The organism is Christiangramia sp. (assembly GCF_029937855.1).
GTDB lineage: Bacteria > Bacteroidota > Bacteroidia > Flavobacteriales > Flavobacteriaceae > Christiangramia.
On the sequence record NZ_JAPYPC010000033.1, the window covers coordinates 1 to 41,935 of the forward strand.

General features: G+C 39.3%; 63 protein-coding genes. All 63 read left to right on the top strand.

Annotation, left to right across the window (positions count from 1 at the left end):
- On the top strand, positions 1 to 529 hold a 529-nt coding region (locus Q1K34_RS14955), incomplete at its 5' end, for a hypothetical protein (RefSeq protein ID WP_300440591.1).
- 28 nt (positions 530 to 557) lie between these two features.
- Complete coding sequence (locus tag Q1K34_RS14960) at positions 558 to 944, top strand: hypothetical protein (RefSeq protein ID WP_300440594.1); 387 nt, start codon at positions 558 to 560, stop codon at positions 942 to 944.
- Positions 945 to 947: 3 nt separating this feature from the next.
- Positions 948 to 1,253, top strand: a complete 306-nt coding sequence (locus tag Q1K34_RS14965) for a hypothetical protein (protein ID WP_300440597.1) — start codon at positions 948 to 950, stop codon at positions 1,251 to 1,253.
- Entirely contained in the window at positions 1,232 to 1,477 is a 246-nt protein-coding gene (locus Q1K34_RS14970; RefSeq protein ID WP_300440601.1) for a hypothetical protein, read from the top strand. Before Q1K34_RS14965 ends, Q1K34_RS14970 begins: the two co-directional genes overlap by 22 nt.
- Entirely contained in the window at positions 1,474 to 1,746 is a 273-nt protein-coding gene (locus Q1K34_RS14975) for a hypothetical protein (RefSeq protein ID WP_300440604.1), read from the top strand. The genes Q1K34_RS14970 and Q1K34_RS14975 overlap by 4 nt, the downstream gene beginning before the upstream one ends.
- A gap of 3 nt (positions 1,747 to 1,749) precedes the next feature.
- Complete coding sequence (locus Q1K34_RS14980) at positions 1,750 to 2,016, top strand: hypothetical protein (RefSeq protein ID WP_300440607.1); 267 nt, start codon at positions 1,750 to 1,752, stop codon at positions 2,014 to 2,016.
- A gap of 73 nt (positions 2,017 to 2,089) precedes the next feature.
- A complete protein-coding gene (locus Q1K34_RS14985; RefSeq protein WP_300440610.1) occupies positions 2,090 to 2,560 on the top strand; it encodes a hypothetical protein in 471 nt (156 codons plus the stop codon).
- Positions 2,561 to 2,563: 3 nt separating this feature from the next.
- A complete protein-coding gene (locus Q1K34_RS14990) occupies positions 2,564 to 2,893 on the top strand; it encodes a hypothetical protein (RefSeq protein WP_300440613.1) in 330 nt (109 codons plus the stop codon).
- A gap of 23 nt (positions 2,894 to 2,916) precedes the next feature.
- Positions 2,917 to 3,183, top strand: coding sequence for a hypothetical protein (locus Q1K34_RS14995; protein WP_300440615.1), 267 nt, complete (start codon positions 2,917 to 2,919; stop codon positions 3,181 to 3,183).
- A 1-nt stretch (position 3,184) separates the two neighbouring features.
- Positions 3,185 to 3,325 (top strand): hypothetical protein, encoded by a 141-nt coding sequence (locus Q1K34_RS15000; RefSeq protein ID WP_300440618.1) that lies wholly within the window; start codon positions 3,185 to 3,187, stop codon positions 3,323 to 3,325.
- Positions 3,326 to 3,381: 56 nt separating this feature from the next.
- Positions 3,382 to 3,579 carry a hypothetical protein gene (locus tag Q1K34_RS15005; RefSeq protein WP_300440621.1) on the top strand — a complete coding sequence of 66 codons (198 nt, stop codon included), beginning with the start codon at positions 3,382 to 3,384 and terminating at the stop codon, positions 3,577 to 3,579.
- 3 nt (positions 3,580 to 3,582) lie between these two features.
- Positions 3,583 to 3,870: a hypothetical protein gene (locus Q1K34_RS15010; RefSeq protein WP_300440624.1), complete on the top strand. Its 288-nt coding sequence runs from the start codon at positions 3,583 to 3,585 to the stop codon at positions 3,868 to 3,870.
- Positions 3,870 to 4,250 carry a YopX family protein gene (locus Q1K34_RS15015; RefSeq protein ID WP_300440627.1) on the top strand — a complete coding sequence of 127 codons (381 nt, stop codon included), beginning with the start codon at positions 3,870 to 3,872 and terminating at the stop codon, positions 4,248 to 4,250. The genes Q1K34_RS15010 and Q1K34_RS15015 overlap by 1 nt, the downstream gene beginning before the upstream one ends.
- Complete coding sequence (locus Q1K34_RS15020) at positions 4,247 to 4,744, top strand: YfbR-like 5'-deoxynucleotidase (RefSeq protein ID WP_300440629.1); 498 nt, start codon at positions 4,247 to 4,249, stop codon at positions 4,742 to 4,744. The genes Q1K34_RS15015 and Q1K34_RS15020 overlap by 4 nt, the downstream gene beginning before the upstream one ends.
- Before the next feature lie 3 nt (positions 4,745 to 4,747).
- Complete coding sequence (locus Q1K34_RS15025) at positions 4,748 to 5,086, top strand: hypothetical protein (RefSeq protein ID WP_300440632.1); 339 nt, start codon at positions 4,748 to 4,750, stop codon at positions 5,084 to 5,086.
- Between the two features lie 3 nt (positions 5,087 to 5,089).
- On the top strand, positions 5,090 to 7,828 hold the full coding sequence (locus Q1K34_RS15030) for a DNA methyltransferase (RefSeq protein WP_300440634.1): 2,739 nt from the start codon (positions 5,090 to 5,092) through the stop codon (positions 7,826 to 7,828).
- A 12-nt stretch (positions 7,829 to 7,840) separates the two neighbouring features.
- Entirely contained in the window at positions 7,841 to 8,014 is a 174-nt protein-coding gene (locus Q1K34_RS15035; RefSeq protein ID WP_300440636.1) for a hypothetical protein, read from the top strand.
- A gap of 2 nt (positions 8,015 to 8,016) precedes the next feature.
- Positions 8,017 to 8,274 (top strand): hypothetical protein, encoded by a 258-nt coding sequence (locus Q1K34_RS15040; RefSeq protein WP_300440638.1) that lies wholly within the window; start codon positions 8,017 to 8,019, stop codon positions 8,272 to 8,274.
- Complete coding sequence (locus Q1K34_RS15045; RefSeq protein ID WP_300440640.1) at positions 8,271 to 8,462, top strand: hypothetical protein; 192 nt, start codon at positions 8,271 to 8,273, stop codon at positions 8,460 to 8,462. Before Q1K34_RS15040 ends, Q1K34_RS15045 begins: the two co-directional genes overlap by 4 nt.
- Positions 8,459 to 8,659, top strand: coding sequence for a hypothetical protein (locus Q1K34_RS15050; RefSeq protein WP_300440642.1), 201 nt, complete (start codon positions 8,459 to 8,461; stop codon positions 8,657 to 8,659). Before Q1K34_RS15045 ends, Q1K34_RS15050 begins: the two co-directional genes overlap by 4 nt.
- Complete coding sequence (locus Q1K34_RS15055) at positions 8,652 to 9,128, top strand: DUF1643 domain-containing protein (protein WP_300440645.1); 477 nt, start codon at positions 8,652 to 8,654, stop codon at positions 9,126 to 9,128. The genes Q1K34_RS15050 and Q1K34_RS15055 overlap by 8 nt, the downstream gene beginning before the upstream one ends.
- Positions 9,129 to 9,141: 13 nt before the next feature.
- Positions 9,142 to 10,200 (top strand): nucleoid-associated protein, encoded by a 1,059-nt coding sequence (locus Q1K34_RS15060; protein ID WP_300440647.1) that lies wholly within the window; start codon positions 9,142 to 9,144, stop codon positions 10,198 to 10,200.
- A 103-nt stretch (positions 10,201 to 10,303) separates the two neighbouring features.
- Entirely contained in the window at positions 10,304 to 10,864 is a 561-nt protein-coding gene (locus Q1K34_RS15065; RefSeq protein WP_300440650.1) for a hypothetical protein, read from the top strand.
- Positions 10,857 to 11,660, top strand: coding sequence for a DUF1376 domain-containing protein (locus Q1K34_RS15070; RefSeq protein ID WP_300440653.1), 804 nt, complete (start codon positions 10,857 to 10,859; stop codon positions 11,658 to 11,660). Before Q1K34_RS15065 ends, Q1K34_RS15070 begins: the two co-directional genes overlap by 8 nt.
- A complete protein-coding gene (locus Q1K34_RS15075; protein ID WP_300440656.1) occupies positions 11,657 to 12,460 on the top strand; it encodes a hypothetical protein in 804 nt (267 codons plus the stop codon). The genes Q1K34_RS15070 and Q1K34_RS15075 overlap by 4 nt, the downstream gene beginning before the upstream one ends.
- 29 nt (positions 12,461 to 12,489) lie before the next feature.
- Positions 12,490 to 12,768: a hypothetical protein gene (locus tag Q1K34_RS15080; protein WP_300440659.1), complete on the top strand. Its 279-nt coding sequence runs from the start codon at positions 12,490 to 12,492 to the stop codon at positions 12,766 to 12,768.
- Between the two features lie 279 nt (positions 12,769 to 13,047).
- Positions 13,048 to 13,572: a hypothetical protein gene (locus tag Q1K34_RS15085; RefSeq protein WP_300440662.1), complete on the top strand. Its 525-nt coding sequence runs from the start codon at positions 13,048 to 13,050 to the stop codon at positions 13,570 to 13,572.
- Between the two features lie 4 nt (positions 13,573 to 13,576).
- Entirely contained in the window at positions 13,577 to 13,708 is a 132-nt protein-coding gene (locus Q1K34_RS15090) for a hypothetical protein (protein WP_300440665.1), read from the top strand.
- Positions 13,709 to 13,722: 14 nt separating this feature from the next.
- A complete protein-coding gene (locus tag Q1K34_RS15095) occupies positions 13,723 to 13,875 on the top strand; it encodes a hypothetical protein (protein ID WP_300440670.1) in 153 nt (50 codons plus the stop codon).
- Positions 13,872 to 14,381 (top strand): hypothetical protein, encoded by a 510-nt coding sequence (locus Q1K34_RS15100; RefSeq protein WP_300440672.1) that lies wholly within the window; start codon positions 13,872 to 13,874, stop codon positions 14,379 to 14,381. Before Q1K34_RS15095 ends, Q1K34_RS15100 begins: the two co-directional genes overlap by 4 nt.
- Positions 14,382 to 14,384: 3 nt before the next feature.
- Positions 14,385 to 16,427 carry a terminase gpA endonuclease subunit gene (locus Q1K34_RS15105; RefSeq protein WP_300440674.1) on the top strand — a complete coding sequence of 681 codons (2,043 nt, stop codon included), beginning with the start codon at positions 14,385 to 14,387 and terminating at the stop codon, positions 16,425 to 16,427.
- Positions 16,428 to 16,547: 120 nt separating this feature from the next.
- On the top strand, positions 16,548 to 17,786 hold the full coding sequence (locus tag Q1K34_RS15110; protein WP_300440677.1) for a hypothetical protein: 1,239 nt from the start codon (positions 16,548 to 16,550) through the stop codon (positions 17,784 to 17,786).
- 2 nt (positions 17,787 to 17,788) lie between these two features.
- Entirely contained in the window at positions 17,789 to 18,244 is a 456-nt protein-coding gene (locus tag Q1K34_RS15115) for a hypothetical protein (protein ID WP_300440679.1), read from the top strand.
- 1 nt (position 18,245) lies between these two features.
- Positions 18,246 to 19,322: a major capsid protein gene (locus Q1K34_RS15120; RefSeq protein ID WP_300440682.1), complete on the top strand. Its 1,077-nt coding sequence runs from the start codon at positions 18,246 to 18,248 to the stop codon at positions 19,320 to 19,322.
- A 16-nt stretch (positions 19,323 to 19,338) separates the two neighbouring features.
- The gene (locus Q1K34_RS15125) at positions 19,339 to 19,695 is read left to right on the top strand and encodes a hypothetical protein (RefSeq protein ID WP_300440685.1); all 357 of its coding nucleotides are present in this window, start codon (positions 19,339 to 19,341) and stop codon (positions 19,693 to 19,695) included.
- A gap of 3 nt (positions 19,696 to 19,698) precedes the next feature.
- Complete coding sequence (locus Q1K34_RS15130; RefSeq protein WP_300440687.1) at positions 19,699 to 20,085, top strand: hypothetical protein; 387 nt, start codon at positions 19,699 to 19,701, stop codon at positions 20,083 to 20,085.
- On the top strand, positions 20,070 to 20,672 hold the full coding sequence (locus Q1K34_RS15135; RefSeq protein WP_300440690.1) for a hypothetical protein: 603 nt from the start codon (positions 20,070 to 20,072) through the stop codon (positions 20,670 to 20,672). Before Q1K34_RS15130 ends, Q1K34_RS15135 begins: the two co-directional genes overlap by 16 nt.
- Positions 20,669 to 22,195: a hypothetical protein gene (locus Q1K34_RS15140; protein ID WP_300440693.1), complete on the top strand. Its 1,527-nt coding sequence runs from the start codon at positions 20,669 to 20,671 to the stop codon at positions 22,193 to 22,195. Before Q1K34_RS15135 ends, Q1K34_RS15140 begins: the two co-directional genes overlap by 4 nt.
- Positions 22,196 to 22,214: 19 nt before the next feature.
- Positions 22,215 to 22,619 (top strand): hypothetical protein, encoded by a 405-nt coding sequence (locus Q1K34_RS15145; RefSeq protein WP_300440696.1) that lies wholly within the window; start codon positions 22,215 to 22,217, stop codon positions 22,617 to 22,619.
- A 71-nt stretch (positions 22,620 to 22,690) separates the two neighbouring features.
- On the top strand, positions 22,691 to 23,152 hold the full coding sequence (locus Q1K34_RS15150; protein ID WP_300440698.1) for a hypothetical protein: 462 nt from the start codon (positions 22,691 to 22,693) through the stop codon (positions 23,150 to 23,152).
- A complete protein-coding gene (locus tag Q1K34_RS15155) occupies positions 23,137 to 23,328 on the top strand; it encodes a hypothetical protein (protein ID WP_300440701.1) in 192 nt (63 codons plus the stop codon). Before Q1K34_RS15150 ends, Q1K34_RS15155 begins: the two co-directional genes overlap by 16 nt.
- Positions 23,329 to 23,337: 9 nt before the next feature.
- Entirely contained in the window at positions 23,338 to 25,290 is a 1,953-nt protein-coding gene (locus Q1K34_RS15160) for a phage tail tape measure protein (protein ID WP_300440704.1), read from the top strand.
- Positions 25,290 to 25,766, top strand: a complete 477-nt coding sequence (locus Q1K34_RS15165; protein WP_300440707.1) for a hypothetical protein — start codon at positions 25,290 to 25,292, stop codon at positions 25,764 to 25,766. Before Q1K34_RS15160 ends, Q1K34_RS15165 begins: the two co-directional genes overlap by 1 nt.
- Positions 25,763 to 26,938, top strand: a complete 1,176-nt coding sequence (locus Q1K34_RS15170) for a baseplate J/gp47 family protein (protein ID WP_300440710.1) — start codon at positions 25,763 to 25,765, stop codon at positions 26,936 to 26,938. The genes Q1K34_RS15165 and Q1K34_RS15170 overlap by 4 nt, the downstream gene beginning before the upstream one ends.
- Entirely contained in the window at positions 26,938 to 27,729 is a 792-nt protein-coding gene (locus Q1K34_RS15175; RefSeq protein WP_300440712.1) for a hypothetical protein, read from the top strand. The genes Q1K34_RS15170 and Q1K34_RS15175 overlap by 1 nt, the downstream gene beginning before the upstream one ends.
- Position 27,730: 1 nt before the next feature.
- On the top strand, positions 27,731 to 28,786 hold the full coding sequence (locus Q1K34_RS15180) for a hypothetical protein (protein ID WP_300440714.1): 1,056 nt from the start codon (positions 27,731 to 27,733) through the stop codon (positions 28,784 to 28,786).
- Positions 28,783 to 29,952 (top strand): hypothetical protein, encoded by a 1,170-nt coding sequence (locus Q1K34_RS15185; RefSeq protein WP_300440717.1) that lies wholly within the window; start codon positions 28,783 to 28,785, stop codon positions 29,950 to 29,952. The genes Q1K34_RS15180 and Q1K34_RS15185 overlap by 4 nt, the downstream gene beginning before the upstream one ends.
- A gap of 27 nt (positions 29,953 to 29,979) precedes the next feature.
- Positions 29,980 to 30,210 carry a hypothetical protein gene (locus Q1K34_RS15190; RefSeq protein WP_300440720.1) on the top strand — a complete coding sequence of 77 codons (231 nt, stop codon included), beginning with the start codon at positions 29,980 to 29,982 and terminating at the stop codon, positions 30,208 to 30,210.
- Positions 30,211 to 30,371: 161 nt separating this feature from the next.
- Positions 30,372 to 31,115 carry a hypothetical protein gene (locus Q1K34_RS15195; protein WP_300440722.1) on the top strand — a complete coding sequence of 248 codons (744 nt, stop codon included), beginning with the start codon at positions 30,372 to 30,374 and terminating at the stop codon, positions 31,113 to 31,115.
- Positions 31,112 to 32,323: a hypothetical protein gene (locus Q1K34_RS15200; protein ID WP_300440724.1), complete on the top strand. Its 1,212-nt coding sequence runs from the start codon at positions 31,112 to 31,114 to the stop codon at positions 32,321 to 32,323. The genes Q1K34_RS15195 and Q1K34_RS15200 overlap by 4 nt, the downstream gene beginning before the upstream one ends.
- A gap of 3 nt (positions 32,324 to 32,326) precedes the next feature.
- Positions 32,327 to 33,343: a hypothetical protein gene (locus Q1K34_RS15205; RefSeq protein ID WP_300440727.1), complete on the top strand. Its 1,017-nt coding sequence runs from the start codon at positions 32,327 to 32,329 to the stop codon at positions 33,341 to 33,343.
- Complete coding sequence (locus tag Q1K34_RS15210) at positions 33,340 to 33,828, top strand: hypothetical protein (RefSeq protein WP_300440730.1); 489 nt, start codon at positions 33,340 to 33,342, stop codon at positions 33,826 to 33,828. Before Q1K34_RS15205 ends, Q1K34_RS15210 begins: the two co-directional genes overlap by 4 nt.
- An 84-nt stretch (positions 33,829 to 33,912) precedes the next feature.
- The gene (locus Q1K34_RS15215) at positions 33,913 to 34,212 is read left to right on the top strand and encodes a hypothetical protein (RefSeq protein ID WP_300440733.1); all 300 of its coding nucleotides are present in this window, start codon (positions 33,913 to 33,915) and stop codon (positions 34,210 to 34,212) included.
- Between the two features lie 2 nt (positions 34,213 to 34,214).
- Entirely contained in the window at positions 34,215 to 35,816 is a 1,602-nt protein-coding gene (locus tag Q1K34_RS15220; RefSeq protein WP_300440736.1) for a phage portal protein, read from the top strand.
- Entirely contained in the window at positions 35,785 to 36,900 is a 1,116-nt protein-coding gene (locus tag Q1K34_RS15225; protein WP_300440739.1) for a hypothetical protein, read from the top strand. Before Q1K34_RS15220 ends, Q1K34_RS15225 begins: the two co-directional genes overlap by 32 nt.
- Complete coding sequence (locus tag Q1K34_RS15230; RefSeq protein WP_300440742.1) at positions 36,900 to 38,297, top strand: hypothetical protein; 1,398 nt, start codon at positions 36,900 to 36,902, stop codon at positions 38,295 to 38,297. The genes Q1K34_RS15225 and Q1K34_RS15230 overlap by 1 nt, the downstream gene beginning before the upstream one ends.
- The gene (locus Q1K34_RS15235; protein WP_300440745.1) at positions 38,297 to 38,500 is read left to right on the top strand and encodes a hypothetical protein; all 204 of its coding nucleotides are present in this window, start codon (positions 38,297 to 38,299) and stop codon (positions 38,498 to 38,500) included. Before Q1K34_RS15230 ends, Q1K34_RS15235 begins: the two co-directional genes overlap by 1 nt.
- 10 nt (positions 38,501 to 38,510) lie before the next feature.
- Positions 38,511 to 39,950, top strand: a complete 1,440-nt coding sequence (locus Q1K34_RS15240; protein ID WP_300440749.1) for a right-handed parallel beta-helix repeat-containing protein — start codon at positions 38,511 to 38,513, stop codon at positions 39,948 to 39,950.
- The gene (locus Q1K34_RS15245; RefSeq protein ID WP_300440752.1) at positions 39,947 to 40,105 is read left to right on the top strand and encodes a hypothetical protein; all 159 of its coding nucleotides are present in this window, start codon (positions 39,947 to 39,949) and stop codon (positions 40,103 to 40,105) included. The genes Q1K34_RS15240 and Q1K34_RS15245 overlap by 4 nt, the downstream gene beginning before the upstream one ends.
- 34 nt (positions 40,106 to 40,139) lie before the next feature.
- Positions 40,140 to 40,511, top strand: a complete 372-nt coding sequence (locus Q1K34_RS15250; RefSeq protein ID WP_300440755.1) for a hypothetical protein — start codon at positions 40,140 to 40,142, stop codon at positions 40,509 to 40,511.
- A gap of 11 nt (positions 40,512 to 40,522) precedes the next feature.
- Positions 40,523 to 41,062 (top strand): hypothetical protein, encoded by a 540-nt coding sequence (locus tag Q1K34_RS15255; RefSeq protein ID WP_300440757.1) that lies wholly within the window; start codon positions 40,523 to 40,525, stop codon positions 41,060 to 41,062.
- Between the two features lie 10 nt (positions 41,063 to 41,072).
- Positions 41,073 to 41,408 carry a hypothetical protein gene (locus Q1K34_RS15260; RefSeq protein WP_300440760.1) on the top strand — a complete coding sequence of 112 codons (336 nt, stop codon included), beginning with the start codon at positions 41,073 to 41,075 and terminating at the stop codon, positions 41,406 to 41,408.
- A complete protein-coding gene (locus Q1K34_RS15265) occupies positions 41,405 to 41,893 on the top strand; it encodes a hypothetical protein (protein WP_300440762.1) in 489 nt (162 codons plus the stop codon). The genes Q1K34_RS15260 and Q1K34_RS15265 overlap by 4 nt, the downstream gene beginning before the upstream one ends.
- The last annotated feature ends 42 nt before the right edge of the window (positions 41,894 to 41,935 follow it).

Here is a 41,935-nt window from a genome sequence, read left to right on the forward strand (position 1 = left end):
AGTAACTCATATTGGAGACTGGGCGTTTGACGGAAACCAATTGACTAGTGTAGAATTGAAGGGGAAGGTTTATGAAGCAAGAATAGTGGACGGTTCATTATTCGTAGTTGGATCTAAAAGAGCTTCCAAAGGAATTCAAATTTATTGTGGTTTCAATTTCCATGGCTTTGATGATCGCTTCAGGTTCAAGAAATCGGAATGTTTTGTCGCTGAAAAAGATGGATTCTTTGCTCATGGTGGATCGGTCAAGAAAGCTATTTCAGATGTTCAATTCAAAATAGTAGCTGAGAAACTTCAGAATGAACCTATATATGAAGATACTGAGCTAACGGTGAAATACTATAGAACGGTAACCGGTGCCTGTGATTTTGGATGCAGGGAGTTTATGGATAAACACAATATCGCTTACACTGTACAAGACGGTGAAACAGTGGAAGAAAATCCTATCAAAGCTAAAGACCTACTTCCTATTCTCGAAAAAAGCCATGCTTACGGGGTGGAACGTTTCAAAGACCTTATTCAATTTTAAATAATTATCAAACCTGAAATAAAATAAAATGGGAAACATCAGCATCAAACTGAATTTAAAACAACTGAAGCACGTAGAGCGTGAAATGACCAAAAAGAACGGTAAAAAAACACGCTGTATCGTAATACCGGTAGATGAAAATAACCTGTATGAAGGTGACAAGGGAACGTACCTGGATATCACCGCTATCGAGCTTAAGAATAAAACCGGGGACAGTAAAGATACCCACCTGTTAAAGCAGAACATCCCAAAGGAACTTTATGAAATCATGAGTGAGGAAGAGCGAAAGTCTATGCCAATTTTGGGAAATGCTATCCAGTGGGGCCGCAGGGAACCAGATACTAACACTTCAGATCAGTTTTCAGATTCTGCAGTAGATAACTATGAAGAAGATCAGGACGATCTGCCATTTTAAGTTATGGGAGTTTACAGGTGTTCAGACGGATCCAAAGTTACCCAGTCTCAAATTGACCGAAGGGTAAGACAGGCAAAAGCAAAAAAGCTTCAGCATTGTTTGGATAAATACGGCTATATATTCTGCCAGGACTGTAAAAGAAATGATTGCAAACCGGTGGATTGTTCTCATGATGTTTCAGTTAAGGAATGTAAAGAATCAGGTAAAACTGAATTAGCCTGGGATGTTGATAATATCACCCTTAGAGGGCGTTCATGCCACGCCCGTAAAGATAAAAACGATGTACAATGGAACAGCAACTTGAATTAGAAGTAAAGACAGCTACCGTTAGAAAAGCGGCACTGGAAGCTTTCAGGCAAATGCCGGTAAAGTTCAATTCCCTCACTTACTGTTTAACGGTGCGAAACATCTTGAATAAAATGACCATGGACGGCACCATTTTAAGAAGGCTCAGGGAACAGCTAGAAGATGAGGTTATCAATTATCGAACAATCAACAGCAATAAAGGAATTTACGAAAAACTAAAAACATGAAAAACATATTTGATACAGGTTCTAAAGCATGCCAATTGCTTTTATGGCCTACCAACCCAAAAGAGCGTAAGGGTGAATTTGAAATAGCTCTGTACCTGGATAAAAACAAACCTCTTAATGTAGGGGACGAGATCAAGGGCGGTGGTAATAAAGATGAGGTTTCGGTATATACCATTAAAACTATCACAGAGAACCGCCCAGGTACTGTTAAGAACATGAACTACATCAGGGGAACTGCAACCTGGAAAATGCGGCCCATAGGACATTAGGTTTTGGCATCCTTCAAATCTAAATATAAAAGACTGGTAAGACAGCGGGATTTGTATATGGGATTTATGCAGGATATACCTTCTAAAAATACAAATTTTGATGGCCCGCCAACCATGGGAAATCTTTTAAAACTTGTAAATGAAATTCACCGGCTTAATATGGCTATAAAAGCGATAGAAAATATGAATATGAAAGAGATTCAGCAGGATGCAGGTGATTATGAGATTAAGAAAGGAAGTATGTTCAATATAAAATTAGAAATAGGGTGAATGCCCCGGTGGTTAGGTTGTTTAGAATGGTTAAAACTCAATTGGTAACCGGGGCTTCTTTAAAAAATTACAAATGAAATATTTATTAATACTCTTACTAAGCTTTTCAGGATACGGACAGATAAATGATGATTTCATCTTTGTTCGTGCGGAGGTGGATCCTAAAAACGCAGTATTTGGAAGTGATGTTAATGATCCTGCACTGGATTTCACACTGACCATAGGCAGAAGATCTGCAGGTTTTAATTTAAGCTTCACCTATGAACAGTTTAAGGCTATCCAGTACCAAAGCAGCTATTTTGAAGCCGGGAAGTTCTGGAATACTGAAAAGCATTTCCAATTTGGAATACTGGCAGGTGCCGGTCTGGTATGGCGGCGTAACGACTGGGCCAAGTTCTTAACTCCTACTGTAAACCTTAGCGGTGTGGTGGAATATCATTTAAACAATCTGTTGTTTGCATCTGCCAGGCTGGAACCTCGCTACAGGGGTGATTTAAAAAAGGTGATTGCTTCCGGGTATATAGGAATAGGAATAAAATTATAAAAAATGAAAGGTAAATATTTAATAACTACAGATAGTTGGTTTACGGCTCCAGATGGAAAAGACTATAGAGCAATATGGGGAGATGTTGAAATTGTTAGTGATGAAATTTTAGGAGTAAAGACCAATGCCAGATCAGCCAATTGGTATGCTAAGGTAGGTTCAGAAGATACTCATGTGATCATTGCGGGTTGCCAGATACATTATGCTATTAAATCGGAAAAAAGACCAAATACAGATGGAGTAACGGCTGTTGATTATGAAAATCAAAAGTTTGCCGATCATTTAGCTCCTAATAAAATTTATATAGCGGAAGCCGAAAAGCTCACAGAGTAGGCGATATATTAATACATACAGATATGTTTATTTTAAGAAGAATTACAAGTAGAGGTCAGGAATCAAATGAGGTTTTAGGTAAAAGTTATGATAAGATTTTCAGTTGGCAAACTGAGGAAGAAAACGCCAAAGAATTTAAGGCTTTATTGGAGCCTATGGCTCATCCTGATGATATTTATGGATTTGTAATCTTTGAAAAAGGTTCAAATTACAGGCCATTATATAAGAAATCAGATTATTTCATCATGTGTAGCGATGGTAAAACATTCGAAAGAATAAATTTCAAATAATATGAGTTTATATTTTGAAGAAATGGAAATGCCAACTCCCTGCAAAAATTGTGGGGAGTGGTTTGACCTTAACGATGGAGGGCCAAGCAAAGATGGTAAATATCAAATATGTAAAGAGTGTTCCGATACTGAAAACCGTTGAGGATTCCCATAATAATTAAGAGTCCATTAAAAATATATTTAAACAAAATTATAATCATGAAACTAACTAAAGTAAAAGTATCATTTATAAAAGAAGGTCATAATGGAGGTGAATTTGCAAAGTTTAAAATGCTTGCAATAGAATTACCACCAGAAGGAAGAACTATAAAAATAAATGATGTTTCTGGTGATGTAATTCATGTAGAACATGATTTAAGTAATAACAAAGCTGAGGTTTGGATTTCAGAAGAATAAATTATGATCCATCAAAACGTACAATTTGGAGATATAAAAACCAACGTCATAGACTTTGGAAATATCAAGCTGGAGATGTTGGTTGCTGAATGTGAAGATTACAAAAGCCTCATGTTAAAGAAGGTTCCAAAGAATAAAACCGGTGAGGTTGAATATAAGACTTCAGATGATTTCAATCCTGAACTTGTTATGGTATTCAGGAACCGGAAATCGATTGAAAATTTAATAGAAACCCTGTACGAATGCAGGAACTTATTTGAACTACCAAAAGGAAAAATAACGATAAAATAATGAATACAATAACATTTCGAGTTTTTGATCATAAGAATAAAAAGTACACTAAAGATTTCTTTGAATCTGATATAGATGAAGAAATAGTTTCAAGTACAGAAACTTATTCCTTGGTAAATACAATATGGGTTAATGGTGAAAAAGGTTTACAGTTCTCCTTTGAATTATTCGCTTGGGAATATGACAGTGATGGAGTTGCAATATTTGCAGGGGACATCATAAAATGCCCTAAAGGCCGTAACGATGTGATAGAATTCAAAAACGGAGGTTTCTGGTTAAAACATCGTAGCTGCACCTTCCATCACTTTGTATATGTGCTGAAAAATCCCATAGAAGTAATTGGAAACATCCACATGAACCCAGAATTAGCTGAGATATGACAGACAACAACATTTACACCGAAAACTCCATACGCACCTTTACCGGGAAAGTATTTGATTTGAAGATACTGGACCCTGAATCTATCTGTATAGAAGATATCGCTCATTCGCTTTCACTTACCCCAAGGTTCGGCGGTCATTTGGAAAAGATGTACAGTGTGGCCCAGCATTCTGTTATGGTGTCTATAAACTGTATAGAAAATCAACTTGCAGGTTTACTTCATGATGCTTCTGAAGCCTATATAGGCGATATGCCGTCTCCCTTTAAGAGAATGATGCCGGAATACAAGATCATTGAAAACCGGTTAATGGAAGTGATTGCTAAAAAGTATGGCTTTTCAATCCCCTTACCAGCTGAGGTGAAAGCAGCAGACAGGATGTTGCTGGATATGGAATGGGAAGCTTTTGTTAATAAAGGTTTTAATATGGAATACTGGACACCTGAAGAAGCTGAAAATGAATTTTTAAGAATGTTTCATTCACTTACAGATTAAGTTATGCCAGATATTATAACACAAGGTAAGCGTAAAGCCAGAAAAGAACATATTTGTGATTGGTGCAATTCAAAGATTCTTATAGGTGAATTATATAATCATGCAGTATTAAAGTATGATGATATATACACTTGGAAAAATCATATTGAATGTATGAAAATAGCTCAAGAATTGGATATGTTTTCTGAGACTGGTTCTGAAGGTCTTGATGCTGATTCTTTTAATGATTTTGTTAATTATGAATTTAGCAATCATATAGATTCAATACCAGATGCAGTAGATAGAAAATATTCTTTAAAGGAAAAAGTAGATTTTTTACTTGACAACATTTTAAGTTATTAACTTATGGATTACACCGAATTTCTAAAGAATAAAGTGATCATTTCCGAAAAGTACGGATTTGAACCTGCAGCTCCTATTGGTAATTTGTTACCGCATGCCGAGTCTATCACCCAATGGGCGTTAAAAGGAGGTAGAAGGGCTATATTTGCCAGTTTCGGACTTACCAAAACAGCCATGCAGTTAGAACTGGCTTACCAGGTAATTGAAAAGACCGGAAAACCTTTCCTTATCTGTATGCCACTTAATGTGATGCGGGAATTCAAAAAGGACAATAAAGAGTTCTTCCAGGATAAATATGAAACACTGTATATTACCGATACAGACGATATGCCGGTGCAAATCGCAGAATCCAATGCGGTAGATCGTTTATCTAAAGGGAATCCTGAAGCATACGAAAAAGCTATTGAAAAGTATCACACCGAACTTGACAAACAGGAACCCCGGAATTTTGATTATAAGCCTAAAGTCTATTTGACCAATTACGAAAGGGTTCGGAAAGGTGATATAGATCCGCTGAAGTTTGGAGGTGTTTCCATGGATGAGGCTTCCATATTACGAAACCTAAAGACCGAAACCACCAATTATGTACTAACCCACTTTAAAAAGGTACCGTACCGCTTTGTGGCGACTGCAACCCCCTCACCTAACGAATGGATTGAGATATTGAACTATGCGGAATACCTTGGAATAGCAGACCGCGGACATATACTAACCAGGTTCTTTAAAAGAAACCCCACAAAGGCTGGTGACCTTACACTATTGGAAAATAAGAAAAAGGAATTCTGGCAATGGGTATCTACCTGGGCGGTTTTTATTACCAAACCTTCAGATTTAGGATTTTCAGATGAAGGCTATGACCTTCCGGAACTTAAAATAGTGGAACACCGCATAGAGAATATTTCAGATGAGGTTATAGTCAATAAACGTGGTGAGATCGTACTGGTAAAAGAGCAGAAAGGCGATCTTCAGGAATCTGCCAAAGAAAAACGCGAAACCATAGACCTACGGGTGCAAAAAGCGGTAGAATTAATCAAATCTGAAGAAAACCGGTATTCTACATGGATATTATGGCACCACCTGGAACCGGAACGTGTGGCCATAGAAAAATCTTTTGAAAATGATGAGTTTATCGATATAAGATCGGTATTTGGAAGTCAGAGCAATAAGGAAAAAGAAAGGCTGCTTTCCGATTTTTCAGATGGTTGTTACCAGATCCTATCCACAAAACCATGTATAGCCGGTTCAGGAAGTAACTTTCAGCACGTATGTCATAAAATGGCCTATGTAGGAATAGATGATAAGTTCAATGACTTTATACAGTCGGTACACCGTGTTTTCCGCTTCAGGCAGAAACATCAGTGTGAGCTTCACATCTTCTATACCAGCAATGAAGATAAGCGTTTCCAGAACCTGATGCGTAAATGGGAACAGCATAAGGAACTGCAGCGCGAAATGATCAAGCTGGTTAAAAAATACGGACTAAACGATGATTTAATAAGGGACCAAATGGAAAGACAATTATTTAAAAACGGTGATAAGACGTATATAGGGGAAGCTACCCTGTACAATAACGATAATGTGATCGCTATGGATGATATAGCGAAAGATTCGGTAGATCTTATTGTGACCTCTATCCCGTTCGGTGATCATTATGAGTATAGCAGCAACTATAATGATTTTGGCCATAATAACGGCAATGCTGAATTCTTTAAGCAAATGGAGTATCTAACTCCAAAGTTGTTAAGATCGTTAAAACCGGGACACGTGGCAGCTATACATGTAAAAGACAGGATCCGTTACTCTTACCAGAACGGTACCAGCTTTACTACCATAGAAGATTTTAGCGGGGAAACCGTACAGCATTTTGTAAAGCATGGCTTTTACCTTATGGGAAAGATAACCGTTACCACCGATGTTGTTGCCGAAAATAACCAAACCTATCGCTTAGGACATTCACAGCAATGCCGCGATGCTAATAAAATGGGTGTTGGATTGCCTGAATATGTGTTGTTGTTCAGAAAAGCCCCTACGCATAGCAATAACAGCTATAGTGATGAACCGGTAAAGAAAGCCCGCAACCATGCCGATATGTGGTGCAATGACTGTAAAGATGTGGTATTTGTGGAAGAAGGAGCCTGCGCCACCTGTAACGGGGTGAATTTAGAACCACATGAGATCTATCCTGTTGATCTTTGGCAGTTAGATGCTCATGCGTATTGGAGAAGTTCCGGAAACAGGATTATCCCTGCTGAGGTCGCCAAAAAAAGAATGAAAGAAGTAGTACGGCAATGGAACAAATACCAGAAAGACGGTCTATATGATTTTGAAACCCATAAAGATCTAAGCAGTGAACTGGATAAGGCCGGGAAACTAAGCCGAAAGTTTATGACGATCCCGCCCCGCTCCAATAATGAATTTGTTTGGGATGATATTTCCCGTACCAAAACACTCAATGCCAAGCAGGTTTCCAGCAAAAAAGAGAAACATATCTGTCCGTTACAATTAGATATTATCGACAGGCTTATAAACAGGTTCACCAATACCGGTGATATGGTACTGGATCCTTTTGGCGGTTTGATGAGTGTTCCCTACCAGGCATTAAGAATGGGAAGAAAAGCCATAGGGATAGAGCTGAACAGCGAATATTACAAAGACGGCTTGTTCTATGTAACATTGATTAATGAGAAAATAAACGCTCCTACATTGTTTGATATGTTTGAGCCTGAACAAAAAGTAAGTTAATAACTTAAAATTATGATAACAATACAAGCTAAGCTAATAAAGGAATACGCATCATCCTATTATTTGGATTGTGAAGGGGATAAAGTATGGTTTCCCAGATCACAGGTTGAATTTAATAAGGAAAAGGAAGAATTAACCGCTCCTGAGTGGTTGTTGAGACAGAAATTCCCTAACGAAAACTTTTAATCATGGAAATAGGACACGATTTCAATTTTGTAAACGGAGCCTTTGATACTAAACAAGGTGAATTGGTTGCCGTTCAAAAGAACAAGTATAAAGAAGTTCATTTATGCTTTAAAGCTAATATGAATATCCCTTTTGCTAAAATAAAACTTCATTCTGCAGATAGGTTTGAAAGTGCAGATAAAGTAATGAATGATGCTTATCAATTAGCTACTGAAATAGCAAGAAGATTTAACGAATTCCCAAAAGAGAAAAAACTATGATAGTTAGAAAACTAATAGAGAAGCTTCAAGAATATCCAAGCCACATGGAAGTATTCCTGGCAGAACGTAAAAGTGATTTTGCTTATGGATTGTTGAACTCAGTACATAGCCGTGAAATACCTTTTATGGAAGATCCAGACGGACCGGAATTAAACAGAGATACAGTAATCATTTTAGATGAAGAATGAGCCTATCAGATCAAGAACAAACCGATATCAAAGCCATGCTTTTATTTCTAATAGAAAAGAAAGCTGAGGTTTCAGGAGGTCACTGCGGCTTTCATTTAAACGAACTCAATCCGTTCTTACAGGAACTGGAAGAAGAAGGGAAAATCAAATCCCGAGATACCATACATGCTAAACGATATTTTTTAAAAAATGGATAAATCAGCAATAATTTCAGAATGTAGAAAATACAGGTATTTACTCAGAAGAATATGGGACGATAAAAAGCCTATGGTATGTTTTATCATGTTAAATCCATCTACAGCTGATAGTTTCGAAGATGATCCAACCATTAGGAGATGTATTGGATTTGCGAAATCTTGGGAATATGGAGGTATTTATGTGGTTAATTTGTTTGCTTACCGAGCTACAAACCCTAAAGATCTATTGAATGCTCCGGACCCAATCGGTCAAAATAATTGGAGATACATACAGCAATACACTTCTGTATCTGAAAAAATTATTTGCGCCTGGGGAAATCACTCTATTGTAAAGAAAATTTCCAAGAAGTTCCCTAATTACAACCCACCTGTATCAAAAACTCTTTTTTGTTTAGGAAAGAATTCCAAAGGTGATCCTAAACATCCACTTTATTTAAAGAAAAATCTAAAACCAATTTTATTTAATTAAATATTCATTCATTATGCTAAACCTATTTGGTACCACAATCGAAAACCTATTCATTCACAGGGTAGGAAACGCCTCCAGGGGAGAAGGTAAATTCCTGGCAAAAGAAGAAACTATTTTAGACGATGAGGTGCAGCCGCTCATCAAAGAATATTTCCTAAAGCCTTTCAGGCAAAAAGAAGCCAGTTTCTTAAGATTTCACCATGAAGTCGACCTGGAATATAATTACCTATACAATTTATCACGAAAATTTTTAGGACGCCCGGAAGATGTTTTTAATCAGTTTTCAGAATTAATTGCAACTCATCTTTATTCGCAATCCTCACATCCACATATCAAAGCCGGTGAGGTGTATATCTGTTATCTCAAGGATCTTGTTATAGATAACGAGCGTGTGGACGGCATTGGCATCTTCAAATCTGAGATCAAACAGGATTTCCTTCAGTTCGTAAAAGAAGATCGTAAGCTAGCTCCAAAATTAGAACAGGGTGTTAACCTTGGGAAACTGGATAAGGGAGCGATCATCTTTAACACCGCCGCCAGTGAAGGTTATAAGATCCTGTCTATAGACAATAACCGCTATGATACTAAATACTGGCTGGATAACTTCCTGGGTGTGGTGGAATTCGAAGATGAGACTTACTTCACTAAGAAGTACCTGAAATTTACACAGGCATTCGCTAAGGATGTTGTAGAACCTGCAGAAGATAAGAAAGAATCTATCCTGTTTGCCAACCGGGCCATAAACTACTTCGGAAAGAATGATGAGTTCCAGGAAAACAATTTCTTAGATGAGGTTATAAGGAATCCAGATCTTAAACCGGAATTCCAGAACTATAAGCAAACCAACGGACCAAAATACGGTGTAGAAGATCTATCTACTTTCGGTATAAACAATACTGCAGTAAAAGACAGCCAGAAGAAATTTAAGAGCCTTATAGAGCTTGATACGAATATCACTATCAAAATGGACTTTATCAACCCTGAAAGTGCCGACAGGTTTATAGAAAAAGGCTGGGATGAAGATAAACAGATGTACTACTACCTGTGTTATTTTAATTCGGAAAAGAAGTAAAAAAGCAGCTGTTATTTGGGTACGGATTACGCATCTTACCCCGGTGAATTAGTACCCAAATATCTGCTTCCAAAATAAGTTATAAACTTAAAAACTAAACCACATGAGTAAAGAAAAGTTTAATTTCAAAACAAATCTGCACATGATTGCCGGAACAAATGATTTAAGACCAATCATGCATTATATATATTTTAAAGATGGTTATGCATGGGTAACAGATGCACATGTTCTTATAAAGCAGCATTTAGATCATCATAAGGTATTGAATCCCGAAAACTTAAACGGGAAAGCCATTCATAGGAGAGTATTTCAAATGGTAAAACAAAAATTTGAGGTCGTCACTGCTACAGAGGAAGGTTTAAGATGTGCTGATTCTTTTGGGAATAAAGTATTATTTAATTATGCCAATACTGAATCTGGAGATGCTGATTTTAATTTTGTCCATAATATGGAAACTATATTTCCTAAAACAGAACCTGCTGAGGTTTCCCAAATTGGTATGAATTTGAATATACTTAATCGACTTAGAAAGGGAATGGTATTATCTGATATCGGCTGCAAATTTCAATTTTATGGTAAGAATAGAGCTATTCTAATAACCTCAATGGGAATAGACAAGCAAACTGGAATTATAATGCCTGTAATGATATCTGGTGATGAGTAAAGACCCCGCAGCATTAGTTTATATGGATAAATGGATAGCAGCTACCAATGGAATGAAGTCTGCTTTCCGTGCCTGGTATTTCGATTTGATACTGTATCAATTCGATAATGGGCCGATTCCAAATGATATTGATACCATGGCAGGAATTTGCCGAGTATTACCATCTGAATATGATTTGTTTAACCAAATGGTTAAACAAGTGGTAAAGCAAAAGTTTAACCAAAAGGAAGACGGTAGTTGGTATAATGAGTTTGCAGAACAGGTTATCAGCAAGCGAAAGTCCTTTAAAGAAAAACGCACAAAAAGCAGTAATATCGGAGTAGTTGTCAAAATGGCGAAAAAGCTTCCAGCCTGCACAGATAAAGTGATTGAGCTTTTAAAATCCAAACTTTATAATCTATCTATTGAAGAAATTGAAAAATTTAAAAATAACCATGTGTTAAACCAAACGGTTAACCAAATGGTTAACCTATATATAGATGAAGATGTAAATGTAAATAAAGATATATATAGTGAAGAAGGGGGTGTGGGGGAAGAAACAATTTCAGATAAAGCTTACAATGTTTTAAAAAAACAATCTCCTGCCTGGATCGAATCTTTTGAAATGCGGGTGAAAAAGCAAATTCAGGATTACGAGGTATTTAAAACAAATTTCGAATATGCCGTGGCGAAAGAAGATATAACGCACGATAATTTAAAATTGCTCAAGATGAGGTTGGAAAAGCTATATACCAACTGGGATAAGACCAAAAAAATAAACGGAAAACCTAAAAAACAATTATCTAATCAGCGATGAGAGAACGAAAAACAGTACAGGCGGGTGAAATCACTCAAAAGGAATACGGCTGGTTGCTAAAGCAGCCTTACATGACCACAGATCAGGAAAAAGTGATGAAAAACTTTGAAAAAGAGAATCCTGCTGAGGTAATAGATGAAAAACCGGTATTGATAACTAAACCGCTGGTTTGGAGGTATTTTAAACTGGCTTACAAGATCGAAACAGGAGAGGAATTTAAAGAAACAGATGATTCCCTTGCGAATATTGGAGTAATTATTAATTACTTTGTAAAAAATCCTGATTTCTTCAAAAGTTCTAATTTAGTCAATCAGGTAGGCAGGAGCAGGCTAAAGCCTTCTTTCAGCAAAGGTCTTTTGGTTATTGGCACGTATGGCAATGGTAAGACAACGATTATGAGAGCTTTGAGCCGGTTATTTAATCACTTTGAGCTTCCAATGCGGTATAAGAGCGTAAATGCGCATGATGTGGTGACTGAGTATGAAACCCTTGAAACACCAGGTGATAAATTCCTGTTCTATGAGCGGTATAAGTGCAAAGGGCTGTATATCGATGATGTTAAGAAAGAAGCCACCGCTTCCAATTACGGCAAGAAAGAGATATTACGGGCCATACTGGAAAAGCGATATGATAATGGGCTAAAAACCTATATCACCTGTAATTTCAGGGAAGGGGATGCGAGTGAGGACGTACCAGATGCAATGTCTGAGTTTGGTGAGCGGTATGGTGAGCATATCTATGACAGGTTATTCAAGATGTTTAATATAATTCAGTTCAAAGGCGGTTCATTCCGTAATTAACAATTAAGTTATTAACTTAAAAATCCAATATGCCACTAATCATATTAAATATTACAAATTGCATTGTGATAGGCGATGCCAGAAGATTGAAGGCCGGTAAGCAGCCAGTACGAAACATCAGGGGACTGAGCAGAGAGTTGGAATGTATCAATGAAAAAAAATATGATGCCGATAGGATATGCCACTTTCTATACCGAACCAGAAGCAACAAGCCTGGAATGATTGAGATAGATGAGACCCTGCTGAAAGACCTGCAGTCAATACTCATGGTCAAGGAAGAAGAGCTTGTGAGATACCAAGGATATTAAGGTACTGTAAGACCTAAAACACTGTAATGCAATACGTTGCGCACCCCGTTTTTTTTACGCTTAACACTGATTTAAAAACTGCAACACAAACTGCAACACAGTGCAACAGAATTTTGCAACAATTGATTAAAAAATGTTGATTCACAGCCGATTATTGAGACACGAATGAGTTTTTATTCCCCAAAAGATTTTGCAACAAATTTCAATCTGAAGTATTCGACAGTTCGAAGTCATATTTCCAGGAAGAAACTGATAAAAAACAAAGAGGGGTATATTGACATGTCTCACCCAACTAACCAGATGTACGTGACGGAAAACCGTTTATCATCTGAAGGGAATGTTGCAACGGCTCCCCCGCCGCCCAGGGTAAGGAAATCTGAAATTGAGCATAAATCAGATATTCCGCGTAGAAGTGCCGAGGCAGAATCAGATCCCGGTAGCATTACCGGCCTGGCTCTTCGGGAAAAGAAAGCCAAAACGCTCAAGGTGGAACGTGAAGCGGAGCTGCACCGGTTGAAAATTCAGAAAATGCAGGGGGAACTGATGCCGATAGATCTTGTGGAACGTACCCAGACGATAAACATACAGAGTATTTTCCGCTCGTTCGAATCTGCTTCAGAGAATATCGCTTCCATCTACAATGAACGCTTGGGAGGTGACCGGGCTTCCCTGGCAGAAATGATCACCCGTATGCGTAAGGAACTGGAACGGGCCATAAGGGCAGCTGAAGAAAAATCTAAAGAAGAAATTAAAGGTTTAATGGCTGAATATGCCGCGACACGCAGACGTGGCGAAAAGAAATAATTTTATGAAAGACAAAACAAAATGTACTCACAACAATCAAACTACAATTGTTTTAAATGCTATTTGTGGTGTAGAAATTGTTGCTGAAAAATGCCAGGATTGCGGAGAGTTAATTAAAAAAAGATTCGAAAATTAAGTTATAAACTTATTATGCCAGATTTTAGATTCACTTATAAAAACCCGAAAAGCGATAAACCCTGCAGGGATAATATCCTTTTTGAAGCCGATAACAGGGAAGATGCTATCGCATTATTTGAATCGGATTTCCCGGAATTGAAATGGTATATAATCACAGAATTATGAAAAATACATCTAAGCAACAAATAAAAGATTTTCCGGTTTCACCAAGTAGAATGATTCCGGTATTAGATTTCATAAACCATTTACGAAATTCAGATAAATACATTGAGCATATATTCTTGAAAGGTAGTTGCTATAAGTTCCATTTATTATTAAAAAAATTATGGCCTGAAGCAGTTCCTTTTATTCATGAGAATAAAGATCATGTTGTTAGCAAGATTGGAGAGTTTTTGTATGATATCAAAGGCAGGATCCCGGTGAAATATGAAATTCTTTACGATGAACTTCAGGATGAGGAATTAGAAATGGTTCAGAATTGGAGTTTTTATAGAAACAATCTTTTAAAGCTTACTGATTGCCCTGTTTGTGATGAACCTTTAACAGATATGCACATTGAAGGAATTAACAAAATTAAATACTGTCAGTGTAATTTTGCCATGGTTAATAGAAACCAAAAGACTCAAAAAGCCTATTGTTTTGGTTGCGGAAAAGAAATAAAAGAATTTTAAAAAATGACCGAAACCGATAACATCCTGGAAGAAACCTACTTCGATATCCATGAAAAGATATTCCAGTTTAAAACAGTTAAGCAGGTCCCTTCCCACTGGGTAGAAGATAATATCTATCTAACTTCAGATATGTCCCGGTACCAGGGGCCGTTCGATTATGGGGTTTCCCCGTACAGCCGGGAAATTATAGATTGTCTTTCGCCAGATTCACCGGTTCAGATGGTTTCGGTGATGAAATGTGCGCAAAGCGGTTTGACCATGGGGGTTATCCTGCCTTCCCTTTGCTATATTATTTCAGAAGCTCCAAATAACGTGCTGTTTATGGCCGGGGATAAGGAACTGGCAAAGAATTCTGTAAGGACCAGGCTGGATCCTATGATTCAGAATGCGGGAATGTCACACCTGTTAAGGCCAAATGTGGTAAGAAAAAAGAATCAGCGGACGGGAAATACCGATTTCTCTAAAGAATTTGCCGGTGGACAGCTCATTGTGGAAGGTACCCAGAATGCCGATAAGATGCGGCAGTTTTCGGTTAAGTATATTTTTGCAGATGATTGGGAAGCCGCCCCTACCAAAGATAAAGATGAGGGTTCTATTCGTAAACTGGTGGAAGGCCGTGCCACTTCCTTTGGGAACATGGCCAAGATATTCTATATCTCCACCCCTGCGGTAAAACAGACTTCCAACATAGAACCGGTGTACGATCTGGGCGATCAGCGTAAATGGCACTGGGAATGTCCTAATTGTGAAACCTATATCCCGGTAGAATGGCGAATAGAAGTAGGTAAGAATGAATTTGCAGGGATAAAATATAAGCTTTTCGAAGATGGAAAGTTAGATGAAACTTCCGTTCACTATCAGTGCCAGAAGTGCGGCGGTAAGATCATGGAGACTGATAAGCACAAGCTGAATTTAAATGGCCAATGGATTCCAACAGCCACACCCGCACGGCCATACTACCGCAGTTATTACCTGAATGCGCTTATTATCCCACCGGGATTTACCTCATGGATAGATCTTGTGTACGAATGGCTGGAAGCCAATCCTTCCAACGGGCAAAAGGATATTGAAAAGCTCAAAACCTTTATGAACATCCGCTTGGGCCAGACGTGGATGGAGACCGGGGAAAGCCCCCGCGTAAATGAACTTATGAAGAATACCAGGTCTTATCTTCCCGGTGTGGTGCCAGATATTACCTGTGATGAAGATGGCAACGGACAAATAGAACTTCTTACACTGGCCTGTGACCTTAACGGGATCATGGAACCTGGCAATGAAGATGTGCGTATGGATTGGGAAGTGGTCGCGCATACTACTTCAGGGGTTACCTATTCCGTAGATCAGGGAAGTATAGGGACTTTCAAACGGGATCGTGATAAGACCCGAAGGGAAAAAGAGCAGGATATGTCCCGGGAACGATGGACGGCCAGCCACGGGATGCCAAACAGCATTTGGCCCGAACTTCGTTTTTTGATGGAAAAAGAATGGCCCGGTGAAAGTGGCGAACTAAAAACCATTATGATCTCAGGTGTAGATACGGGGTTTTGCACGAATCTGTGTAACGATTTCATTATGAACAATGATGATTTGTTAATTGTGGGAATTAAAGGCCAGGCTGAAAAGGATTACAGAACCATGCAGAAAGATTCTCCACGCATAAGACAGTCCAGGCAGGAAAACTTCTTGTACATTCTTGAATCGAATGTGTTGAAAGATGAGATCGCTTCTTTTATGAAACTTCAGAAAGGGAATGATGATCACATGCCGTTTGGTTTTATGAATTTCCCGCAACCACAGGACGGGAAATATACCATGGCCGGTTATTTCTCACAGTTTGAAAGTGAACACCGTATAGAAGATATCAAGAACGATCAGGTAATAGGGTTTAAATGGGAAAAAAGGAACTCCCAGGTGCAAAACCACTTTTGGGATGTCAAGATATACAACCATGCGTTAACATATATTTTGATGGATATGTTCAAAAAGAGCGATAAAAACATCAAACACAACCTTACCTGGACGGAATTTGTTGAATTAATTGCTTAATCTTCTCTAAAATTAAGTTAATAACTTATTAAATATTTGTAATTATTTGATTTTAAATAAAATAGGTTAGAAAAAAATTACAAATAAGCCCTTTACTTTTGATTCAAAGGTTTTTCATAAATGAATTTTGGTTTAGCAAGAGAGATTTACGGGGTGTCACCATGGCATGTGGATGTGGAGACGCTCCCTTCTCTGTTGTCTATCGTAGAGAATCACCCCACCATGGAAATTCCGGAGGTTCAGTATAACACCCCGGCATATCTCGTTTTTAACGATTCCAAACTTATTTCCCGCCCTTACCAGTTAAGGAACACAGATAATTTTACCGGCATTGGCTTAATTAACATTAACGGGCCTATAACCGTTTCAGGAGGTGCTTCCAGCATGGGAATGAGACAGGTGAGATCGATGATGCTGGAAATGAGCAATGATAACAGGATTAAATCCTTTTTGGTTGTTGGTGACAGCGGTGGAGGATCATCTGCAGGCGTAGAGATCATGACAGATACTATCTCGCTGGTTAGCAAATCTAAATCTGTTTATGGGATCATTGAAAAAGGCGGTATGGCATGTTCTGCCATGTACGGTATCATGTCTGCCTGTAAAGCCATTTATGCGGAATCTGAAATGAGCCTTGTGGGATCGTGCGGAACCATGATGCAGTTTGAAGGCCGTGCGGCCAATTCAGAGCATGAAGGTAAAAAACACATCAGGCTATATGCTTCCAGATCTACCGAAAAGAATAAAGAGATTGAAGATGCGCTGAATGAGGACAATTACAAATTGCTATACGACAATCTTCTAAATCCTATCAACGAACGTTTTTTAAACCTTATAGAATCTAACCGCCCGGCTTTAAAGGCTTCCGGTTTCGATACCGGTAAGGCCCTTTTCGCTAAAGATGCGGTTGGGACTTTCATAGACGGTATCAAATCTATGGGCGAAGTGGTTCAAATGATAGAACAGGAAATAAAAATGCCTACCCCGGCAGGAAGGGGAATTAATTCAATAAATAATCATGTTATGACAGTAGATCAGTTAAAACAGGATCACCCCGAAACTTATAATTCAATTTTTAAGGCTGGGGTTAAATCCGAAGCAGGCAGGACAAAAGCCTGGATGGTACACGCTGAATCCGATCTTGAGAAAGTCAAGAGCGGTATTGAAAGCGGTGAAGAGATCTCTTCTGCAGATACGCAGGAGCTGATCCTTAAAAGTTTTTCACGTCAACACGTGAAAGACATGGAAACAGAATCAGTAACAGATGTGAAAACCGAAGAATCTAAAGGTTCTGAAGGTGAGAAGTCTGAGCTTGATCAGTTTAATTCGAAGTTGGACGAAATGCTTAAAAACGCGTAATAATGGCTAAGATCACACAAAGAGACGCGACAAGAAACCAAAGCGCTGCAGATTTTCTAAGGTGCGAACATATTTTCTTGTTCGACAATCACTACCAGGCAGGTGTTTTTAAGAATACCACCGGTGCTGAATTGACATTAAAGGCAGGTTCGCTGGTTAAAAGGGGGACTACTGCAAACGAACTTGTACCGGTAGGGGCAGATCTTACTTTGGTAGATACCATAGGGATCGTTTTTATCGAAGAAGATATCGTATTGGCTGCTAATGAAACGGCAGATATCCATTATGGTATAGACGGAGCTATAGATGAGACGAAACTGGAACTTCCGGGAGCGACTACTATAGATACTTTCCCTACTGATGGTACTACAACATCAGGTAAAACAGTAAAAGATTTTCTACATGCCCTTGGCTTCCAGCTTGAAGGTTCTGTAGATAACACTAAATACGACAACTAAGATGGCTATTACACTTAATCAACACAAGGAGAATATAACCAAAAGGATCATTGGAAGATTCTCAGATAGCGTTGCGCCAAAGTTGGGGCTTTCAGCCTGGTTTCCTTCTACAACTACTACCTCTAAACAGGTAAGTATTGAGGTTCAGAGAAACAGGGCTTTAATTGCCGCTGATGTGAAGCGCGGAACTTCCGGAAACCTGAACACCTTCGGAAAAGACACCGAAAAGATTTACGTTCCTCCATTCTTTAAGGAGAAATTTGACCTTGCTGCACTGGATGTGTATGAAAGGACTTTCGGACAGGGAATGAATCCGGGTATGAACGAATACCGTAGCATGCTGGATACTGCCAATGAGAAATTGGAATCCTTGAGGTACAAGATAGATCGTTCTAAAGAATTGCAGCGTTCCCAGGTACTTCAAACCGGTATTGTAACCATGAAGAATGGGGATGCAATAGATTTCAAGCGTAAAGCTTCTTCTATTGTAGATCTTGGAGTGGGTAATTACTGGGCAGATGCTGGTACCGATCCTTTTGCAGATCTTGCTGAAGGGGTGAAGTTCATTCGCCAGGAAGGGAAGTCCGGTTCACGTAGCTACGATTGTATTATGGGAGCTTCTGTAGTGGCAGCCTTCCTGAACAATGCCAAAGTAAAGGAATCTGCAGATTTCCGTCACATAAAGGTGTTGGAAATTGGTACTACCATGTTCGAAGAGGTAACAGGACTTAATTTCCATGGCCGTATTTCCCTTAAGAACGGTAATATCGATATCTGGACCTATGATGATTACTACGAGAATGCAGACGGTAGCAATTCAGAATATATCGATGAAAAGAACGTGGTTCTTTTACCACGTGACTTTAAAGGAAAACAGGCTCATGCCGGTGTACCTGCAATCATTAGAGATACTCAGAACGCTGAGTTCCCTGAATGGATCAGGACGGTAGCTACTGAGTATTACATTCACAATTATGTAGATCCTGAAGCTGCGGCTCACATGTTCGCAATCCTTTCTGCTTCACTTGCGGTACCGTTTAGTGTGGACAGGGTTTGGACAGCGAAAGTATTGGCGTAACCTAAAAAACTAAATCATGTCACAGAAAAAATACAAGGTAAAAGTTATACAGATTCTTCTTAAGAACAACAAACTGGCTAATTCCGGTGAGGTTGTTAGCGAATCTCAGTTAAACGGGAACGCTGAAGAGCTGGTAAAAGGAGGTTACATCAAACCTGTGGACGGTAAAAAGTCTGCTAAAGATGATAAGAAAGCCGAAAAAGAAGCTTTTGACAAAGCTTTTGAAGCCGGTGAACTGGATGCAGATCAGTTGGATGAGATCACTATAAAAGAGATCAAAACTTATGCTGATAAGCACAACCTTAAATATGACGATCAGGCTGTAAAGGCTGATTTGATTAAGGATGTTCTGAAAGGAGAAAAATCCGAATAGTAAATGTCAGGCAGCATCTTACAGGCCGCAAAGGCTGATGCAAAAAAAATTATCACTTCAGGCGGGTTTGAAGTGGACATAACACTCTCAACCCCGTCTGGTGATAAGACATTTTTAACTACTGGATTAGGCTCCAAACACCATTTAAGTTTTGATACAGATGGCATGCCAATGAGTTCTAAACAGGCGCATGTGTGTGTAGATGAACAGGTTCTTTTAGATAATGATTACCCGGTAAGGAACGCCAACGGTGAAATAGATCTTTACAAGCATAAGGTTTCTTTTAAAGACAGTTCGGGTATAGTGAAATCATACGTAGTCAGGGAGCAGTTCCCTAACGAAACATTGGGACTTATCACTTTAATTCTTGGAGATTGGCAGCAATCATAGAAAATATCATACCGGAACAAAACTTTGAAAAAGTAGGTCAGCAGATTGGGGCAATCCTTCAACTGGAATTGAGCAATCAAAAGACCTTACAGAATTTCACTGAGCCGGTAGATGTTTACCTGGAAAGGATGGACCCGCCTAACGATCATGAAAAGATATTTGTGAATGTTTTATACAGCGGTACCAATAATAATGAGGACAACCAGAAAAGATCTCAGGGGAACGTTAACTATTATGTAGATGTGTATTCTACAGGTAAATCTTCAGAAAATAGGTCGGGCGATCTTGATTCTAACGTACGCTGCAATAAGTTCCTTGGGATGATACGCTATATACTTTCATATACGGGATATAAAACACTTGGATTCGCTCCTGGTTTTATCGGTAACGTATCTGTGGAAAGTATAGAAAAAGGCTCCCCGGAAAATGTAGATACTAATTACACTACCATGGGACGCATTACATTATCTGTAAGAATGATTGAAGATCAGGAACTGGAAACAGGACCTGTTTTATCTGAAGCTTTAACCGGTGTGAAACTGGATTTAACTGAAAAAGGTTACCAATACAAAACAATTAAATTATGACAGCAATTTCAACCGCCGTTGGACTGGAAAGAAGATCTCGAACCAGCGGTTATAAGATAAAGAAAGGTTTCTTTGAGCCTAATACACCAAACCTGGCGCAGATAGTAGCTGTGTTGGGCGAGGCTAACACCGCAAATCAAGCTAATCTGGACACCGATCCTTTTGAATTTACATCTGCCCAGGAAGTAGGTGAAAGATATGGATATGGTTCCCCACTTCACCAGGTAGCCCGTATTTTAAGGCCTTCAAATTCTGAAGGTATTGCCGGGATTCCCACAGTGATCATTCCGCAGGTTTCAGATGTAGCTGCAAGTGCCACTTCACATGACTGGACCGTAACAGGGGCTGCTACAGAGAACGCCACACATTCTTTAGTGATATCGGGCCGTAGAAATGTAGATTTTCAGGAATACTCTTTTACAGTAGTAAAAGGTGATAGTGCTGAAACCATTGCACAAAAAATGGCAGATGCGGTGAATTCCGTATTATCCAGCCCGGCAACTGCTACGGTAGATCCTTTAACTCCAACCATTGTAACCCTTACAACCAAATGGAGCGGAGCTACCAGTTCAGAACTTAAAACAAGAATTTCCATAGGCAGCAAGCCAGCAGGAATAACTTATAGCCAGTCTAGTATCACCGCCGGTGCAGGAGCGGTAGATCTTGCAGGTGCTTTAGGGCATTTTAATAATGTGTGGTACACCTCTGTAATTAATCCTTATACCGCTCACCTGGATACGTTGGAACAATACAATGGCATTCCGGATCCTGAAAATCCTACAGGTCGATATGAAGGCACCACCTTTATGCCCTTTATGGCTTATTTCGGTTCCACTTTAGACGATAAAGATGCTTTGGCAGCGATCACAGATGCGGCTGCAAGGGTAGATCAGGTAACCAACGTTCTTTGCCCCGCCCCAAAATCTGAAGCTTTCCCATGGGAAGCAGCGGCCAATGCGGTACGTGTTTTCGCCCGTATTATGCAGGATAACCCTCATTTGGATATCAATAACAAATCCTATCCCGATATGCCGGTACCGGACAATGGGAACATAGGCGATATGTCTGTGTACAATAACCGGGACTTTCTCGTAAAGAAAGGATGTTCCACTGTTATATTGGACAACGGGGCCTATAAGGTACAGGATTTCGTTACTACTTACCACCCTGCAGGGGAAAGCCCTTTACAGTATGCGTATGCCCGTAATTTGAACTTAGACTGGAATGTTTCCTTCACTTACAGGGTGATCGAGAATGTTTCTGTAAAAGATCATGTACTGGTTGCAGACGGACAGGTAACAGGTGTGGATAAGGCCATTAAACCTGCAGAATGGAAAGCAGTTCTTTCCACGCTATTTGAAGACCTTGCAAACAGGGCATTATTGAATGATCCTGAATTTAGCAAGACCAGTCTTCAGGTACAAAGAAGCACGGCAAACCCGGACAGGTTTGAAACTTCTTTCAGGTATCGCAGAACAGGTATCGCACGAATTGAAAGCACGGATGTTGAAGCCGGATTTTAAACTTTAAAAACAGATAATTATGAAATTTTTAGGTGGAGATATAACCGAAATAGTTTGCAAGCACCCCTCGCTTGGAGACTTTAGATTCCAGACTAAATCCAACGAATCCTATACCATGGATAAAGGCGGCTATCGTAATAACGATGATGCTAACCAGGTAACGGGCGGTGGTCAGGCAATCTGGCAAAAGAACCGTGTACGTTGGAGCCTGGAAGGCCCCATATTAGAAGATCTTACCCAGAACGAAAAGAACATTGAGGTTCTGGCAGAATCTTCTGAAGAAGGTACCTGGATCATTTCCCATATTAGCGGTGCTATATGGCAGGGAAAAGGCAATGTGGTTGGTGACCTTCAAACAGATACCAACAACGTGCAAAAAGCAATGAAAATTGCAGGTGGAGGTAAACTTGAACCTGTAAATTAAAATTACTCCAATATCTATTAATTAAAAGCCTTAGCGCATAGTATGGCTAAGGCTTTTTTAAAAACAAAAAAATGAGCAAAGTAGATTCAAAAAAACAGGAAGATCAAAAATCAGTTTCTTCGGAAATGGCATTAAAAGAACTGAAGAACTTCCTTAAAAAACATAAGTCAAAGGAATTCAGAAGAGGTCAGTTGACAGATGATAAAATTAGAGAAGATTACGTTGATGTTCTGGAAGCCATAGAAGACGGTTTACTCGTTTTCGACGATAAATTACACCCAACATATACACTGGAACATCCTCTGTATGAAAATTCAGATAATCCTGATTTGGTTGTAAAACAGGTTAATTTCAGGTCCCGTGTAAAGGCCGCTGATAAAACCCTTATCATGGACGGCCTTGATTTCGAAAAACAGCGAGGTACTTATGTAGTTAAATTACTTTCCTACATCACCAAATTGAGCATTACCGATATCAAACAATTGGAAAATGAAGATTTTGTTATACTTAATCAGCTTTGCTCGGTTTTTTAAGTAGGTGTCTATTTGATGTTCCTATAGATGCCGCTATAAAAAGTATCGTACAGGAATATCATTGGGCACCGTCAACAATAGATGAGATGTATCTGGACGATGCAGATCATCATGGAATTTACTACTGGTATTACCATCTTGAAAAGGTAATCGAGGAAATGAAGAATAAAAAATAAAATCTATCAATGGCCGCTGAAATTAAAGTCCCCACGGTTTTTACAGCTCGCGATAAGTTCTCGGCTGTTATGAAGCAAATGACATCTGGAGTTTCCAGGTTTGCCAAGAATTCCGGTGCGGACATTGACAGGTTTGATCATAAAGTATCCCGTTCGTTTAGAAAATTAGGAAGTTTAGGTGCATTGGCATTAGGTCTCACATTGGGAACGATGTTCACCAATGCTTTTAACGATGTCACAGATTATGAGACGGGACTGGTAGGAGTTTCTAAAACTACCGGTATTGTAGGTAAAGACCTGGATACATTAAGTGATGACATTCTGGATCTATCCAAAGAAATGCGGGGAATTTCCGCTTCTAGTCTTACCGATGTTGCACAGGCCGCAGGTCAGTTAGGAGTTACAGGATCTAAGAATATCCTGATATTTTCAGAGACTATGGCCAAGCTTGAAAAATCTTCAGATATCGCAGGTGAAGAAGGTGCCGCTTCCATAGCCAGGTTATTAAATATAACCGGTGAAGGTGTAGGGGTAATAGATCAGTTTGGGGCTTCTATTGTTGGTTTAGGTAACTCTTCAGCCGCTACCGAAAGTGAAATTTTATCTGTAGCAAGTGAAGTAGGCCGTGCCACCGCTGCATACAAACTTCAGGCAAAAGAAATACTTGGAATTTCCACTACTTTAAAATCTTTGGATGTTAGACCTGAAGCAGCCGGTACCGCTGTTGGTAAAGTATTTCGTGGAATTGAAATGGCTACCATACAGGGCGGTAAAACCTTACGTAATTACGGTAAGGTAATGGGAATGACTTCCAGCGAAGTTCAGAAAGCATTTGCAGAAGATCCTCAGAAAGCATTTACCATGTTCATCAAAGGATTGAACAGGATAAGCAATGAAGGTGGTAGTGTAGCAAAGGCACTTAGTGATGTTGGATTAAGCGGGGAGACTGTTTCAAAAGGTATTGTCCCATTAGCTACCAATTTCGATTTACTGAATGATAAGCTGAAGCAATCCAGTGACGAATGGAATAAAAACACCGCTTTAAATAAAGAATTTGATGCAGCCAGTAAAACGGTTAAAACGGGTCTGGCAGATATTAAAGATGAGTTTACCAATGTTATTTTAAAACAGGCTACCGCAGGTTCCGGTCTGGATTACCTTCAAAAAACACTATTCTTTGTTGCAGATAATATGGATATGGTAGTTGTTTCCGGGGTTGCTTTGGTGGGGATGTATGTAGCTTTGAAAGCTATTGTCTGGGGAACTAAAATAGCGACTGCAGCCTATAATGTGGTATTAGGTATAAATACCGCAATAACTCAAAAGAACAAACGTGCCTTAATAGGAAATACCGTAGCTCAGGGAGCTTATAAAGTTGCTATGGCCGCCGGTGCTGCATGGACCTGGATCGCTACAGCCGCCACTACCGCTTTTGGTGTGGCAATGAATTTAAGTTTATGGCCTATTCTGGCTATTGTAGCGGGAATTGTAGGGCTTATTCTAATAATTAAAAACTGGTCCACAATTACAGACTGGTTTGGTAAGAAATGGGAGCAGTTCACTAAATGGATTTCAAAACTTTGGGGCGGTGTTACAGATTTCTTTAGCGAGTTCGATTTCAAAGCTTTCTTTATGGATATAGGGCAAAGTGTTTTGAAATATTTATTGATGCCCATTACCGGCTTATTAAAACTGCTGTCCATGCTTCCGGGGAAAGTTGGGAAACTGGCTTCCATGGGACTTGAAGAAATTGGAAATATAACCGGCGACTTGAATGTTAATAATAATGGAAACGGAGTACTTCCAAGTACTACACAAACAAGTTCAGAGATCACCAGGGAAACCGTACAACGTGGCAGGCTGGATGTAAACCTTAATGACCCCGGCAATAATGTAAAAGATGTGGAACAATCCGGGAACTTTGATTTTCCACTGGTAACAACAACACAGGGACGTAGATAATGAGCAAGGATATCCTACTATACGAAAACGGTACCGGCGGGGAAATGAAAATCATTTCCGGGGACCTTGTGTTAACTGAAATACTTTTTAACCAGGTGTACCTTGCTTTTTTCGGTGGTAACCTGCAAGCCAATACCAAAGGCAATGAATTACCAGATCAGCAGCGTTTTGATTATTGGGCAAATTCCCTGCTGTTTAACGGTCAACCGGCAAAGCAGTTTAACAGCAATCTGGAAAGAGCGTTGGGAGAAACCGTTTATAATAGTTCCGGGCGTATTGAAATTGAGAACGCCGCGAAAAAAGACCTGGAAGTTTTAAACGGTATAGTAAATACGGATGTTGAGGTTTTCATCCTTTCGGAAAGCAGGCTGAAAGTCACCGTTTACCTTTCAGGATTAAATAATAATGAGCAGGGGGAACTTCAGTTTATCTGGAATAATGCAAAGCAGGAAATAGTAATTGAAGAACAAATATGAACCCAACACCTACCATACAACAGTTAAACGATCAGATTTCAAAAGATTTAAAATCTAAATTAAATCTTTCAGACGATCAGTTACGGAAAGTATTAGCTGCTTTTTCCGCGGTTTCTGCTGCCCAGTTCAAACTGGCATATTTATACCTGGCAGATATTCAGAATAACCTTTTCCCAGATACGGCAGATCTGGCCGTAAACGGTGGGGAACTGGAAAGGTTTGGCCGTATCTATTTAAACCGGGATCCTAACCCGGCAGCCGCGGGGGTATTTAATATTTCGCTTACCGGTGTGAATGGTTCGGTGATCCGTTCCGGCCTGACTTTTAAATCAAATGATGATGCAAAGAATCCCGGCCAGTTATTTGTTACCGATGCGGAATATATCATGACCGGTACCAATGATATTATTGAAATACGTTCCCTTAAGGGAGGTGTGGAATATGACCTGGAGATAGGTAATGAGCTTACGATCACAGAGCCGGTAATTGGTGTGGAAAAGACCGTAACAGTTGCTGAGGTTGTTGCGCAGCCAAAAGCACCGGAATCTGTAGAAGATTACAGGCAGGCTATTCTGGATGCTATACAATTGGAACCACAGGGCGGGGCAAAGACAGATTATATGATTTGGGCCAAAGATGCTCAGGGAGTACGTAGGGTATATCCTTATGTAAAAAACACGAATGCAGGAACGGTACAGGTATTTGTAGAAGCCACTATAGAAGATTCTACAGATACACTAGGAACGCCTTCACAGGCTTTACTGGATGAGGTCGCTGCGGTTGTTGAACAGGACCCGGACGAAAGTAAACCGGTATTTGAACGGGGCCGCCGTCCTATACAGGCAGCACTTGAAGTTTTACCGATTGTTCTGAGACCGGTAGATGTGGACATAACCGGGCTTAATGAAAATACTACTTCTATACAGGATGGTATTCAGACCAATATCAGGGAATATATCCGAACGGTACGCCCGTTTATAGACGGTGCCGACCTGTTAAGGAATAAGAATGATATTCTCTATGCGGCCAGGCTTCAGAGCGTGGTGACAGATGTTTTGGAAAGCTCCAATTTCTTTACAGATTTTGTGGTAAAAGTGGACGGTGTTCCAATGACTGCAAATCAGTTTTCAGGTGCTGACATTCCGTATTTAAGGGATATAAATTATTTGTAATGTACGAAACAACGGCAAATAGTACGCAATTTGGATATAAGACCCCGCACGGGTCTAAAACCCCTCATAAATATCCGCAGACTGAAGAGTTCAGTTATACCGATATATTTATGAATTTAGTGGATGATCTATATCCCACTGGCCGTGCATTTGTACTTCCTGAAAATGGAGTTTTTGAAAGGCTGCATGAAGGATTGAATGTTTCATTTCTAAGGCTGGTAAATGAATCCCGGTTAACATTGGATTCCAATATACCGGATAATGGCAATTTCACCGCACAGGATGCCGAACTATGGGAGTATAGATTAGGATTAACGGTAAACCCACCAATCCCGTTGGAAGCCCGGAAACAAGCTATAAAAAGAAAAATGGCCTATCCTTCCAACCAGAAGAACAGGCAGCATCCTTTATTTATACAGAACCAGTTACAAATTGCCGGTTTCCAGGTGTATATCCATGAGAACGGATTTATGGAGAACGGGGAGCTTGTTTATAAACAACCGGACGATATTATAGATTTGGGATTTGAACCTACTCAGCACGGGGAAGAAACCCAACACGGGGAAGGTATTCAGCATGGTTCCGCAGGTTTTGAAGTGATCGCAAACAGGATAAGCAATGATAATTATGGCGTTGGGGATGCTAATCTTTGGGCCACTTTTTTTATCGGCGGGGAAACATTAGGGCAGATGGCCAGCATTCCGGAAAACAGGCAAAAAGAATTTAGGGAGTTGGTTTTAAAATTGAAACCGGCCCACACAGTTGCATTTTTATTTATCAATTACAACTAATATGGCACGTACAAAAAAGGTTTTACAAAATATTGATCTTTCAGATCCCGGTTACCTGGAGGGCAGGATCAAAGATAATACAGGCGCAGGCGGAGGTACACCGGTAAGTGAGTTTGTGTATGGGGACATACATCAGACCCTGGCAAAACTGATGCACCTGTACGATATCAAATACAACGGCTTACCGGATAATGAAACCAACGGTTACCAGTTAATTGATGCTTTAATGGCCCTGGCATCTAAGAATGACTTTATTCTGTCCCTTACTGCCACAGGTGATGTATTGAATATCCCTATTAAAATAGGAAAATTAAAATCTGGGGAAAGCTTTATATGTAAAGCTGCTTTGAATAAACCTGCAACGGCCAGTACGGTAAAAGGTACCTTGGATAACAGTACAAAAGCCGCTGTTTTTGAAGGGGATTTTAAGGCAGGGGAATATGTACGTGTAATTAATAATGCAGATAATATTTCCTTTATCCGTTTAGCCGATTTTACCAGCTTTGATGCCATTGCAAAATTTTACAATTTTCTAAAGAAAGCAACCCAGGCAGAAGAGGATGCCGGGGATATAGAAACCGCAGGGACTACTCCAAAATCCAATAAAGCGGTTTTTTCGAAAAGGGTAAATGGAACTCAATCTATTAATTACCTGGCTTCAGGTACACAAAACGGACTATTAAGTAAAGAAGATAAAGAAATACTGAATAATATCGGTAATTCCAGGTTAAGAAATATAGGTTCTTATTCGGGGGTTGAGGTCGATGGAACTTCAGTAGGTCAAACTTTTGTGGTGAGTGGGGATATTACATCTGCCAGGGTTGTTGAAAGAACCAGTAACGGTGAAATTACAAGGGTACAATTTAAAAATGCTATGGACTCCCTGGACTATAAACTGAACCTTTCAGTCCAATCCCAGGGGAATATTCAGATTGATAATGATATACATCCTGTTGTTTGGAAACCCTTCAGTAAAACGGAAGCAGATATATACACCGAAGAAACCGGTGCCGGTGCTCATAATTTAAAAATTCATATAGACGTAATACAGCTATGAAAACATTAAATCAATTACCTGTTCCACAGGATACGGATAGTTCAAAATGGCCTTTTGGAAATATAAAGAATGAGACCGAAACGGAACCGGGAACTCCTGTAGTAAGGGAAATTTACGGTGATGTTTTGGTGAACATGTATAAGATCCTTCAGGATTCCGGGATATCTCCCAGCGGTCAAGAAGATTCAGAGCAGGCCGGTTACCAGATCTTACAGGCTTTTAAAAATTTTGTGAATGATCTGAACGATATCGAGAAAGTAACCACTTTGACCGGTACCCAGTGGATCATAAACATGGATATCACTAATTTACCCGATAAGTACGTGGTATTCGCGCGAATGAGCGAGGCTTACGATAAAAATCAGACTTACACTTTTAAAGGTTCTACAGGAACGGAATATAGTTTTAAGTCCCCCACCGGTTTTAATGCTTCAGATGAAGCTTTGATCGTAATAGATCAGGCTGAGGTTAGGGCCTATTCTTTTTCAGCGGTTACAACGGCGGTTACTTCAGGTGGTGTATTTCCTGTTTTCGGAAATCCATTAGCTTTTAATAATACCGATACGCTCTATTATGAATCTGAAGGTTCTATTTTAACCGATACGCCAAGTATCAAGAACTTACAGCAGTCCATCAGGCTGTTAACAAGTGTAAGCACTCTATATGTGAATGAGATTCTTGTTTTAAAATCCCACGTGTTTTGTGTGGCATTTGATACCGCTGCGGTAAAATACAGGTTCTTTCAATTCGCTTTGGCCGATCTTGATACCGCTGAAGAGATCACCGTTACCGGTGTTACCATGACTGAAGGCACCGATAACAGCCCCTATATTTTTACGGACGGGGTATATATCTATATGACCAATTCCAGCAACCGATCTGCAAATGATTTTGAACTGGATAAGTTCGCGTACGATCCAGCTACAGATTCGCTGACATTTTCACAGTCGGTAAGCCTGGAACCGGGTTATTTTAAGACCACAAATACAGTGATCTCGAACGGGAACCTGATAACCTTTGCAGATGGAAGCCTGGTAAGGTATGCTTTAAGCAATGGAGCTTCCACTTCACTTGGACAATATAATGCTGTAGCGGGAATAATATTTAATTACAACGGGCAGGTATTTTATACGAATGGGGAAGTTGCTAAAAATTGGAATGTTTAAATAAGTTATTAACTTAAATATATAATTATGTCACAAAAAGTAAGAGCAAAATTCAATTGCCATTATATCCAGAAACATGAAGATGGATCTAAAACTGTTCACATGATGGCAGTTACATCAGGAAGTGAAGAAAACGAAAGTTTTTCTGAATACACACCTTCAGGAAATTTAGATATAAAAATTGATAAAGGTGAAGCTAAAAATGCTTTCAAAGAAGGGAAGGATTATTATTTAGATTTCACTGAAGCTCCAGAATAAAAACCTTACGAGATAAAGATCCTTAGTTGTCGCTAATGTAGGCCACTGTGATGCGTAAGTTAGTTCAGGTCGTAAGGGGGTTTATTTTTTTAACCTAATCATTGCCTGTAAATCATGGTAAGACTGGCACCGGGAAAGACTGGATTTTTTAAATAAAAAACATGGCAAATTTTGATGTAAATACTGATGGTGCAATTAAACTCACCGCGAAACTGGAAAAGCTCCACAGGTCGGCTTTCCCGGTGGCAGTTCGCGGCACGTTGAACGATACTGCTTTTAAAACAAAGTCGCTGGTACCTAAAGTGGCAAAGTCAAAATTTACCACACGTCAAAAGAGTTTCTTTAGGGCATTTTCCACGGTAGATAAAGCCAAAGGTTTTGACCTTCGAAGCATGAAAGCCACTACCGGTATAAATTCCCGAAAAGGAAGTAAGGTTGCTGAAGGACTGGAAAAGCAGGAATTCGGCGGTAATATTCAGGGGCGTAAGCTTATCCCCATGGACACGTCCAGAACTTCAAATAGCCATGATAAAAAGGTACGCAGGAAACACCGTTTTGACAGGTTAGGGAAAACAATCAGGATCCGTGGACGTGGAAACCGCGGTACCCGAAAAAGTAGACTGGTTGCAAGGGTAATGGTTGCTAACCGTTTAGGAGCTTCACATTTTATAACCAACCGGGGCGGAAAGGGAACTTTATTTGAAATTGATAGTGTAAGGCAGAATATCAGGACAAAAAAGATTAAGTTCAAATTGACCCCGCTTTACAGGTATAGAAAGTCAAGAATATCTTCTGTAACCAAAAAACCTTTTATGCAGCCTTCAGCGAAATTAGCCAGTAAACAGATGCTTAATTTCTACAAGAAGAACGCTGAAAAACAATTTCACAGATTACTACGTAAATGAGTTGGAAAGATAAAATAGAAAACGGGATATTTAAGATCACCACCGGGGACGGTAAAACTTTCAGGCCGCTATGGAAGCCGGGCGAATCTTCTATAGAATTCAATACGTCTGCGTATAGTTTTATAAATCTGGAAGGCACTTTGGTAGATCGAAAGAAACCACAATCCAGTAAATATCCTTTGGTATTCTGGTTCCAGGGTGAAGATCATCTGGATGAGGTGAAGACGTTCTTAAATGCTTCCAAAGATTCGCGCGCATGGGAAATAGAACATCCTATATATGGAATTATAAACGGCCAGCCTATCAGCATAAAGCGCAATGATGTAAATTATAACATTACTGAAATAAGTGTTGAATTCTGGGAAAGCATTTCCGTAGATTATCCCGATGATGATATTTCAGTTTCCGACAGGATCCAGGCTAAATCTGTTTTGGTCCGTTCAGAAGCTGTTAAGACCTATCTTGGATTTCAGCCAGCCACTTCAGATATCGCTACCACCAAAAGGACCACTGTCCAGATCGCAGCAGATCTTATCAAACTGGCCGGTGACAAAAAGGTAGATTACGAGAATACGGCCAACACTGCGGTAAAATCTGTAGATAAACTTATAAGTTCCCAGGAAGCTACCATTAGGGAACAGCAGGGCATATTTACCAGTTTTGTAGGTTTTGATGCTTCGGTAAAAAGGAAAGTGAACTTTATAAAGAACAGCATCCAGACACTTTTCGAAAATACCGAAAAAAGAAGTGATAAGTTCCTGTACGAGAGTCAGGCTGCAACGGCTATTTCCTGTTTATGTGAAGCGGCGGTAAATCCGGTAGCTTTAGATTATATAAGCCGTGCAGACATAGATGAGGTGGTAAATGCTATTATTGAGGTCCACGGGAACTACTTACAGACTTTAGATGCCGCCCAGGTGAGCCGGTATGATATTGAAAACACCTGGAACCCCGATGTTAATTTACAATTATCACTGAATGACCTGGTAGTAGATACCATAGGAAGCCTTCAAACCTTAGCCTTTGAAGCCAAACAGGAACGTATTGTTTATACTGAAAAAGCTACCAATCTCATCATTCTAACGCACCGGTACCTGGGGCTGGATATTAACGATGAAAACCTTGAGCGTTTCCGAAAGATCAATAATATTAAAAATGAAGAGCTGTTTTCAGTAAAGAAGGGAAGACAGATAAAATATTTTGCATAGTAGATGAAAATTAAGATCAACGGTACTTTTATAAAATTCTTTGATGAGGTAAGCTATGCGTTAAATCTTGATAGCGTAGCATCGGTATTTTCATTTGTTGGAAGGTACAACCCGGAAAACCCCCTGCATAGAAAAGTATTCAAACCTTTGTCTTATGCGCGGGTGGAAATATTCACCAATGAATATAAGTTACTGCTAACAGGTACCATTGTAAACCATACGTTCAATTCTAAGGACCGCCCGGAGCTGTGGAAGCTTTCCGGTTATTCTCTGCCCGGTGTGCTGGAGGATTCTAATATAGCCTATGATCAGTACCCGCTGGAATCGCTTAACCGAAACTTACAGGATATTACAGAAAGGCTTATATCTCCTTTCCAGTTAAAATTAGTGATAGATTCTGCGGTCTCCAAAGATGCCGGTTTGATCTTTGAAAAATCGGTTGCAAGCCCTTCAGAAAAAATAAAGGATTATCTGGCTAAGATTGCCAGTCAGCGAAACATCGTTCTATCTCATACGCCAAAAGGGGAATTATTGTATTTCAGGCCAAACACAAAGTCAGCCCCAAAGCATCGGTTTAAAAAGGAAACCGGCATTGAAATGAACCTTGGAGTTCAGGGCCAGGGATTGCATGATAAGATCACCGTATTAAGGCAGCCTTCAGATGATTCCGGGAATATTTCCCCGGTAGATAGTACCCGTAACCCCTTGGTAAATGATTACCGCCCTTCGGTACAGGTTTTAAGTTCAGGAACTGAGACCGCGACAAAACTTGCAGCGGAAAACGAACTTGCCGCAGAGTTAAAGAATATCACCGTATCGATCAGCTCCAACAAAGTTTTAGAGCTGGTACCTGGTGACATTGTTGAGGTTAAGAATGATGAAATATTCCTATTTGAATATACCCGTTTTATGATAAGTTCGGTAGTCGTAAAAGAAACGAATAATAGTGATGAGATGGTTCTTTCCCTAATGTTACCAGAAGCTTTCACCGGGGAACAGCCTAAAAACATATTTTCATGATAAGCCTTGCGAAAGTTAAAGAATGGACACTGGAAAATGGGAAAAGGATCCTGAAGGTGTTGCAGTATGGCCCGAAAACATCTAAGGTATCGGCTCCCTTTGGTGATGATTCTAATCCTATTAAGGATATGACCGCGATACTTGCCGAAACCGGTGTAAATGGAGAGCCTATCATTTTGGGGTATATCAATAAATCCCAAATCGCTAAAGTTGGGGAAAAAAGGATTTTCAGCTTAAAGGAAAACGGGGAGCTGTCTTCTTTTATCTGGCTTAAGAATGATGAGACCATTGAGATAGGTGGAAATTTAGATTTTGCGGTGCGTTTCAACAAGCTTAAAGAGGCACTTGATGTAAGGGATCAGGATATAAATGCAGAACTTACCAAGATCGCAACCGGGATAACTGCAGCGGGTGGTACTTATACACCCACACCCATAAGTACCGATATAAGTGCAGCCAAAAATGATAAGATAAAATTAAGTTAATAACTTATTAAAATATTATAACATACTGTTTTATAGTAAAATAGGTTAGAAAAAAATTACAGCCATTCCCGGTAAATTTGAAGTATGGAATGCACAGCCCGTCAATACATTGAATCCAAGAAAAGCTTAGAGGCAAGGATCATTGCTATTGATGCTTTGATAGATGCCATGATCCTGAGCCTGGCAGATTACGCAGCCGGACAGAATACTGCTATTGAAGAGTACCAGATGGACGATGGGCAGATGAAGATCAGGACCCGGTACAGGACACCTGGAGATGTGGATTCCGGTATAAAAGCACTGGAAAGAATGAAGCAGATGTATGTGAATCGCTATAACGGCAGAACATTCCTGTTAAGGGATAACCGGTCATTTAGAAGGTAAGTATGGGTTTTTTACAAACAGTATCAGATTTCTTATTAGGGCCGCCCAAAGCCAAACAAATGACCTGGGAAAGCCGGGATTATTCCAATATGTACCCGGTAAGAACCACAGTTTTTGATGGTGAAAAAACCCCTTACGAACTTGGTGAGGTTCAAAATGTAATTCCTAACTATCACAGTTTGAGGCTGAGGTCTCATGAAGCCGATCTTAAAAGCGATGTGGTAAAGATCATTACCAATAAATTCTTTAAGTGGGTAATTGGTACCGGCCTGAAGCTTCAATCGGAACCGGTACTGAAGGTTTTGGAGAGTGAAAAAATTATTCGGGCTAATAATGACCTTGAAGATTTTAAGGCGAATGTAGAGGCACGTTTTAATCTTTGGGCCAAATCTAAGCGCGTTTGTTATAAAGGGGAAAAGAATCTGCATGAACTGGGGAATGACACCCTTAAAAGTTCATTTATAGGCGGTGATGTGCTGGTAATTATCAGGGTTGAAAATTCAGAATTGAATGTACAGCTTATAGATGGCCAGCAGGTACAAACCCCAATCCTGGAAGATGAGCATCATAAGCAGGCTAAATCCCGTGGTAATAGTATAAATAACGGGATTGAAAAAGATGATCGTGGACGGCATGTAGCTTATTTCGTAAAGGTATATACTGAAAAAAGCCTGTTAGGCGAATATGTCAGGATCCCGGCTTATGGGGAAAAGACAAAACGCAAAATGGCCTGGCTGGTTTATTTTGATAAGCACCGCATAGATCATGACCGGGGCATAGGTGCCTTAGCCCCTATTTTAGAGAAAATAGATAAGCTGGACCGTTATACCGAAGCTACGGTAGGTTCTGCTGAAGAACGGGCGAAAATCCCGTATGCTATTGAACATACCAGGGACAGCTCAGGCGAAAATCCAATGGCACAAAGACTGGCCAAATCCCTTGGCAGGAATAACGGAGGTGAACTTGATCCTTATTCTGAAGGGGATAAAAAAGCAGATCACATAACCCGTACTACCGGGAAGATGGCCGTGAACCTTCCTATAGGCTCTAAGTTAACAAGTCCGTCCTCATCTTCCGGGGAAATCAATTATCCGGAATTCTGGAAAGCGGTATTTCAGTCACTGGCCGCAGCGGTAGATATCCCGCCGGAAGTGGCACTTCAAATGTATAATTCTAATTATTCAGCCAGTAGGGCTGCTATAAGTGCGTGGGAGCATCTTATGTTCTTTTACCGCAATAAATACACACAGGATTTCTACCAGATCATTTATCAGGAATGGCTGCATCTGGAAATTATCAAATCCAAGATCGATGCCCCCGGTTATTTACAGGCGGTAAAATCTAAGAAGTATTTGGGAGTGGAGGCGTATGCTTCCTCAAGGTTCTTAGGCTCCAGAATGCCACATATAGATCCTAAAAAGGAAATAGATGCTGCAAGGGCCATGCTGGGTGAAGCCGGTAAGAATATTCCACTGGCCAGCTTTGAACAGGTCGCGGAAAGAATGAACCTGGGAGACTGGAGCGAGAACTATAAAAAATATTTAAAAGAAACGGAATCAATTAAACCTGAAGATGGCACAGATCAAAAACAAAATTCAGAATAAAAACATTCTTTGGTCTTCCAGGAAACGTTTTAGAATTGGAGATGCGTGTTCATATAATGATGTGAATTACGTAAATGTAACCGGAAGAAATACCGAACCCGGTACAGGATCTGATTGGGTTAAAACTTCAACTCTTATTGAGGTAATAGATAATCTTGTTTCCATCGAAATAGGTAAAGCATTATCTGCAAATCAGGGACGTGTTTTGAAAGATCTTATAGACGGTAACACCTCCAAATTTGGGGATTATATCCTCTTAACTGAAAAAGGAGCTGCCAACGGAGTTGCGATACTTGATTCCAACGGGAAAATAGTTTCAAGCCAATATGGAGATTTAGCTGTTACCGATACAATTCAGGCTACTGAGAATGCTTTATCTGCTTTTACAACCAATAATGCCAATTACACTTTTCAACAAGGTGATATTATTGTACTTGCAGCGGATGCAGACGGGAATATAGCACACTATCTGTTCAAAGGTGGGGACAAGTCTTTAGAGGCGAGCTATTCAAAATTAAACGCTACTAAAATACCGATTAGCTCTGTTATTGGATTGCAGGCAGCATTGGATGCGAGGTATAGAAAAGAAGGGGAAGTAGAGTTGTTGGTTAAAGATTTTGGAAACGCTGCGAACACACATATGCAGCTTGTGTATAGATCAGATTTAGCCAGCTTTAGATTAGTACCTACAGTAAGTGGTATTACGGGTAATCAAAATTTTGATTTCTCACTTTTTAGGGATGGGGTTTACAAAAAAGTTCTTTTAGAAGGTGATGTTTCGGGCGAAAAACCTCCAAAAGTAATTACAAATACTACTCAATATACTGCAATAGCAGAAGATAAGGATAAGTTTCTTGTATTTAATAATGCGATAAACTTCTTAATCCCGGCTAATTTATTTGCAGCCGACGATGTAATCGATGCTAAGAGCAAGGCTGATTTTGTAACGGTTGTTGGTGATACTGGAATGACAGTAAATGTGGTTTCGTCTCAAACAAAGCAAATCCCCCAACATGGATTTTTTGGGATGAGGTTTGAATCTCCAACAGTAGCTGGGTTATACGGACAAACGAAACCTATATAATGAATATTGGAATTGTAGATAGCGAATTAGGGTTTAGGTATAGGCTGTTTTGTAAAACAAACAGTTCGTCTGCAGATTGGGGTTTCGACAGGTTTCGGCTTTTTTATCCAAAATGGCATACGAAGGTTCAGGTAAGAAGACCTGATGGTTCTATACTTGGAACTAAACTTTTTAATACTCAAGATTCTTTTGAGCATGATTTTTCTTTTAACCTTTCTGAAAACACGGGTAATGAAGAATATTCTGTATATATAGCCGGGGTTCCTGAAGGACAAGATTTTAATCAGCTATACGCTTGGCCGTCTGGTTTTTCAGCAAGTTTTGGGAGGGATGCCGACCTAACTTATTTAGACTTGACCTATGTTAATATAAAATTTAGTACTACTACAGGACGTATAAGAGCGCAAAATCAACCTTTAACTAAGTTAATAACACCTAGCTTGCTAGATTGCGCTGAGGTTCGTTTCCCTAATTGCCAGCTAGGAGCTGAGGATTTAGCCGACTTAATTATAGCTATTCACGCTTCGGGTATAAATGGAGGAATACTGGATTACTCCAATAATCTGGCTGCACCTGCAGGTAGGTGTTTGACACAGTTTAATGATCTAAAGGATGTAAATACTAGAAATTGGGCGGTAACTGGGGCTACCCCTTCAGCATACGATGCCGACTATCAGGCTGTATTAGATTATGCTTCCGCGAATGCAATTCCATTGCCTTCGACCGCAGAAAGTGATGCTAATAATCAAAAAGTACTTGACTTAAAAGCAAATGGAGCATGGGCAAAAATGGACTGTTTCTTCAAATTTAAAGGAAGTGCTGATCCTTCATTCAAATTAATTGATTGGAAAAGAGTATCACAAGTATCTGGATTTGGAAGCCTTACATGGAATACAACAGGAGTGAAAGGTAATGGTACGAATGCTTATATCAATTCAGCTTATAACCCATCTGTAGGAACTTGGAATTACCAATTGAACAATGCAGGTATTTATTGTCTTCCTACTACTAATAATCAAGAGACAACCACTTTTTTTGGTGCTTTTGATGGCATCAACAGGACTAACGTTATAGCGAACCGGGGGAACACTGTTTTTATAAGATTAAATGTTAATACAGCGGATGGACAAGGACCAAATGCCAACCAACAACTCGTCAATACTATCAATGGTATGGATCGAGCAGTGTCTACTGAATACACGTGGAGATATGGCGGATCTACGCAACTTCAAAGTTATGCCTCATCAGCAATACCTAATGCAGAATTAGGAATATTAGCAGAAATCAATAGTTCAGATAGTTCGGTTAGTTTGTATTCCACAAATGAACTCGCTTATTGGTTTGCTGGATCAAGTATGTCGGGAGAATTCGCTGGACTTAGAACAATACTAGAATAATGAAAGGGTATAAATTAACATTAGGGCAGAAGCAGGCTATTGGAAATACAACATTTGGTAAAAATCAATATTTCAACCCTGTACAAGATATCAAAGGGGACTGGTTCATTTTTGAAAAAGAGATGAAGCATATCATTATAAACGGAGCATTTAAAAATGCCGTTGAGGCTGAATTTATTTCTCCAATAGTAGAAACTTTATAAATCATACATAATGAAAACAATTTTAATTATAATAGGGATAGTTCTAGCGATATGTATAATCGCATATTTTGTATTTCCAAGATTTAAATCTACCATAAAAAAAATATTTACAGGACTATTTGTGGTTATTGCAGGTTGGTTTGGAATTAATCAGTTTGATGAAATACCTAATCCTATTCCAGCAGATGATGGTATTGAAATACCAGCTGATACCATACCTGAAAACCCAAAGGATACTTTAATAATTCCTGAAGTTCCCGATATACCAAAAGATTCTATTGGCGAAGTTTATCATATTACGCTTAATTCCGATGTGAATGAAGATCAGACAATATCACTTCAAAATCAAATTGATGCGGTTCCTGATGGAAGCCCGGGATATTATAATGTGATACAAATGCCAGAGGGTAGATTCTGGACAGAAGGGGAGAATATTTCAAGGCTCAATAAAGGGATTGTAAAATTCCATGACAGGCATTATTTAGAAATAAGGGGCGGTTCTTTTTATACTAAAAGACCATGGATAGACCATGTTGGAAATGTTGGTAAAAACGACCTTTCATTACGTAGGCACATCTATATAACCAACTCGTCTCACCTGAAATTCATCAAAACAAAGATTGAAGGTTCTAATAAAGTAATAGGTGACAAGGTAGGCTTAGACCCTGACTTCACGCCTGATTGGTGGGTTTATGGAAGGGATAGCGGTGCGTTTGGTCCTGCCCCTGCTTACCTATCCTATGCAGAACAGGAACACGCTTTTGCAGTTGAGAGCTCCAATCACATCACTTTTGAAGATGTAGAGGTAGATGGTGTTTTTGGTGATGGTATTTATCTAGGAGGTGATTACTTGAACCCTAGTACCGACATCCTTATAAAAGGGGGACATTTAAAGCGGTTAGGTAGACAAGGGATAGCGGGAAAGAACATCAAGAACGTAGTTGTTGATGGTGTTGTTATCGAATTAGGAAGGAGAGCAGGGATCGATTGGGAAAACGACAGGGAGTTTGATTCGATTGTAAATGTAACCGTCAGGAATTGCGTTATAGAAACCATGCAGACAGTATTCGCAATGGTGGGTAGGGGCTACATGGAGAACATCGTGTTTGAGGACAATAGATATCAAACGGGAGGTGCTACCCTAACTAGTTACGATTCCCTTTTAAAAACAAGGAGAAAGGGATTGGTTTTTAGAAATAATGTGAGAATACACCCTTGGAGCTTTGGAAGCCCTATCGCATCTATTACTATGATGGCTTGGGATGACGTGCTAATTGAAAACAACATAGAGCTAATATCGGGAAGCCAAAGTAAAACATCATGTTATTTCAAGGATTGCACGAATGTAAAGGTGATAGAAAATGACTTTGGCCGTGGGGATAATATTATAAGCGTATCATCTGAAATAGAAGCAAATAATAATACTCCATCTCAAAAATTAATACAATGAGCAAAGAAATTAAAATAGGCTTATTAATCGCTTATGTGGTAGTCGGTTTGTTCTTTGTCTATATAGATAAAGTAACACTAACTGAATTTACCGCAGGATTAGGAATATATCTCACAGGGATTATTTCCTATAAAGAAGCCTTTGAAGAAAAATGAACCTTAACGCTATAAGCGTGTAAAATGCCCCCGAATGAACAAGCAAGATATATGGATAACCGTAATTACTTATGCAGGTGGAATATTGACTGCTTTGGGTTTTGGTAAAATAATACCAGCTCTAATTGAATGGTGGAAAGAGAATAGATCTGCCACAACAAAAAAAATAGAAGCTCTTTCTGAACGTCTGGAAAGAGTGGAAGGCGAACTAAAAGTAGTAGAAGAAGAACTTCAAAAAGAAAAGAGTATTAATCAGAATACCCAAGCTACCATTAAGTCCATGATACCGCTGATGAAAAGTATGATGAAAGATGTTCCTGCACACGTAGAGCTTTTAGATCAGCTTTATAATAACATTTTTGGGCACTTGTATTCATCAGATGGTAAAAATGAAAATATAGATTAGAAAAATAAGCCATGGTAACAGCAAATGAAATATTATTCGGTCACAAATTAAAAGCTGACGTTATTAAATGTTCAGTCCAGGACTTTGTAGATAAGGTCCAAAAGGTTTCTCAGAATCTTCTCATTGTTCCAGACTGGCTTATGTTGGTTATGGAACTGGAAACCGCAGGAACATTTAGTCCATCTATAACTAATAGCCTTGGATATACTGGTTTGATTCAATTTGGTAGAGATCGAGCAAAAGAAGCTGGAACTACAAGAGCCGCACTTAGACGAATGGACGGTATTGAACAGCTTGATTATGTATATAAGGCCCTACTGCCATTTATAGGCAAAATGAACACTATTCAGGATGTTTATTTGGCTGTATTCTTCCCAGCTGCTATTGGAAAGCCTTTAGGCTGGACATTACACGCTAGAAACCTACCAGCTGAAAAAGTTGGTAAATGGAATCCCTTATTTGATATCGACAAAGACGGTGTTATTCAAGTATGGGAAATAAAGAAAAAATTACTTAACCGCATTCCTACGAAATACCGTTGGATTGCATAATAAATAAATTATGGAGTGGTACTGGATCGTATTAATAGTAACTGGAGCAATGTTATTAGGAGGATATCTAATTATTAGCTGGTATTTCTCGGGAATTTTAGATGTAATTATTCCAAGAAAAAATAATATTAATAATAAAAAACTAGAAACCATGAGTAAAAACACAATTGTAATTATCGCATTCCTTATTTTTTTAGCAGCTGGGATTGCTGTCATATCCTTCTTTGGATTAGGATTTATGACTTTTGAAGGTGGATATAGTACCTGGAAGATTATCGGAACTATATTAACCTTTTTAATTGCTGCAGGATTAGCTTATTATCTGTATAGAAAAGTAAGGCTATGAAATATATAGGCTACATCTTAATTTTATTTCTGATCATTAGCTGCAGATCTAAAAAAGAAGTTTCTGAAAAGCAGGAAACCCTACGAATTGATACTGTTGAAGTCTATAGAACACAGATCGATACGGTTTTCAAAGATCGAGTTATTGAAAAAACGAAACCAGTATATTTTGAAACTGAGATTCCCTGCGATTCTAACCAGACCGGAAAAGTAGGATCTGGAAACAACTATACAGAATATTCAATTAAAGACGGTAGGATATTACTAAGAACAAATATTGATTCTATATCTAATAGCTGGCAATCCTATTACAGAACTCAATTCAAACAGGATAGTATTCAGGTTAGAAAAGAATTGAAAGAGGGATATAGTTCCACATCAGTTACAGTTAGATATGTTTATCCCTGGTGGATTTGGTTGCTTGGAGGTGTAATAATTCTTTTTGCTGGTCTATGGATATACACTAAATTCTTCACTCCCTTATAAACGTCTATAATAAGCTTAAAAGCTAATATCAAGGTTTTTAAT

Coding starts and splice junctions, on each gene's coding strand:
- Q1K34_RS15145 (WP_300440696.1), top strand. CDS start 22,215: ATGAAATTTTTAGGTGGAGATATAACCGAAATAGTTTGCAAGCACCCC.
- Q1K34_RS15180 (WP_300440714.1), top strand. CDS start 27,731: ATGGCACGTACAAAAAAGGTTTTACAAAATATTGATCTTTCAGATCCC.
- Q1K34_RS15080 (WP_300440659.1), top strand. CDS start 12,490: ATGCCACTAATCATATTAAATATTACAAATTGCATTGTGATAGGCGAT.
- Q1K34_RS15250 (WP_300440755.1), top strand. CDS start 40,140: ATGAACAAGCAAGATATATGGATAACCGTAATTACTTATGCAGGTGGA.
- Q1K34_RS15160 (WP_300440704.1), top strand. CDS start 23,338: ATGGCCGCTGAAATTAAAGTCCCCACGGTTTTTACAGCTCGCGATAAG.
- Q1K34_RS15200 (WP_300440724.1), top strand. CDS start 31,112: ATGAGTTGGAAAGATAAAATAGAAAACGGGATATTTAAGATCACCACC.
- Q1K34_RS15125 (WP_300440685.1), top strand. CDS start 19,339: ATGTCACAGAAAAAATACAAGGTAAAAGTTATACAGATTCTTCTTAAG.
- Q1K34_RS15115 (WP_300440679.1), top strand. CDS start 17,789: ATGGCTAAGATCACACAAAGAGACGCGACAAGAAACCAAAGCGCTGCA.
- Q1K34_RS14960 (WP_300440594.1), top strand. CDS start 558: ATGGGAAACATCAGCATCAAACTGAATTTAAAACAACTGAAGCACGTA.
- Q1K34_RS15100 (WP_300440672.1), top strand. CDS start 13,872: ATGAAAAATACATCTAAGCAACAAATAAAAGATTTTCCGGTTTCACCA.
- Q1K34_RS15255 (WP_300440757.1), top strand. CDS start 40,523: ATGGTAACAGCAAATGAAATATTATTCGGTCACAAATTAAAAGCTGAC.
- Q1K34_RS15150 (WP_300440698.1), top strand. CDS start 22,691: ATGAGCAAAGTAGATTCAAAAAAACAGGAAGATCAAAAATCAGTTTCT.
- Q1K34_RS15035 (WP_300440636.1), top strand. CDS start 7,841: ATGATAACAATACAAGCTAAGCTAATAAAGGAATACGCATCATCCTAT.
- Q1K34_RS15235 (WP_300440745.1), top strand. CDS start 38,297: ATGAAAGGGTATAAATTAACATTAGGGCAGAAGCAGGCTATTGGAAAT.
- Q1K34_RS15050 (WP_300440642.1), top strand. CDS start 8,459: ATGAGCCTATCAGATCAAGAACAAACCGATATCAAAGCCATGCTTTTA.
- Q1K34_RS15120 (WP_300440682.1), top strand. CDS start 18,246: ATGGCTATTACACTTAATCAACACAAGGAGAATATAACCAAAAGGATC.
- Q1K34_RS14970 (WP_300440601.1), top strand. CDS start 1,232: ATGGAACAGCAACTTGAATTAGAAGTAAAGACAGCTACCGTTAGAAAA.
- Q1K34_RS15170 (WP_300440710.1), top strand. CDS start 25,763: ATGAACCCAACACCTACCATACAACAGTTAAACGATCAGATTTCAAAA.
- Q1K34_RS15040 (WP_300440638.1), top strand. CDS start 8,017: ATGGAAATAGGACACGATTTCAATTTTGTAAACGGAGCCTTTGATACT.
- Q1K34_RS14990 (WP_300440613.1), top strand. CDS start 2,564: ATGAAAGGTAAATATTTAATAACTACAGATAGTTGGTTTACGGCTCCA.
- Q1K34_RS15030 (WP_300440634.1), top strand. CDS start 5,090: ATGGATTACACCGAATTTCTAAAGAATAAAGTGATCATTTCCGAAAAG.
- Q1K34_RS15190 (WP_300440720.1), top strand. CDS start 29,980: ATGTCACAAAAAGTAAGAGCAAAATTCAATTGCCATTATATCCAGAAA.
- Q1K34_RS15110 (WP_300440677.1), top strand. CDS start 16,548: ATGAATTTTGGTTTAGCAAGAGAGATTTACGGGGTGTCACCATGGCAT.
- Q1K34_RS15185 (WP_300440717.1), top strand. CDS start 28,783: ATGAAAACATTAAATCAATTACCTGTTCCACAGGATACGGATAGTTCA.
- Q1K34_RS15215 (WP_300440733.1), top strand. CDS start 33,913: ATGGAATGCACAGCCCGTCAATACATTGAATCCAAGAAAAGCTTAGAG.
- Q1K34_RS15015 (WP_300440627.1), top strand. CDS start 3,870: ATGAATACAATAACATTTCGAGTTTTTGATCATAAGAATAAAAAGTAC.
- Q1K34_RS15010 (WP_300440624.1), top strand. CDS start 3,583: ATGATCCATCAAAACGTACAATTTGGAGATATAAAAACCAACGTCATA.
- Q1K34_RS15105 (WP_300440674.1), top strand. CDS start 14,385: ATGACCGAAACCGATAACATCCTGGAAGAAACCTACTTCGATATCCAT.
- Q1K34_RS15075 (WP_300440656.1), top strand. CDS start 11,657: ATGAGAGAACGAAAAACAGTACAGGCGGGTGAAATCACTCAAAAGGAA.
- Q1K34_RS15205 (WP_300440727.1), top strand. CDS start 32,327: ATGAAAATTAAGATCAACGGTACTTTTATAAAATTCTTTGATGAGGTA.
- Q1K34_RS15090 (WP_300440665.1), top strand. CDS start 13,577: ATGAAAGACAAAACAAAATGTACTCACAACAATCAAACTACAATTGTT.
- Q1K34_RS15005 (WP_300440621.1), top strand. CDS start 3,382: ATGAAACTAACTAAAGTAAAAGTATCATTTATAAAAGAAGGTCATAAT.
- Q1K34_RS15065 (WP_300440650.1), top strand. CDS start 10,304: ATGAGTAAAGAAAAGTTTAATTTCAAAACAAATCTGCACATGATTGCC.
- Q1K34_RS15260 (WP_300440760.1), top strand. CDS start 41,073: ATGGAGTGGTACTGGATCGTATTAATAGTAACTGGAGCAATGTTATTA.
- Q1K34_RS15245 (WP_300440752.1), top strand. CDS start 39,947: ATGAGCAAAGAAATTAAAATAGGCTTATTAATCGCTTATGTGGTAGTC.
- Q1K34_RS14965 (WP_300440597.1), top strand. CDS start 948: ATGGGAGTTTACAGGTGTTCAGACGGATCCAAAGTTACCCAGTCTCAA.
- Q1K34_RS15045 (WP_300440640.1), top strand. CDS start 8,271: ATGATAGTTAGAAAACTAATAGAGAAGCTTCAAGAATATCCAAGCCAC.
- Q1K34_RS15000 (WP_300440618.1), top strand. CDS start 3,185: ATGAGTTTATATTTTGAAGAAATGGAAATGCCAACTCCCTGCAAAAAT.
- Q1K34_RS15095 (WP_300440670.1), top strand. CDS start 13,723: ATGCCAGATTTTAGATTCACTTATAAAAACCCGAAAAGCGATAAACCC.
- Q1K34_RS15175 (WP_300440712.1), top strand. CDS start 26,938: ATGTACGAAACAACGGCAAATAGTACGCAATTTGGATATAAGACCCCG.
- Q1K34_RS15055 (WP_300440645.1), top strand. CDS start 8,652: ATGGATAAATCAGCAATAATTTCAGAATGTAGAAAATACAGGTATTTA.
- Q1K34_RS15025 (WP_300440632.1), top strand. CDS start 4,748: ATGCCAGATATTATAACACAAGGTAAGCGTAAAGCCAGAAAAGAACAT.
- Q1K34_RS15140 (WP_300440693.1), top strand. CDS start 20,669: ATGACAGCAATTTCAACCGCCGTTGGACTGGAAAGAAGATCTCGAACC.
- Q1K34_RS15195 (WP_300440722.1), top strand. CDS start 30,372: ATGGCAAATTTTGATGTAAATACTGATGGTGCAATTAAACTCACCGCG.
- Q1K34_RS15240 (WP_300440749.1), top strand. CDS start 38,511: ATGAAAACAATTTTAATTATAATAGGGATAGTTCTAGCGATATGTATA.
- Q1K34_RS14995 (WP_300440615.1), top strand. CDS start 2,917: ATGTTTATTTTAAGAAGAATTACAAGTAGAGGTCAGGAATCAAATGAG.
- Q1K34_RS15060 (WP_300440647.1), top strand. CDS start 9,142: ATGCTAAACCTATTTGGTACCACAATCGAAAACCTATTCATTCACAGG.
- Q1K34_RS15165 (WP_300440707.1), top strand. CDS start 25,290: ATGAGCAAGGATATCCTACTATACGAAAACGGTACCGGCGGGGAAATG.
- Q1K34_RS15020 (WP_300440629.1), top strand. CDS start 4,247: ATGACAGACAACAACATTTACACCGAAAACTCCATACGCACCTTTACC.
- Q1K34_RS15220 (WP_300440736.1), top strand. CDS start 34,215: ATGGGTTTTTTACAAACAGTATCAGATTTCTTATTAGGGCCGCCCAAA.
- Q1K34_RS15225 (WP_300440739.1), top strand. CDS start 35,785: ATGGCACAGATCAAAAACAAAATTCAGAATAAAAACATTCTTTGGTCT.
- Q1K34_RS15230 (WP_300440742.1), top strand. CDS start 36,900: ATGAATATTGGAATTGTAGATAGCGAATTAGGGTTTAGGTATAGGCTG.
- Q1K34_RS15085 (WP_300440662.1), top strand. CDS start 13,048: ATGTCTCACCCAACTAACCAGATGTACGTGACGGAAAACCGTTTATCA.
- Q1K34_RS15210 (WP_300440730.1), top strand. CDS start 33,340: ATGATAAGCCTTGCGAAAGTTAAAGAATGGACACTGGAAAATGGGAAA.
- Q1K34_RS14975 (WP_300440604.1), top strand. CDS start 1,474: ATGAAAAACATATTTGATACAGGTTCTAAAGCATGCCAATTGCTTTTA.
- Q1K34_RS15070 (WP_300440653.1), top strand. CDS start 10,857: ATGAGTAAAGACCCCGCAGCATTAGTTTATATGGATAAATGGATAGCA.
- Q1K34_RS14985 (WP_300440610.1), top strand. CDS start 2,090: ATGAAATATTTATTAATACTCTTACTAAGCTTTTCAGGATACGGACAG.
- Q1K34_RS15265 (WP_300440762.1), top strand. CDS start 41,405: ATGAAATATATAGGCTACATCTTAATTTTATTTCTGATCATTAGCTGC.
- Q1K34_RS15130 (WP_300440687.1), top strand. CDS start 19,699: ATGTCAGGCAGCATCTTACAGGCCGCAAAGGCTGATGCAAAAAAAATT.